We start from the raw sequence: 54,181 nt of genomic DNA, 5'->3' as shown, positions 1-54,181 counted from the left end.
GGTGCAGTGGAGCTGGGCGCCAGAGGGGCTCGGCGAGAAAAGCCCCTGGTATCGGCTCTTTGCCAACGCGCGTCGCTGGGTAGGCTAGCCTTTTGTCGCGATTTGGGTTATCATAATAGAGATTGTCGAAGTGGCTGACTGCCGCTTCGCCGTTTCCGTCTCTTTTTCGGAAAATGGGCGATAACGCCCATTTTTTGTTTGTGAGTCTTATGAACCTGGAACAGATGATCGAACGCGTAGCCGAAGGGCTTGGCTACGAGCTGCTGGATTTGGAATTGAGCCCGCGGGGGCGGCTCATCCGCGTCTTCATCGATGCGCCCACCGGGATCACGCTCGACGATTGTGAGCGGGTGAGTAACCAACTGCAGCACCTCTTCGAGGTCGAAGGGGTCGACTACGACCGTTTGGAGGTCTCTTCCCCCGGGCTCGACCGGGTGTTGAAAAAACAGGCCCATTTTGCCCGGTTCCTGGGGGAACGGGCACAGTTGCGTACCCGGGAAGCGATCGACGGGCGGCGCAATTTCGTAGGGCAGATCGCCCAGGTTACCGACCAATCGGTGACCCTGATGCTGGACGACGGCGTCGAGGTCGTGATCGCGTGGGAAATGCTGGACAAAGCGCGCTTGGTGCCGCGCTTCGAATGAAAAGAATGAAGGAAAGGACGTTGCGATGAGTCGGGAAATGTTGCTTTTGGTCGATGCGTTGGCGCACGAAAAAAATGTCTCGAAGGAGGTGGTTTTTTCCGCGCTCGAAGCGGCGCTTGCTTCGGCCACGAAAAAGCATCTGCATGAAGACGCCGACGTACGGGTCGAGATCGATCGCGAGCACGGCACCTATCGCGCGTGGCGCCGGTGGCTGGTGCTGCCCGATGCCGAAGTCAAGAACGACGAACGGGAAATGGGACTGATCGACGCCCGCGAGCTCAAGCCAGACATCAAGCCGGGCGACTACTACGAAGAAGAGATCCCAGTGGTCGAGCTCGGACGAATCGGCGCGCAAACCGCGAAACAGATCATTTTGCAAAAGATTCGCGACGCGGAACGCGAGCAGATGCTCAAAGAGTTCCTGGAACGCGACGATCGCCTGGTCACCGGCGTGATCAAGCGCATGGAGCGTGGGAACGCCTTCGTCGAGATCGGGCGGTTGGAAGCGCTGTTACCGCGGGAAGAGATGATTCCGCGCGAAGTGTTGCGCGTCGGTGACCGCGTGCGGGCGGTGGTCAAACGGATCGACCGTCAGGGGCGCGGGCCCCAGATCATCTTGTCGCGCAGTTCGCCCGAATTCGTCGTCGCGCTCTTCGAATTAGAGGTGCCGGAGATCGAAGAAGGGATCATCGAGATCAAAGGGTGCGCACGCGACCCGGGCCTACGCTCGAAGATCGCCGTCCATTCGCATGATCCACGGCTGGACCCGGTGGGGGCGTGCGTCGGGATGAAAGGGACGCGCGTGATGGCGGTGCGGCAAGAGATCGCGATGGAGCACATCGACATCATCGTCTGGTCGCCGGATCCAGCGCAATTCGTGATTGCTGCGCTGCAGCCCGCAGAAGTGGTTTCGATCGTCGTTGATGAAGAGAAGCACGCGATGGACGTCGTGGTCGATGACGCCAACCTGGCGATCGCGATCGGTCGTGGCGGGCAGAATGTCAAGCTAGCCTCCGAGCTCACCGGCTGGACGATCAACTTGATGAGCGAATCGGAGTCGCTCGAACGCAAAGAGGCGGAGCGACAGGCGTTGCGCCAGTTCTTCATGGAAAAACTCGACGTCGACGACGATCTGGCCGATCTGCTGATCGACGAAGGGTTTACCACGCTCGAAGAGGTCGCGTACGTTCCGATCGCGGAAATGCTGGAGATCGAAGGGCTCGATGAGGAGATCGTGCAAGCGTTGCGTGAGCGCGCGCGCAACGCGTTGCTTACCGACGCGATCGCCGAAGAGGAGGCGATCGAGAAACTGGAGCCCGAGTTGTTGGCATTGGAAGGGATGGATCGTCAAATCGCGGTCAAACTGGCCAAATCCGGCATCGTCACGCGCGACGATCTGGGCGAGCTGGCAACCGACGAATTGGTCGAGATCACAGGGATCGACGCTGACCGGGCCGCATCGCTGATCAGCCAGGCGCGCGCCCACTGGTTCGAATAAGGGAGGAGCCGCCATGGATACCGAAAACGTCAAAGCCTTTGCGCAAGAGTTGGGCGTCCCTGTTGCCAAACTGATCACCCAATTGAGGGAAGCCGGAGTGGCTGCCGAGGGCCCCGATAGTCCCCTCACTGCAGACGACAAAGCCAAACTCCTCGATTACCTGAAGCGCCAACACGGTGCTGCGGGTGAGAAACGCATCACGCTCAAACGCAAGGAGACCACTGCGATCCGAGCGACCGATGCCTCTGGGCGCGCTCGCACGGTGCAGGTCGAAGTGCGCAAAAAAAGGGTCTTGGTGAAGAAAGAAGCAATTCTGGCGAAGACGCAGGAAGAGAAAGCGAAGGTGGAAGCCGCACTGCGTGCTGGCGAAACGCCCCCGCCGGCACCGAGCGTTTCCGAGCCACAAGCGCACGCTTTAGATGCAGCCAAAACGGAAACGGCACACGCAACCTTACCGGTTGCCGAAGCGGTTGCCCAACCGAGCAAAAAAATCCCAGAAAGCGCGCGCACGCAAACGGAAGCAGTAGGTTCTTCCACTACGGAAGAGAAGGCTGCCGTGCCGCAGGGTGATGTGACCGACGTATCCGCCCAGGCGGAATCGAACGCACCCACCGAGGCGGCGCAGCCAGAAGCTGCACCTCAGGCCCCGGAAGCGGACGGCAAGACGCAGCGGGTCGCTGAGCCGGGTAAAGGCAGTGCCAAGCGCAAAGCGAAAGCGCAGAAAGCAGAAGAGGCGAAGCCGACCGAAGCGGTTGCGAAGGATCGGACTTTGCACCCGGTTTTGTCTCCGGAAGAGCTCGAGCGGCGCCGCCTCGAAGCCGAGCGGCAAGCGAAACTGCGCGCGATTCAGGAAGCGGAACTGCGCGAACGTCGGGCGCGTGAAGCGGCGCGGCAGGCAGCCAAACAAGCAGAGGCTGCCGAAAAGGCTGCCGCTGAGGAGGAGAAGAAGCCCGAAGCGGACAGTAGCGCTTTATCAGAGACCCCTGCTGCGGTAGCAGCGGATGCGGCCAAGAAGGCAAAAGAGAAAGGCAAGAAAAACAAGGAGAAAGAGCGCGAAGAGCGGGCCAACCGCAAGGGTGGCCTCAAGGTGCGCGCGCTCGACGATGGCGAGAGCGGCTGGAAAGGGAAAGGAACCAAGAAGAAGGGCACCAAACGCCAGCAGCGCGACGAAGCCCACGGTTTCCAAGCCCCCGCCGAACCGATCGTGCGCGAAGTCCATGTTCCCGAAACGATCACGGTGGCCGAATTGGCGCACGCGATGGCGGTCAAAGCGGTCGACCTCATCAAGACGTTGATGAAATTGGGGGTGATGGCGACGATCAACCAGGTGCTCGACCAAGAGACCGCAATGCTCGCGGTCGAAGAGATGGGGCACAAGGCGGTTGCAGCGAAACTCGACGACCCCGACGCGTTCCTGGAAACGTTTGGCGCCGAACTCGACCGGACACCCGAACCGCGGCCGCCGGTCGTCACGGTGATGGGGCACGTCGACCACGGTAAGACGTCGCTCTTGGACTATATCCGCCGCACCAAAGTGGCTGCCGGTGAAGCAGGGGGCATCACCCAGCACATCGGCGCGTACCACGTCGAGACGCCCAAAGGGGTGGTGACCTTCCTCGATACTCCGGGCCACGAGGCGTTTACCGCAATGCGGGCCCGTGGGGCGCAGGCAACCGACGTCGTCGTCCTGGTCGTTGCAGCTGATGACGGCGTGATGCCACAGACCCGCGAGGCGATCCACCACGCCAAAGCAGCCGGCGTGCCGATCGTCGTCGCCGTGAACAAAATCGACAAGCCCGAAGCGAACCCGGATCGTGTCCGCCAGGAGCTGGTTGCCGAAGGGGTGATTCCGGAAGAGTACGGTGGGGACACCATTTTCGTCAATGTCTCGGCGAAGACCGGGCAAGGCATCGATGATCTCTTGGAGTCGATCCTGCTGGTGGCCGAGGTGCTCGAGCTCAAGGCGCCGAAAACGGGCCCCGCGAAAGGGTTGGTGATCGAAGCGCGGCTCGACCGCGGGCGCGGGCCGGTTGCCACCGTTTTGGTGCAAAGCGGGACACTTCACAAAGGGGACGTCGTCTTGGCGGGTGCCACGTGGGGTCGTGTGCGCGCGATGCTCGACGAAACCGGGCGGCAGATCGACGAAGCAGGCCCCTCGATGCCCGCGGAGATCCTGGGCCTCGAGGAGGTGCCGCAAGCGGGTGAAGCGTTCTACGTCTTGCCGGACGAGCGGAAAGCACGGGAGATCGCCCTCTACCGCCAAGGCAAGTATCGTGAACAGAAACTGGCGAAGAGCCAAGCGCTCAAACTGGAAAACCTCTTCGACCAGATGGGGCAGGGCGATGTCAAGAAATTGCCGATCATCGTCAAGGCCGACGTTCAGGGTTCTGCCGAGGCGCTTTCCCAAGCGCTCACCAAGCTCTCCACCGACGAAGTTCAGGTGCAGGTCGTCCATACCGGCGTGGGCGGGATCACCGAAAGCGACGTGAACCTGGCGCAGGCTTCTGGCGCCGTGATCATCGGTTTCAACGTGCGGGCCGACGCGAACGCCCGCAAACTGGCCGAGACCTACGACGTCGACATCCGCTACTACAACATCATTTACGATGCGGTCGACGAAGTCAAAGCGGCGATGGCCGGCCTCCTGTCGCCTGAGCGCAAGGAAGAGACCTTGGGGCTCGTCGAAGTGCGCCAGACCTTCCGCGTGCCGAAAGTGGGAACCGTCGCTGGCTGCTACGTCCTCGAAGGGGTGGTACGCCGCAACGCCCGCGTTCGGGTGTTGCGCGACAACGTGGTGATTTACGAAGGCGAACTCGATTCGCTCAAACGGTTCAAAGAGGACGTGCGTGAGGTCAAAGCGGGTTACGAGTGTGGGCTTTCGATCAAGAACTTCCAAGATATCAAGGAAGGTGATCAGATCGAGGTCTTCGAAGTGAAAGAGGTTGCACGCACGCTGTAAGGAGCGATCGATGCCCAAAGACTTTCCCCGCGCCCGACGCGTTGCGGATGCGATCCAACAGCACCTGGCCGAGCTTATCCGGCGCGAGGTAAAAGACCCGCGCGTTGGCGTGGTCACGATTACCGCGGTCGAGGTCTCGAACGATCTGTCGCACGCGAAGGTGTACCTCTCCAGTTGGGAAGGGGCGGAACGGGTTCGCGAGGCGATTGCCGGGCTCGAACGTGCCAAAGGTTTCCTGCGCCAGCATTTGGCGAAGCGATTGACCACGTATAAGGTGCCACAGCTCCATTTTTTCCACGATACGTCGATTGAGCGCGGCGTTGCGCTCACGCAACTCATCGACCGCGTCGCAGCCGAACGCGCAAGCGACGTAGTGCGAACGGATGAAATAGCGGAGCGTGACGATGGCGCGACACAGCGACGCGATTGACGGGGTTGCGCTCCTTAATAAGCCGAGCGGCCTTTCGAGCAACCAGGCGTTGCAGCAACTGCGGCGCCACCTTGCCGCCGCGAAAGCGGGGCACGGCGGAACGCTCGACCCGATGGCGACGGGGTTGTTGCTGATCGCGTTTGGTGAAGCGACCAAATTCGCCCAAGCGTGGTTGGAGGCCGACAAGACCTATACGTTTCGCGTGGTTTTCGGCGCAGCGACCGACACCGGTGACGCGACGGGTGCGGTCGTGCGCACTGCGGAAACTTCGGTGACCGAAACGGCGCTGCAGGCGGTATTGCCCCAATTCCTGGGTGAAATCGAACAGATTCCACCGATGGTCTCGGCGTTGAAGCGGGACGGTAAACCGCTCTATCAGTTGGCGCGCGAAGGGGAGACGGTGGCGCGGGAACCGCGGCGGGTGACGATCCACCTGATGGAATGTATCGCGTTCGATGAAGCCGCGCAACGCGCGGTGCTGCGCGCCACCGTCAGCAAAGGGACCTATATCCGCGCGCTGGCCGAAGCGATCGGGACGACGCTTGGCGTTCCGGCGCACGTCGATCAGCTGCACCGCGACGCGGTTGGGCCCTTTTCGTGTGACGCAGCTTTGTCGCTGGCGGCGTGGTGCGCACTTCCTTCGGAACACGCGCGCGCGCGGCTGCTGCCGGTCGACACCCTCGTTCGTCACCTGCCTGCAATCGCTCTGGACTCGGACCAGGCCGAGCGTTTTCGGCACGGGCAGCCGGTGACGCTTCGCGAGCGCACGAATGCACATCGCTTGGCACCGCAATCAAACAGCGGGGTGCAACTGCGCGCAACGGAACGGGCACTATCGGTTCGCGTCTACCTTCGCGACGGGACCGGTTACCGGTTTTTGGGTGTCGGCGAATGGCAGCTGCAGGCTGGGGTCTTGTCGCCCAAGCGAGTTGTTGCTAAACTACTGCATTCTTCGCCAACGCTGCCTGAAGCCATCGGGAATGACGTTGTCTGGAACCGAACCTTTGAGGATGTGAAAGAGTACCGTTATGCTGGATAAAGAAACCAAAGCGAAAATCGTTGCCGAATTCGGTCGCGGCCAAAACGACACCGGTTCGGTGGAAGTCCAGGTGGCGCTCCTTACTGCCCGTATCAACGGGTTGCAAGGGCATTTCGCTACCCACAAGAAAGACCACCATTCGCGTCGTGGTCTGTTGAAAATGGTCTCACAGCGTCGGCGGCTCTTGGATTACCTGAAGCGGACCGACCCTGACCGTTACCTTGCCCTGATTCAACGTCTGGGGCTGCGCAAATAACCGCTTATTCACACGAAGAAGAGCCCTCGTCCCCGACGAGGGCTCTTCGGTTTCGGGAGACACAAAACGCTATGCCACAAGCAGTCAGCAAAACCTTTACCTTTGGCCAGCACACCGTTCGCATCGAGACGGGGGAAATGGCACGCCAAGCAAGCGGTGCCGTGCTGGTCGACATGGACGAAACGGTGGTGCTCGCCACCGTCGTCGCCGCCAAAGAGGCGAAAGAGGGGCAAGATTTCTTCCCGCTCACCGTCGATTACATGGAAAAGTTTTACGCTTCGGGGCGTATCCCTGGCGGCTTTTTCAAGCGGGAAGGGCGTCCGAGCGAAAAAGAGACCTTGACGTCGCGCCTCATCGACCGCCCCATTCGTCCCCTCTTTCCGGACGGTTTCACCAACGAAGTGCAGGTGATCGTCCAGGTGTTGTCGCTCAATCCCGAGATAGACGGCGATATTCCGGCGATGATCGCTGCAAGCGCGGCGCTTTCGCTTTCCGGGATTCCGTTCCAAGGCCCCGTGGGGGCGTGCCGGGTGGGGTACATCGATGGCCAATACGTACTCAACCCAACGCAAAGCGCGCTCAAAACGAGCGCGCTCGACCTCGTCGTCGCAGGTACCGAAAACGCGGTGCTGATGGTCGAGTCGGAAGCGAAAGAGCTTCCTGAAGAGGTGATGCTCGGCGCGGTGGTCTTTGGCCACGAACAGATGCAGGTCGCGATCGAAGCGATCCGCGAACTGGTTGCCGAAGCGGGCAAACCCGCTTGGGATTGGCAGCCGCCGCAGCCCAACGAAGCGCTCAAAGCGCGCATCCGGGAACTGGCGCATGAGCGGCTGTCGGCAGCGTTCGCGATTCCAGCCAAGCAGGCGCGCAACGACGCGCTCAAGGCGATTCGCGCCGACGTGACGCAAGCGGTGCTCGAATCGTTCGAGCCGATGCCGTCCCTCAACGAAATCAACGCGATCCTTTTCGACCTGGAGTCGGAAATCGTTCGCGGCCGCATCCTCGCGGGCGAACCGCGCATCGACGGGCGCGATACCCGCACCGTGCGCCCCATCGACATCCGTGTCGGCGTTTTGCCGCGCACCCACGGTTCGTGCCTGTTCACCCGTGGCGAAACCCAGGCGCTGGCGGTGGCGACGCTCGGAACGGGGCGGGATGAGCAGATCATCGACGCGCTGGCGGGCGAATACCGCGAACCGTTCATGCTCCACTACAATTTCCCGCCGTTTTCGACCGGCGAAACCGGGCGTTTCGGGGTTCCCAAGCGGCGTGAAATCGGCCACGGCAACCTGGCGAAACGGGCGCTGAAAGCGCTCATCCCCAGCCAGGAAGCGTTTCCGTATACGATCCGCGTCGTTTCCGAAATCCTCGAATCGAACGGGTCGAGTTCGATGGCCACCGTCTGTTCGTCGTCACTCGCGTTGATGGACGCAGGGGTGCCCCTCAAGAAGCATGTCGCAGGAGTGGCGATGGGGCTCATCAAAGAGGGGAACCGTTTCGCAGTCCTCACCGATATCCTTGGCGACGAAGACCATCTTGGTGATATGGATTTCAAGGTCGCGGGAACCGAGGATGGCGTCACTGCACTGCAGATGGACATCAAGATCCAAGGGATCACTAAAGAGATCATGCAGGTGGCGCTCGCGCAAGCCAAAGAGGCGCGTCTGCACATCCTGGGGTTGATGCGCGAGGCGATGGGCGAAGCGCGCGGTGAGCTCTCTGCCTACGCCCCCCGCATGGCACAGATCAAGATCCATCCCGACAAGATCCGCGACGTGATCGGCAAAGGCGGGGCGGTGATCCGGGCGCTGCAGGAAGAGACCGGTACGGTGATCGAGATCGCCGAAGACGGTACCGTGACCATCTCCTCTTCGAGTGCCGCTGGAATCGACGCAGCGAAAGAGCGCATTGCGGCGATCACCGCAGAAGTCGAGGTCGGAAAAGAGTACGAAGGGACGGTCCTCAAGATTCTCGACTTCGGTGCGATCGTAAACATCCTCCCCGGCCGCGATGGGCTGTTGCACATCTCACAGATCGCGAACGAGCGCGTCAATAATGTCTCCGATTACGTCAAAGAGGGGCAAAAAATCCGCGTCAAAGTGCTCGAGACCGACGATCGCGGCCGGATCAAACTTTCGCTCAAAGGGGTCGCGCAGGAGGAACGCGGCGCGGCATCCACGGAAGGCGCCACAACCGAAGAAGGCGCGCAATAGCGCCGTCACGCCCGCGGCCACAGGCGCCCCGCGATCCGAACGCGCTGCGGGTTTTTCCTCACCGATCAGCGCTTCGCAAAACGCCAAACCCAGCGGTGGATTTGGCGTTTATTCGTTGCGCGCAGCGGTGGTCAGCCGTGTTGTGCCAACCACGTCAGAAGCAGGGGAAAAACCGAAGCGGCAGCGGATGCGTTGGGGTGTTGCAGCAGGATCGCGACCACGTACGGCCTGCCGTTGCGGTCCCGTGCATACCCGGCAAGCGCCCGTACGTCGCGCAACGTCCCGGTCTTGACGTGTGCGTCACCGGCGAGCGGATGGTGGTGGTACCGACGTCGTGCGGTACCGTCTTCCCCGAGGCGTGGAAGCCCGGCAAAAAATTCGGCAGCGTAGTTCTGTTGCGACACATAGGTGAGGAGTTGCGCGAGTGTCCGAGCCGTGATGCGTGCGGTGCGCGAAAGTCCTGCACCGTTGTCGATCACCGTATGGCCGTCGTCGATCCCGCGCGCACGCAGAAGCGCCAACGCTGCGTCGCGTCCGGCTGCGACATGGTCCGAAGCATCGGGCGCAGTTTCGTACCCGATGAGGGCAAGCAGCTGACGTGCGATCACGTTGTTCGACCATTTGTTCATCTGATACGCGATTTCGGTGAGGGTCGGCGATTCGCTCGCCGCGATGCGAAACGGGGCGCGCGCGCGTTCTGGGCGTGCCAATTTTGGGTCGATCGTCCCGCCCAGTTCTTGCCAGATCGCGGTCAAGAGCCATTCGACGTAACGGTTCGGGTCTGGCGGCGCGAGCGCCAACGTCTGGGTGCCGCACGCGATCGGGTAGCGCCCAGAGAGCACGAGGCGGTTGGAGACGAACGTTGCCTCAACCAAATGGCGCACCTCTTGCGGACATCCCCCTGGCACAGCAGTTAGGGCTTGGGTATCGAGCGGCAGAGGAAGGGGAGGGTGGGTGGTGGCGACCACCCTTGTTCCGTCAGGGTGTGGGGTAAGGGTCACGACGATCGCGTTGAAGTGCGCGAGCGCCGCCGCCGGTCCTTGGGTATAGGGGGCTTGTCCGCGCCCATCGAACGCGTTGGGGTCCCAGTGCGGCAGACGAAGCGCGGGCGCAGTGACGGTAAAGCCCGCGATGCGACGAATGCCCATCGCGCGTGCGGTGCGAAGGAGCGTCCACAACCACTCGGCAGTGAGTGCCGGATCGCCATCGTGGACGAGCTCAAGCGTCCCATAGAGCGTCTCTCCCTGCCATTCGGCACGGGTTTGCAACACGACCTGCCATCGTGCGCTCGCGCCAAAGGTTTCGAACGCGGCAAAGGTAGTAATGAGCTTCATCACCGAAGCGGGGTTGCGCGGGGTGTCCGCGTGGTAGTAGAGTTTTGGCCCGTCGCGGCCGTCAAGCGGCGCGATCCAGACGGAGAGCGATTCGGTGGGGATACCCGCTTGGGTAAGGGTTTTGGCGACCGCGCTGGGCAATCCCGCAGCAAGTAGCAGTTCGGGCAGGAGAAGCAGCAAAAAAGCAAGCGGGCAGGCAAGTGGAGCGCGCGCCTGGGGCCCCTTTTTCGCCATCGTCGGGACGCCGCGCCTTACGCGTTGGGCAGCAGCGCGAACTCGTCCGCCCACAGTTGCTCCCGTTTCTCACGGGGTCGGATGAGCTGGTGGCTGCTGTCGCGCACCAAAACCTCGGCGGCGCGGGGGCGGGTATTGTAATTCGAGCTCATCGTCATGCCGTAGGCACCTGCGCAGAGAACGGCAAGCAGGTCGCCCACTGCGACAGCGAGCGTGCGGCCCAGACCAAGGAAATCCCCCGTTTCGCACACCGGCCCGACGACGTCGCCAGTACGCGGCAGGCACTCGGGGCGGTCGACGACCGGGACGATCTCATGCCACGCTTCGTAGAGTGCCGGTCGCATCAGGTCGTTCATCGCGGCGTCGACGACGAAGAAGGTATGGTCATCGCGGATTTTGACGTATTCGACACGGGTGAGCAACAGCCCCGCCGCACCGACGAGGGAGCGACCGGGCTCGACAGCGAGCCGTTCGGGACGACCAGCGAAAACCGCACGCAGGCGACGCAGCGTTTGGGCGACGTCCAGCGGCGATTCGTCGCGATAGCGAATCCCGATGCCACCGCCGAGATCGATCGTGGTGAGCCGAATGCCCTCATCAGCGAGCTCTTCGACAAAACGACGGATTCGTTCCGCGGCCTCAATGAGTGGCGCGTCGTCAATCAGTTGCGAGCCGATGTGGCAGGCGACCCCGACCACGGACAACGCGGGATGGTCCATCGCTTGCCGGTAGCCGAGGCACGCTTCGTCAAGAGTGACACCGAATTTGCTGCGCGCCAGACCCGTGGCGATATAGGGATGGGTTTTCGGGTCGACGTCCGGGTTGACGCGGAAACTGATCGGTGCCGTGACACCGTGCGCGTGCGCGATCGTCGCGATGCGTTCGAGTTCGGGGAGCGACTCGACGTGAAACGCGCCAATGCCGAGTTCGAGTGCGCGTTCGATCTCCCAGACGGCTTTGCCGACACCGGAGAAAACCACCGTTTCCGGTTTTCCGCCTGCTGCGACCACCCGTTCGAGTTCGCCACCCGAGACGATGTCGAAGCCCGCGCCGAGCTCGGCGAAAAGGCGCAGGATCGACAGGTTGCTGTTCGCCTTGACCGCATAATGGATCGTGCCGGCTTCTGGGGGCAGCCCTTCGCGATAGGCTGCCCACGCCGCGCGGATCGCCGCTTCGGAATAGACGTAGCAGGGTGTGCCGTAGCTTTCTGCGATCGCAGTCAATGGGGTTGCTTCCAAGATGAGCGTCCCATTTCGGCGAGAGAGGGTCGGCATGGGAAAAAGGTCAAACGGCGTCATGATCGTGGCTGGGTTCCAATGGGGTTGCTTGGGTTGGTGCAGCTGCTGCAGCAGTGGGTGGGTGCATCCGCGGCGCCTCATGTGCGGAATCCCCTTGGGGGCTCGGTTGTTTGGGCGGCAGGGTCAATGGCCCTTTGACGCCACAGGCAGTGAGTGCAAGCGCGCACGGAACAAGCAACAGCAATCTCAGACGCATGGCCGGTTCGTCGCAACAAAAGCGAAATCGTAACAAAGGAGCGGCGCTTTTGCCAAACAAAACGCCCTGCACGAAACAGGGCGTTGAGGATCCTGGAACTGAGGGCAACGCTCAGGTGATCTGCACGCACCCCCACAACCGGTGTGGTGTCAGCCGCGCATTACGCCGACTTCTTCGCGCCCGCAGCCGGTTGCGCTTTTTGCGCGGTTTGCGCAGCGGTGCTCACCGCTTTGGTCGCGGCGTTCGCCGCGGCGGAGAGGTTCGCTTCGACGATTTCATTCACCTGCTGGAACGCTTTCTGAATGTTTTCGTAGGCAGCGCTCGTAGCGGCCAATGCCGACTTCGCGGCGTTGATCGCGACTTCCGAACCCGCAGGGGCCGATTTGGCCAGGTTGTCGAGGAGCTCTGCGATCTCTTTGTTGATTGCGTTGATCTGCTCTTCGGCGACCTTGCTGAGCTCGTTGCGGTGCTGTTTCAAAAGCTCCGCGACTTGACGCTGCTGGTTCACCAGCTCTTCGACGTTGCTGGTGACGAATTTCTGCACCTCTTGCCACGCAGCTTGCGGATCTTTTTGCGTCACGAGCGCTTGGCTTTGTTGCGCGAAACGCTCCATGTTGCCGCGCAGCATTTCGAGCGTGATGTTGGTGAGCTTTTCGCCGAGCGCGAAGTTTTGGTTGGCGATGGCGAGCCAGGCTTCCGAAATTTTGCGCTGGTTGTTGGCGAGTTGTTCAATGAATTGCGTGTTCATGGCGATACCTCCCGATGAGTTCAAAAATGTTGCAGTGCAACAATCCATACTATAGCGACCCATCGGGAGAAAGTCAACATTTTTTTGTGCAGTGCACAACTCAGCGGTTTTTGAACTGGGGCGGGCGTTTTTCCAGAAACGCCTTCATGCCCTCTTTCTGGTCTTCGAGCGCAAACGCGGCATGGAAGACGCGGCGCTCGAAGAGGAGCCCTTCGGCAAGCGAGCTTTCGAACGCACGGTTGACACACTCTTTGACCATCATCACCACGGGCAGCGAGTACGAGGCGATGGTCTGCGCGGCAGAGAGTGCCTCGTCGAGCAATCGGTCGACGGGGACGATCCGCGACACCAGCCCCGCACGTTCGGCCTCTTCCGCGTCCATGAAGCGCGCAGTAAGGCACATGTCCATCGCTTTTGCCTTTCCGACCGCACGGGGTAACCGCTGCGTTCCGCCGGCACCGGGTAGGATTCCGAGCTTGATCTCCGGTTGTCCGAACTTCGCGTTGTCGGCGGCAATGATGAAATCGCACATCATCGCCAACTCGCACCCGCCCCCCAGCGCATAGCCGGCAACCGCAGCGATGATCGGTTTGCGACAGGTCTTCACGCGCTCCCAGTTGCGGGTGATGTAGTCGGTTCGGTAGGCGTGCTGATAGTCGAACTCGGCCATCGCGCCGATGTCTGCACCCGCCGCGAAGGCCTTTTCGTTGCCGGTGATGACGATCGCGCCGATGGCGTCGTCGGCCTCAAAAGTGTCGAGCGCAGCGCCGATCGCATCGACCACCGCGTCATTGAGCGCGTTCATCCGTTCCGGGCGATTGATGCGGATCAGCCCGACCTTGCCATGGACTTCGGTCAATACGACGGATGAATGGCTGGTTTCATTCATGGTTTTTGCTCCTTGGGTGGGTTTTTGGGTTGAATGATCGCGCGCACCCGCCCGTTCGGGGCAGAGGAGGTCGCGCCGCTTTTGGTCACGCGATAGGTTTCGTTGACTACTTCATAGACGATCACCGCGCCTTCGACGATGTCGGCACCCGAGGTGACGCGGGCGCGGCCGGTCAGCGTCAAGCGTTCGGCCCGCGCGTCATAGTCGAGCCGTTCCGCTTGCCCCGTGATCCATTCGTCCGAACCCTCTTTCTGTTGGCGAAAGGTGGCCAAGCGCCCTTTGCCGATCGCGGTTCCGGTGCGAAACCCCTGGTCGTCCTGTGTCACGATCACCTCGTCGGCACGAATCTCCAGCGTACCTTGGCGCAGCAGGACGTTGCCTTCGAAGCGGTGGGTGCGTTCGCGTTCGTCGACGGTGATCCGGTCGGCGTCGATTGCAACCGGTTGGTCGCGATCGCTCTTTTTCGCGTAGAGTGGTCCGGGCAATGCCACGATCAGCGCTGTGAGTGCGGTCAACGCGAGCGGGCGTAAATGGCTGCAGACAAGCGTGCTCATCCTCATCCTTTACCGGGTCGTGCGGAGGGTGCGTTGGGTTGCGGTACGCGTTGCCGAGGCGAAGGCGGCGCCGGCCAGTGAACGTGCGCGTTTCCGGCCAAGACGATATGGGTGAAGTCGCGTTCGGCAGTCAGGGTATCACCGACAGCCCAACGCGCCCCTTGGAGTAACCAGGTTTGCGTCGCGCTACTGCCCCGCCCTTCATGGGGCCAGAGCGTCAGCGCTTCCGTTGCGAGCGCAAGCGGCGGGGCATCGAGCGTATCGCGGCGGATGCGCACCGTATTCCAAAGGTCGAGCCGCCCTTCGTTTTCGAGCCACCGCGCCTGTTGGGCGAATGCCACGGTATGGTATGGGGGGCGGAACGATTCGAACGTGACCTGAGTGAGCAGCAGTTGTGCACTGAGGCGTTCGTGGTCAAGCCGCGCCGCGGTGAGCGTCTGCTGCAACCGGCCCGATCGGTCATAGATGCGGGTGAAGGTCTGATAGGCGGTGCCGTCGATCTGCGGCGCCGGTGGCGAAGGGGGGGTGAGTGCGGCCATTTCGCGCTCAGCAAGCCACCAAAGCCCTGAGGCGATCACCGCCAACGCAGTCAAGAGGAGCGTGGTACGAGCGGTCGTTGCCGTCAACATCATGGCGCAGCGGACCCCAAAGCTTCTTGAACCAGCTGCTGGTAACGGTTTTGCGTTTTGAGCAGCCAATCACACACTTCACGGACGGCGCCGTGACCGCCAGGCAGCGCCGCACGGTAGTCGACGCGGGCGCAGACCTCCGGATGGGCGTCGGCAGGCGCCGCCGAAAACCCGCACTGGCAGAGAATTTCGAGATCGACGATGTCGTCGCCCATATATCCGGACTGTTGGCGCGTCAAGTTGCGCCGGGCAAGGATGGTTTGCAGCGTCGCGAGTTTGTCTTCGACACCCAAGTGGCATTCGTGTACACCGAGTTCGGCACAGCGCGCTTCGAGCGCTGCAGAGCGCCGCCCCGAGATCACCACGACGACGATTCCGGCGCGCATCAGCAGTTTCAGGCCGTGTCCATCGCGACTGTGAAAAACTTTTAGGGTTTCGCCGTCGGGACCGTAATAGAGGCGGCCGTCGGTCATCACCCCGTCGATGTCGAATCCCATCAGACGCACGGCGCGCGCTTTCGCTTGAGCATTCATCTAAATCACCTTGGCGTGCATCAAATCGTGCATATGGACCGCACCCGCAAGGGTTCCGTCTGCGTGCACGGCCAGGATGTGGTTGATGCGGTGCGTCTCCATGAAGTGGGCCGCTTCGGCGGCAAGCGCAGTTGCCGGGAGGGTTTTGGGGGCAGGGTGGGCGACGTCGCCGAAGCGGGCATGACGCCAGTCGGTACCCCGTTCGAGGAGGCGACGCAGGTCGCCGTCGGTGAAGATGCCACAGGGGCGGTCGCTGTCGTCGACCAGAATCACCATGCCCATGCCGCCTCGGGTCATGGTAAGGAGCGCTTCGGTAAAGGGGGTGTCAGCGCGAGCCACCGGGCAGCGGTCGCGCGGCCGCATCACGTCGGCAAGGCGCAGCAAGAGCCGCCGCCCGAGCGCTCCAGCCGGATGGGTGCGGGCGAAGTCGTCGGGGCCGAAACCACGCGCTTCCAGTAGGGCCATCGCCAGCGCGTCACCGAGCGCGAGCGTCGCCGTGGTGCTCGCAGTTGGCGCGATGTTGTGCGGGCACGCCTCTTGCGGTACAGAGACGTCGAGATGGACCTCGGCGGCTTGTGCGAGCGGCGAATGGGCTCGGCCGGTGATCGCGATGAGGTGGGCGCCGAAGCGTTTGATCGCTGGCAGGATGGTCAGAAGTTCGTCCGATTGACCCGAATAGGAGATCGCGATCACCACGTCTTCGGGTGTGATCATTCCGAGGTCGCCATGCGCGGCTTCCGCCGCATGGACGAAATAGGCGGGGGTGCCGGTCGAAGCCAGGGTGGCGGCGATCTTGCGCCCGATGTGGCCCGATTTCCCCACGCCGGTCACGATCACCCGCCCTTTGGCTTCGAGGATCACCGTGACGGCGCGGACGAAACTCTGGTCGCCCCGTAAGCGTGCTTTGACCGCCTCAAGCCCAGCGATTTCGATCGCCAATGTGGTTTCGCCCCGAGCGATCAGGTGCTCTGGGTCGATGGACGCTGACGATTCGGCCATGTTGTCCTTTCCACTATACTAGCGCGTAGTATAGCAAACCCATCTGTCGGGGAACGGAATGCACGAAAGCCTTTTTTTGCTGGTTGGGCTTCTGGCGGGGTCGGTGGTCGCGGTGGGCCTCACGCGGCAATTGGGCTTGCCGCCGATCATCGGCTATTTGATGGTCGGGGTGCTCGTCGGCCCCAGTACCCTCAATCTGGTTCGCGATCCTGCCACGGCGCAGTTCGTCGCTGAATTCGGCATCGTCTTTTTGATGTTTTCGATCGGTTTGGAATTTTCGCTGGGTCACCTCAAGGCGATGCGCCGCGTCGTCTTCGGCCTTGGGGCGATCCAGGTCTTGGTGACGATCGTGGTGTTGATGGGAATCGGTGGGGCCCTGGGGTTGCCGTGGATCGGTGCTTTCGTACTCGCCGCTGCGTTGGCGATGTCCTCGACGGCGATTTTGTCGAAATTGCTCACCGAGCGGATGGAGTTGGAAAAACCCCACGGGCGAGAAGTGATCGGCGTGTTGCTCTTTCAAGATCTCGCCGTGGTGCCGATCCTCATTTTGCTGCCTGCGCTCGGCAGGGGCGAAGCGGGGGGAGAGTGGCTCTTGCCGATGGGGCTGGCGCTGGTGAAAGCGGCGGTGGCGCTGGCGCTCGTGTTGCGCTTCGGCCAACCCGTGATGCGCCGCTGGTTCGGTTGGGTGGCGCGGCAACGCTCGAGTGAATTCTTCACGTTGAACGTCCTTTTGGTCACGATCGGCATGGCGATGCTTTCCGAGCTCCTGGGGTTGTCGCTCGCGCTCGGGGCTTTCCTGGCCGGGATGTTGATTGCCGAAACCGAATACCGCTACCAGGTGGAAGAGGATATCAAGCCGTTTCGCGACGTGCTCCTGGGGCTCTTTTTCATCACCGTCGGGATGTTTCTCGACATCGGCGTGGTGTTTCGCTTTCTGCCTTGGGTTGCGGTGACGATCGTGGTGGTGCTGATCCTCAAAGGGGTGATCGTTTGGGCAGGATCACGGGTGTTGGGCAGTGACGCAAGCACCGCACTGCGCTCCGCTTTGTGGTTGTGTACGGCGGGGGAGTTCGGTTTCGTGGTCCTTGCCTTGGGCGAGCGGCACGGGTTGATGCCCGAACCGTGGCCACAGGTAATCGCGGCGTCGCTGGTGTTGTCGATGTTGATCGCGCCGGTGATCGTGCAGTTTTCCGACAAGATCGTTTTGCGCGTGGTGGCGAGCGAATGGACGCGGCGCTCGTTGGAGCTCACGCAGATTGCGGCGCGGACGGTGAAGATCAAGGCGCCGGTACTGCTGCTGGGCTATGGTCGAACCGGGCAGCATATGGCTAAGCTCCTTGACCAGGAGGGAATCAGCGTGGTTGCGCTCGACCTCGATCCAGAACGGGTGCGGCGGGCGCAAGCGGCAGGGGAAAACGTCGTGTATGGGGATGCGGCGCGCACCGAGGTGCTCAAAGCGGCCGGGTTAATGCGGGCGCAAGCGGTGGTGGTCACCTTCGCCGATCGCGACGCAGCGCTGCGCATCCTATCGGCGGTTCAAGCGTTGCGGCCAGAGGCGCCCGTGGTGGTCCGGGTGCGTGATGAGGGCGACATCGAGCGGATGTTCGCCGCTGGCGCGTCCGAGGTGATTCCGGAAGCGATCGAGGTGGCCATCATGATGGCGGTGCAGACGTTGGCATTGATCGGGGTGCCGTTGCCGAAACTGGTACGCCGTCTGCGCGCGTTGCGCGAAGAGCGTTATGGGCTTTTCCGCGGTTTCTTTTCCGGGGTGAGCGACGCTGCGGATGAGGAACACGACGCAGACGGTGTCCGGCTCGATACCTTCGTGGTTGCCGACGATTCCCCGTGGGTCGGGCATACGCTCGGGGCGCTTGCGCTCGATACGTTGCGCGTCGAGGTGGTCGCGGTGCGGCGTCGGGGGATTCGCGGTGCGGCTCCGGACGCCAGTTTCCGTTTGCAGCGCGGGGATGCGCTGATCGTGCGCGGGGATATGGCGGCGCTCGAAGCGGCGCGCGAGCGCTTTCTTGCCGGGCCGGATTGAGCGTTGGGTGGTCGACGCGCGAAAAACTGGGGACGTGCTCGGGCGTTCAGTCCGTGAGACGCGAAGGCAGCGGCGTCAGGGGGTCGATACAGCGGCGCGGCAAGTAACCTCCTGCCATGGTCGTGGTGGTTTGCGTGGGCAGGTGGACTTGGCGGATGAAATAGCGGATGCGCTCGGTTCCTTCCAAACGGTAGGTGCCGACGAAAGCGAGCGGGTCCGCGGTGGTCGTGGTCATCAATTGCGCGACGTCGCGGGTGAGCGCGCGCAGCCCGGTTTCATCGAGGCGAAAGTCAGCTGCCAGTTCGACGGTACGGACCGGGCGCTGGCAACGTTGTTGCCACGCCAAGCGAAACTCTTCTCCAAGGCGTTTGCCGAGCCGTTGCGACCGGTAATCGTCAACGGCGACGAAATCGGTGATGACCACCGGGGTCGTGCACGCCAAGCCCTGGCAGCCGCACAGTTGCGCGGCGTCTGCACCCAGCCGCTCGTGCAGTAACGTGGCGCAATCGCTCAGCGATTCTGTGCGCGGTTCGACAACGGCCGGCTGCGCGCACGCTGCGAGCGTACTCGCTAGTGCGACCATCGCGAAGCGTTGCAGCCACTGGTGCCGTCTCGTCACGTGACTGCGGTCAGGGCGTTGTCGCATCAGTGGCCCCGAATGATCCGCATCGGGCGCAGGCTGTCGTGATCGGTGAGGAGATGGGCTACCTCGTCGTCGATGGGAAGCCGCACTTCAGAGCTGGCCACCACGACGCCGGTTGCGACATCGGTGATCCGTGCGTGGAGAATGACCTCGTTACTGGTCACGGTGTAAGTGCCCGTGAGTACGGCCGCAGCCGCATACTGGTATTCGAGCCGCTTGGGATCGCGGGAGAGGACGAACTCGCCCTCTGGCGTGACCGCAACCGCTTTACTGAGGCGCACGTCATAGAGGTTCCAGCCACGAACCTGCAAGCGCGCGACCAGCCCTTCGGTAAGCAGCCGCCCGAGCGGTGAGGTGTCGTCGATCCGGTCCAAGTTCACGAACGTCGCGGCGAGCACTGCGGGATAGGCGCTCTTGTGTTTGGTATTGGCGTCGAGCTGTTCCGCCATCAAGTTGAGCGCTTCGGTAACCGAAAGCGGGGCTGCGGTCGCTTGACGGTGCGGGCGGAACGCCGGGCGCATTTCGATCGACGGCATGGCAGCGCCGTACTCGGATGCGACGGCTTCGTGTCGCGCACCATTCGCGGTTGGGTTGGGGGTTTCTTGATGTGCGCTCACCGTGACCGACGAACAGCCGGCAGCCGTGAGTGCCGCAAAGAGAACCCCTAAGAGAGAACGCGGTGTCATGCTTTCGACTCCTGATGGTGCTTTGCCTCAATTATCGGCAACCCAGCGAAAAACTTTAGGGGATTTTACGGGGAAAAACGCGCGCAATTGCGCACGTTGCCGATCAGGTATAATGAGGACTTCGCTCAAAAATGGCTTATTGCGTGACAGAACGATTGGTCGCTTCGTTGTCCGGGGTTGACGCCGGGTATGGGACTCGGCAGATCCTGCACGGCATCGATTTCACCGTTCATCGCGGCCAGGTGGTCGCGATCATGGGGGGGTCGGGTTCGGGCAAGACGACGCTGTTGCGCCTCTTGACCGGGCAATTACGCCCATGGTCCGGCACCGTCGAGGTTTTGGGTGTCCGGCTCGATCAAGCCTCGGAAGCGCAACGCTACGCGCTGCGGCGCCGTATCGGGATGCTCTTTCAATTCGGGGCGCTCTTTACCGATCTCGACGTATTCGAAAACGTCGCATTCCCGCTCAGAGAGCATACCCGGTTGCCGGAGCCGCTGATCCGCGATCTGGTGTTGCTGAAACTGGAAGCGGTTGGGTTGCGGGGCGCCGCGCGCTTGAAAACGAGTGAGCTTTCGGGCGGTATGGCGCGGCGGGTGGCGCTGGCCCGCGCGATTGCGCTCGATCCGGAGTTGATCCTCTATGACGAACCGTTCGCGGGGCTCGACCCGATTTCGCTCGCGACGATCGGAACGCTGATTCGCCGTCTGAACGATGCGCTCGGTGCAGCGTCGGTAGTGGTCACCCACGATGTGGTCGAATCGCTCGCGTTGGTCGACTATGTCTATTTCGTCTCGCGCGGGCACATCGTCGCGCACGGTACGCCGGATGCAATCCGCAACGCGAGCGATCCCTACGTGCGCCAGTTCGTCCATGGCGAAATCGACGGGCCTGCCCCTTTCCACTATCCGGCGCCGCCGCTTGCCGAAGCGCTGATGGAGGAGATATGATCAACGCAGTTGCGCGCCTGGGGCAGGCAACGATCGACACGGTGGTGCAACTGGGGTTTGCAGCGCGGTTCGTGATCGCGTTGTTGCGCCACTCCGGCATGACGTTTCGCCGGGTGCCGTTGCTCATCCGTGACCTCTATTTTGCCGGAGTGCTGTCGATCCTGATCATCGTGGTTTCGGGGGCGTTCGTCGGTTTGGTGTTGGGGCTGCAAGGGTATGATACGCTTCAACGTTTCGGCTCGGAGACCGCGCTGGGCGGGGTGGTGGCGCTCTCGCTGCTGCGCGAACTCGGGCCGGTGGTTGCTGCGTTGTTGTTCGCAAGCCGCGCCGGCAGCGCGATGACCGCGGAAATCGGACTGATGAAGGCCACTGAGCAGCTCGACGCGATGGATGTGATGGCGGTGAACCCGATCGCGCGCGTCATCGCTCCGAAATTCTGGGCGGGGGTGATTGCGATGCCGTTACTCGCGGGAATCTTTTCCGCGGTAGGGATTTTGGGCGGCTGGTTCATCGGGGTGGTGGTGATCGGTGTCGATCACGGGACCTTCTGGTCGCAGATGCAGAACGCGGTCGATTTCGATGCAGACGTGCGCAACGGCATCGTGAAAAGTTTCGTCTTTGGGGTGATCGTCACCTGGATCGCCGTTTTTCAAGGGTGGAGTTGTACGCCGACCGCGGAAGGCGTTTCGCGGGCGATCACCAAAACCGTGGTCTATGGGGCGTTGGCCGTGTTGGCGGCCGATTTCGTGCTGACCGCATTCATGTTCATTGGACGGTGAGATGGAACGCAAGAGTTGGGACGTTTTGGTCGGACTGTTCGTTTTGCTGGGGGTCGCGGCGCTCTTTTTCCTCGCGTTCGAGGTCTCCGGTGCCGCAACGTCGCGGATCGACGGCGAGACGATCCGCGTCGTCGCCTATTTCGACAATATCGGCGGATTAAAGGTGAAAGCGCCGGTGAAGAGTGCCGGGGTGTTGGTTGGAAGGGTGACCGCGATTCGGCTCGATCCGAAGAGCTACCGCGCTGAGGTGACGATGGAACTCAGCAGGAATATCCCCTTTCCGAAGGATTCGAGCGCGAGCATTTTGACCGCGGGGTTGCTGGGGGAACAGTACGTGGGGATCGAAGCGGGCGCGGATCTGGAAAACCTCCAGGATGGCGACCGCATTTTGCTGACGCAATCGGCGGTGGTATTGGAAAAATTGATCGGCCAGTTTTTGGTCAATAGGGCGGCGGAGTGAAGCGCATGCGGCACATGACGCAAAGAAGTTTCGGTTCTTGGCTGGGGTGCGCGGTGGCGATCGGGGCGCTCGCGGTTGCGCTGAGCGGCTGTGCGACCGCCGTTCAGCGGGGCGGGGTTAGCGCGGATGCGCCGTCGACGAACGCCGCGGTGCGCGCAACGCCAGTCGACCCATGGGAAGGGTTCAACCGCACGATGTTCGCGGTGAATGAGGCGCTCGATCGTGCGGTGGTGAAGCCCGTGGCGCAAGCGTATGACACCGTGGCGCCGGAACCGGTGAAAAAAGGGGGGAGCAACTTCTTCGGAAACCTGGGGGATCTCTGGATCGGGTTCAACAATTTGTTGCAAGGCAAACCCGGTGCCGCAGCAAACGACTGGATGCGCTTTGCATTCAACTCCACCTTCGGGTTGTTCGGCCTCCTCGATATCGCGTCGGAAGCCGGGCTCCCCAAACACAACGAAGATTTTGGCCAGACACTGGCGCGTTGGGGCGTGGGGAGCGGCCCGTACCTGGTACTTCCTATTCTGGGACCAAGAACCTTACGCGACGCCGCTGCATGGCCGGTCGATCGGCTGGGCGATCCCACGACCCATCTCGAGGATGACACGGCGCGGTTCGCGGTCAAGAGTCTCGATATCGTCGAAACCCGGGCACGGCTGTTGCCGCTCGACGCCCAGGCGGATGCGGCGATCGACAAATATGCGTATGTCCGGGATTCTTATCTGCAACGGCGCCAGTATTTGATTTACGACGGCAATTCCCCCATCGTGTATGAAAATTATGAATAGGAACGAAAAGATGGTGAGACGGCGTGTATTCCTCACTGGGATCTTGGGTGTGACGGTTTTGGCGATTGCGCCGGGCAGCCGAGTTTATGCGGCAACCCCAAAAACCGAAGAAGATCCGGTTGCGCTCGTGCAGCGGCTTTCGGATTCTGTACTCGCTTACCTGAAAGCGCATCCGGTGACCGACGAACCCAGTCGGGAGGCGCTCGTTGCCTTTGTCGAGGAAAACATCCTCCCCTATTTCGACATGCCGCGCATGACGGCTTTGGCGGTCGGCCCGGCTTGGCGGCAAGCCACGCCGCAACAGCGCGCTCAGCTCACCGATGAGTTCAAAAAACTGCTGCTGCGCACCTACTCGAACGCGGCAAAAGCGTACAAAGACGAAACCCTCGAGTTTCTGCCCCAAATGAGGGGCGCGAACGATCCGATCGTCCGTGTCGCGGCGCGAATCGTTCGCGCGGGAAGCGAACCGATCGAAGTGCAATATGTGTTGCAGAACCGCGGCGACGGTTGGCGGATCTTCGACGTGGTGATCGCAGGCGTGAGTCTGGTGACCAACTACCGCGGAAGCTTCACTGCCGAGATCAACCGCGGTGGGATCGACGGCTTGATCCGGGTGTTGGCAGAGAAAAACGCGAAAGGGGAGACCGACCCAGTGCCCGAGCCAGGAAAGGGAACCCATGGCTGACAGGGGTGTGATTGCGCTTTCGGGGGTGGTCACCGTCTATACTGCACACGAGTGGGTCGATCGCTATCCTGCGGGTGCGGCATCGATCACGGTCGATGCCAGTGGGGTCCGTGCCTGTGATTCGGCATTGATCGCGTTGTTGCTGGCGTGGCGGCGCCGTGCGAACCGGGACGGGGCGACGATCACGGTTAGAAACCTACCCGAAAGTGCGGTTGCGTTGGCCAACATCTACGGCGTTGCGTCACTCGTCTCATGAAACCGTCTGCGATCGAGATTCGTGGCGCGGTGAAGCGTTTCGGTGACTTCGCCGCAGTGGCTGGAATCGACCTCACCGTTGCGCAAGGGGAGTTCTTCGGGCTGCTCGGTCCCAATGGTGCGGGCAAGACGACCCTCATCTCGATGCTCGCCGGGCTCGCGAAACCCACGGAAGGGACGCTGCGGGTGATGGGGTTCGACGTCGCTACCGATTACCGCCGCGCGCGGCGCGCGATCGGTGTCGTGCCTCAGGAGTTGGTCTTCGATCCCTTCTTCACCGTGCGTGAGTGCCTGCGGTTTCAGTCCGGCTATTACGGCATTCGGCACAACGAGGCGTGGATCGACGAGTTGCTCGTCGGGCTGGGGCTTGCCGCGAAAGCTGATGCCAATCTTCGTACCCTTTCGGGCGGGATGAAGCGGCGGGTGATGGTCGCGCAGGCGCTCGTGCATCGGCCGCCCGTGATCGTCCTCGACGAGCCGACTGCCGGGGTCGATGTCGAACTGCGGCAAAGTCTTTGGCAATTCGTGATGAAACTCAACAAGGCGGGACACACCGTCGTTTTGACGACGCACTATCTGGAAGAGGCCGAAGCGCTGTGCGATCGCATCGCGATGATGAAAGGGGGACGCATCGTTGCGCTCGACCGGACTCGAGAGCTGCTCGCGCGCGCCGGCGGGAAGGATTTGGAGAGCGTCTTTTTGGAGGTGATGCGTGGCACCGCTTGATCGCCCGCAACCGAGCATCGAAGCTGCGCCCCATGCCGAATGGTTCGCATTCGTCACGTTGTTCACCAAAGAGGTGCTCCGTTTCTGGAAGGTGGCGCTGCAGACGGTCGCGGCACCGGTGCTCAATGCGCTGCTTTTTTTGCTGATTTTCAGTAACGTGCTCGATCGCCACGTCACGACATATGGCGAAGTGGCCTACCCCACCTTTTTGATTCCAGGGCTGGCGATCATGAGCGTGATGCAAAACGCTTTTGCGAACAGCAGTTCGTCGCTGATCCAGAGTCGGATCACCGGTAACCTGGTCTTCATTTTGCTCACGCCGCTCTCGAATGCCACTTTTTTCTGGGGGTACGCACTGGCCGCGACGCTGCGGGGGCTGGTGGTTGGCGCAGCGGTGTTGCTCGTCACGGCGCCGTTCGTCGATTTGCCGTTCGCTGAACCGCTGTGGGCGTTGGCGTTCGCGTGCTTGAGCGCGCTGCTCATGGGGTCTTTTGGCATCATCGCCGGAATTTGGTCCGAAAAGTTCGACCACTTGGCGGCGTTCCAGAATTTCTTGGTGATGCCGTTGACGATGCTTTCGGGCGTCTTCTACTCCGTCGCGGCACTACCCCCGTTCTGGCAGAAGGTCAGCCATTTCAACCCATTTTTCTTTTTGATCGACGGGTTTCGCTACGGTTTTTTCGGACAATCGGATACCGATCCGCGGCTGAGCCTTGCCGTAGGGATGTTGACCACGTTCGTAGTGGTCGCGTGGGCCTACCGTTGGATTGCTGCGGGTTACAAACTGCGGCAGTGAACGTGGCTCAGATGGGAAAGGAGCAAAGCAGGATGATCGACGCGTCCGTGATCCAAGCGCGCATTCAGGCGGCGATACCTGATGCGATCGTCGAGGTGGTGAGCGACGACAACGTCCATTTCACCGCGCTCGTGGTTTCCTCGGCATTCGAAGGCAAACGGCGCGTGGCGCAACACCAGTTGGTCTATCGGGCGATCGGTCCCGAACTGGGGAACGAGATCCACGCGCTGCAATTGACCACGTTGACCCCGTCGGAGTGGCAGGCGCAAAACGCTGATTCGGAGTGACGTCGTGGCGAAATTGCGCATTGTCGGGGGCAAGCGTCTGCAGGGCGAAATCGCCTGTTCTGGCGCGAAGAATGCGGTGTTACCGATGCTCTGTGCCGCGCTGCTCACCGCTGAGCCGGTGACGATCACCGGGGTTCCTGCGCTCAACGATGTCGAAACGCTTTTGAAGCTGCTGGCGCGGATTGGGGTCGTCGTGTCGCGTGACGGGGACACCGTGACCTTGTGCGCCGCCACCATCGCCGCACCGGTGGCACCCTACGAGCTGGTGAAGACGATGCGCGCGTCGATCCTGGTGCTTGGGCCGCTCCTTGCGCGCGTGGGCGAAGCTGAAGTGAGTCTGCCCGGCGGCTGCGCGATCGGTGCGCGCCCGGTCGATCAGCACCTGAAGGGTCTTGCTGCGATGGGCGCAAAGGTGCATGTGGTGCACGGCAATATCCATGCCCGCGCGGCGCGCCTAACTGGGGCGCGGATCGTACCCGACGTGGTCACCGTGACCGGTACGGAAAACCTCTTGATGGCTGCGGTGCTCGCTGACGGCGTCACGGTGATCGAGAACGCGGCGCGCGAACCGGAAGTCGCCGACTTGGCAAACCTCTTGGTGGCGATGGGCGCGAGGATTTCGGGGATTGGCAGTGACACCTTGGTGGTCGAAGGGGTCGAACGGCTACACGGCGCAACCTACCGGGTGATGAGCGATCGCATCGAGGCGGGAACCTACCTCTGTGCCGCGGCGATCACGGGGGGGGAGATTGTGCTCCGCGACGCGCCCGTTGCGGCGCTCGATGCCGTGGTCGCGAAGCTGCGCGAAGCGGGGTGCGCGATTCGCTGTGGCGAGAACTGGATTGCGCTCACTGCGCCCGCGCGACTCAAAGCGGTCGATATCCGCACTGCCCCGTACCCGGGTTTTCCTACCGACATGCAAGCGCAATTCATGGCGCTCGACACGGTGGCGCAGGGTAGCGGGGTGATTCGCGAAACGATTTTCGAAAACCGCTTCATGCACGCGGTGGAGTTGCAACGCCTTGGCGCGAACATCCATATCGACGGGGCCACCGCGGTCGTCACAGGCGTCGACCGCCTGGAAGGGGCCGAGGTGATGGCAACCGACCTGCGCGCTTCGGCGGGGCTGGTGGTTGCTGGGCTAGTCGCCGAAGGAGAGACGGTGATCGACCGCATCTACCATCTTGACCGTGGTTACGAGCGGCTCGAAACGAAACTGCGGGCGTTGGGTGCCAAGGTGGCGCGTCTGACCGAGGATGGCCGCGAAATCGGCTAAAATCCCGGCATGGAAACGATTACCCTGGCCCTCTCGAAAGGGCGAATTTTCGAAGAGACGGTGCCGCTTCTGGCCGCAGCGGGTATCACACCTGCCTGTGATCCCGAAGCGTCGCGCCAGCTCATCATCCCTACGAATTTGCCGCACGTGCGGCTCTTGATCGTCCGCGCTACCGACGTTCCTACGTACGTCCAGTACGGTGGCGCCGATCTGGGCATTGCCGGCAAGGATGTGCTGCTGGAACACGGTGGGGAGGGGCTCTACCAACTGCTGGACCTCGGCATCGCCCGTTGCCGACTCTGCGTCGCGGTGCCACGCACGTTCGATTACGCGCAGGCAGTGCGGTTGGGCAGCCGGATTCGGGTCGCGACGAAATACCTCAAGAGCGCCCGTGCCCACTTTGCCGCGAAAGGCGTGCATGTTGACCTGATCAAACTCTACGGCTCGATGGAGCTGGCGCCACTCGTGGGCCTGGCGGATGCGATCGTCGATCTCGTGTCCACGGGCGCTACGCTGCGCGCCAATGGTCTCGTCGAAGTGGAGACCATCGCGGCGATTTCGAGCCGCCTGGTGGTCAATCAGGCGGCACTCAAAGTGAAACGTGCGCTCCTGCAGCCGCTGATCGACGTTTTCGAGGAGAAGAGCCGTGACCGAATCGCCCAATGAGTTCGTCGTACCCGAGGTGCGTCGGCTCGACGCGACCCAAGCCGATTTTCTTGCGACGCTCGACGTGCTGCTCACGCTGGAGAGCGACACCGATCGCGAGATCGTCGAGCGGGTCGACGAGATCCTGCGCGCGGTGCGTGCCACCGGGGATGCCGCCGTGCTCGAATACACCCGCCGCTTCGACGGGCTCGACGCGCTCGCGATGGTTGAACTCGAGCTGCCACGTACCGAATGGGAAGCGGCATGGCGCGCGTTGAGCGACGCGCAGCGGGCGGCGCTCGAAGTGGCCGCGGAACGGATACGCCGCTACCACGAACGGCAGAAAGCCGAAGGGTGGATGGTCGAAGATGCCGACGGAACGCGCTTGGGGCTCAAGGTGACACCGCTCGATCGCGTCGGGCTCTACGTGCCGGGTGGACGCGCCGCGTACCCGAGTTCGGTATTGATGAACGCGATTCCGGCGAAAGTGGCTGGTGTTTCCGAATTGATCATGGTGACCCCCACGCCGCACGGCGAACGCAACCCGCTCGTGCTCGCGGCGGCCTATCTTGCGGGAGTCGATCGGGTCTTCACGATCGGTGGTGCGCAGGCGGTGGCGGCGCTGGCGTATGGCACGCAGACGATCCCGCAGGTCGACAAGATCGTCGGCCCCGGGAACGCTTACGTTGCCGAAGCGAAACGGCGCGTTTTCGGGATGGTGGGGATCGATATGATCGCTGGGCCGTCGGAGGTGTTGATCCTGAACGATGGTTCCGGCAACCCCGACTGGGTGGCGATGGACCTCTTCGCCCAAGCCGAACACGACGAACTCGCGCAAGCCATTTTGGTGAGCACCGATCGCGCGTTCCTTGAGCGCGTTCAGGAATCGATCGCGCGGTTGTTGCCCCAGCAACCGCGCCGGGCGATCATCGCGCAGTCGCTCGCGAATCGCGGCGCATTGATCTACGCGCCCAACCGTGCGGCGGCGATCGCGATCGCCAACCGGGTGGCGCCCGAACACCTTGAGCTCGCCGTCGAAGACCCCGAAGCCTGGGAACCGGAGATCCGCCACGCCGGCGCGATCTTCCTCGGCCATTGGTCGGTGGAAGCGTTCGGGGATTACTGCGCGGGGCCCAACCACGTACTGCCGACGATGCGCAGCGCTCGTTTTTCCTCACCCTTGGGCGTTTGGGACTTTCAAAAACGCACCAGTCTCCTTGCAGTTTCGCGCGAAGGAGCCGCGAAGCTCGCGCCGATCGCCGGGTTGCTCGCCGACGGGGAAGGGCTTGCCGCGCACGCCGCATCGGCGCGGTTCCGGGGCTAACGTGTTCGAACGGCGTGCCGGGCGCACGGTGGCACCGCGCCGCATTGCGCGGTGGTGGTGCGCCTTTGCACTGTTGCTCTGCACCGCCGGGGTTGCGTTCGCAGGCGGTGCGAAAGGTTCCGAAACGATCGCGCCCGAAGGGGCCGCCGGGCGGCAGCTTCGTCCGTCTGCCAGTGCCGATCGTGCCATCGCGGTGACCGCGCACCCGTTGGCGACCGAGGCCGCACTTGAAATGCTGCGTCGCGGGGGGAGTGCGGTAGACGCAGCCATCGCGGCACAGCTCGTCTTGAACGTCGTCGAACCGCAATCCTCGGGAATCGGCGGCGGCGGATTTCTCCTCTTTTTCGATCCGAGCACGGAGCAGGTGCACGCCTACGACGGGCAGGAGACCGCACCGCTCGCAAGCCGCGCCGATCGGTTTCTGGATGCGGACGGCAAGCCGCTTCCCTTTTTCGCTGCGGTGGATAGCGGCTTGTCGGTTGGGGTACCCGGATTGCTGCGGATGCTCGAAGCGGCGCACCGCGCGCACGGGAATTTGCCCTGGGCCGAACTCTTTGCGCCTGCGATACGCATCGCCCGGGAGGGATTTGCGATCTCGCCGCGCCTGCATGCGCTGATCGCCCGCAACGTCGAGCGTATTCGCGCCCGCGGCGAAACGGTCTCTCGTCTCTTTTTGACCGCAGAAGGCGATCCGAAGCCGGTGGGTGCCCGGCTGAAGAATCCGGAGCTCGCGGCAACGCTCGAAGCGATCGCAACGCACGGCGCGGATGCGTTCTACCACGGGGCGATTGCGCGCGCGATCGTCACCCGCATCGCCCAAGACCCGCGCCCGGGACTGATGACCGAAAATGACTTGGCAGCGTATCGCAGTGTGGTGCGCCAAGCGGTTTGCGCCACCTACCGCGCGCGCTTTCGGATCTGCGGCATGCCGCCGCCCAGCTCCGGCGGCGTTACGGTGTTGCAAACGTTGAAACTGCTGGAGCGGTTCGATCTGGCTGCGTTGTCGCCCGATTCTCCCGAGGCGATCCATTTGGTCAGCGAAGCGTACCGCTTGGCGTTCGCCGACCGCGAACGGTACGTGGCCGATCCCGATTTCGTCGCGGTGCCCGTCCGGGGGCTACTCGATTCGGGCTATTTGGCAGAACGGGCGCAGTTGATCGATCGCGAGCGCACGCTCGGTACCCCTGTCGCCGGACAGCCGCCGGGAGTGACGGACGAAACGGTGTGGGGAAGAGGAGAAACGGTGCCGTTTCCGTCGACCACCCACCTGTCGATCATCGATGGCGCCGGACGGGCGGTGGCGCTCACCAGTTCGATCGAACACGCGTTCGGCAGCCTGCTGATGGTCGAAGGGTTTTTGCTCAACAACCAACTCACCGATTTTGCGTTTCGTCCTGTCGATGAAAACGGGTGGCCGGTGGCGAACCGCGTCGCGGGCGGCAAGCGCCCGCGCAGTTCGATGGCCCCGACGATGGTATTCGATGCCAACACCGGCGATCTGCTCGCGGTGCTGGGGTCACCGGGAGGTAGCGCGATCATCCACTACGTGACGCAGACGCTCATCGGCCTCATCGACTGGCGTCTGCCGCTTTCCGACGCGATCGAACAGCCGCACTTCGGCGCGCAGCGCAGCGCCACCACCTGGGTGGAAGCAGGCACGGTGCTCGATACGCCTGAGGTAGCCGCGGCGCTCACCGCGAAAGGGCATCAGGTGCGGGCGCGCGAGATGGCGAGCGGCATTCACGCGATCGTTCGCACGGCGCCACTGCGCGACGGCACGCCTGCCCCATTGGCGAATGGGCTTAGGGGAGGGCGCTGGCTGGGGGCGGCCGATTCGCGGCGCGAAGGGGTAGCGGCGGGGTTTTAGGTTGAAACGGCGTAGCGTTTCTCCATGAACGATTCGGCACCCGAACACGAACCCACTTCCCGACCGCAATCGTTGGTTGAGTTGTTTGTGACGTTCACCGTCCTGGCGCTCCAAGGTTTCGGTGGTGTTCTGGCCGTTGCGCAGCGGGAGTTGGTGGATCGCAAGCGCTGGTTACGCCGCGAGGCGTTCCTCGAGCTCTATTCGGTTGCCCAAGTGCTGCCCGGGCCGAACGTCGTCAATCTGGCGTTGATGCTTGGTGATCGTTTCTTCGGTTGGCCAGGCGCGCTCGCGGCGCTTGCCGGGATGTTGACCGCGCCAATCGCCATCGTTTTGACCCTTGCCGCCAGCTACCAGCAGTTTGCCGATTTGCCCATGGTGGCGGGCGCACTGCGCGGTATGGGAGCGGTCGCGGCAGGCTTGATGATCGCGATGGCGATCAAGCTCATTGCCGCATTACGCCGAAACCCATTGGGTCGCGGTGTGACGTTGCTTTTGGTCGGGGTCACGGTGGCGCTGGTGGCGGTGTGGCACGTGCCTCTGGTTTGGGTCGTGCTCTTCGTTGGCGGAACCGGATGGGGGATTGCGTTTTGCCAGCTCGCGCGCCAAGAAACGGGGAAGAATCGAGAGTGAATGGACTCTCAGCGGCAGATCTCTTCGACCTGGTCAGCCATTTTTTGTTGCTTTCGCTGCTTTCGATCGGGGGCGCGATGTCTGCAGCGCCGGAGATGCACCGCTATTTCGTCGTCGAGCGCGGCTGGCTCGACGAGACCGGGTTCGTGACCTCGATCGCGTTGGCGCAAGCCGCGCCAGGCCCGAACGTCACGTTCGTTGCTGTGGTCGGATATCAGATCGCTGGGCTCGTGGGTGCGCTCGCCGCATTGTGCGGCATTTTGCTGCCCTCGACACTGCTTTCCTTGCGGGTCAGCCGTTGGCTGCGCACCCACCGAACGTCCGTGGGGGTACAAGCCTTCACCGCAGGTTTGGCGCCGATGACCGTGGGGCTTCTTCTGGCTACCAGTTGGGTGTTACTCAAACCCTTCCTGGATGGCGCAGAAACGGTTCCATGGGGTCCAATCCTTCTGATTGCCGTGACGGTTTGGTGCATGCTCCGCACCCGACTGGCCCCGATCTGGTTGATTTTGATGGGCGGGTTGGTCGGTGCGTTGGGTTATGGGTGAGCGTCATCGTGCTCAAGCGTTGCAGTAGGACGATCGGGGGTTAGTTGCATAAGCTATGCAGACCTTTTGCTCATTACCGCAACGCTACCTGACTCCCAGCGGCTTGACCGTTGGCTGCGCGGCTTTGGCAGTGAGGTGTGGGGCATCGAGAAGGTACCGGTAGATGATTCTGTAGCGCCTGGATGACGCAAAGCGCAGTGGTAAAATGGTTGATGGTTTGTGAGTTCAGAAATGACGCCGACCCAACCATGACGACCGCCACCGAAATCTCTTGGGACGACCTCAAAGCGATGATTCTGGGCCTTGCCGAACAGAGCAAGGAGACCGATCGCCGCATGCAAGAGACCGACCGCCGAATCCGCGCGCTCGAACGCCAGTTGGGGCGTCTGGGGAACCCCCTGGGCCAGTTCGTGCAGGACATGGTCGAGCCCACGGTGGTGCGCCTCTTTCAAGAGCAGGGCATTCCCGTGCATCGGGTGATGCCCAACGTGCGCGCGCGTGACGACACGGGCCAGACCGTGATGGAGATCGACCTTTTGGTGATCAACGGCGACCACGCGATTGCCGTGGAGTGCAAAAGCCGCTTGACCACCGACGACGTCGACGAACACCTGGAGCGCCTTGCCTGCTTCAAAGCGGCGTTTCCCGAATTCGCCGACAAGCTCCTGCACGGGGCGGTGGCGGCGATGGGCGCGCCGGATGAGGTGGTGCGCTACGCCGAAAAACAAGGGCTTTACGTGCTCGTTCAGGCCGACGACGACGTGGTGGTGTGCAACCAGCCGGGTTTTACGCCGCGGACGTGGTGAGCATTTCCCGTACGTGTTGGAATAGAGGAACATAACCGAGCGAGCATGCGCTCCCCTTACCATTACCCGGCTAAGGTGTAACGGGGTGGCTCAATGCGTGGGCGCCATAGCGAACGACGCCCCAACACGGTGCCGAGAGGCGCGCTTGCAGTGTCGCTAGGTTTTCTGCGAACGCAGCCATTTCGGGGTCGATCTGGTTGGCGATCCAACCGGCAAAAAGAAGGTCGCGCGCGGTGATCGCCTCGACGGTGAGCAGCGCGTGGTTGAGGCAGCCCAGGCGCATCCCGACCACCAAAAGCACGGGAAGGTTGAGCGCAACCGCCAGATCGGCAACCGTCGTGGTTTCTGAGAGTGGCGCGTGAAAACCGCCCACCCCTTCGACGAAGAGGAGGTCGCACTGGGCTCGAGCGTTGTCTACGGCGCGGCGAATGGTTGCGAAGTCGATCGTGACTCCTTCATGTTGCGCCGCGAGGTGCGGCGAGATCGGTTCGGCGAAGCAGTAGGGGTTGACGACGTCGCGGGGTAGCGGGACGTTGCTTGCGGCGATGAGCGCAGCGACGTCGGCATTCGCTCCGGATGCTTCGACCCCGGCAGCGATCGGTTTGAGTCCCGCAGCGCGTTTGCCTTCTGCGGCGGCTTGCCGTAACAAAATCGCGGTTACGGTGGTTTTGCCGATCTCGGTGTCGGTGCCGGTGACGAAATAGGCGGTTGCGGTCATGGCAAGGTCCTCCTCATTCAGACGCCAGGGTGAGTGCTTCCAATGCCGTTTGCGCTTCGAGCCATTGGGTTTCGGCCTCAGCGATTTGGGCGCGCAGCGCGTCGGCTTCACGGGCGACGGCGTCGGCAGCGGCGCGGTCAGAGTAAAGTGCCGGATCGGCCAGCCGCGCTTCGACGGCGTGCAGCGCAGCGGTTAGTGTTTCGATTTCTGCTTCCCATTTCGCTGCGGCTTTTTCCAAGCGCCGCTGCTCCGCTTGTGCGGCTTTTTGCGCGGCGCGGTCGGCGATGCGTTGTGCTTTGGCCGAACGGTCTGCGACGGTCGGGGCGCGGTGGGTTTGACGGCGTTGCGCCAGCCAGTTGGCGTAGTCGTCGAGGTCGCCGTCGAAAGGCACTACCCAACCATCCGCGACCAGTACGAACGCGTCGGCGGTGGCGCGCAGCAGGTAACGGTCGTGCGAAACCAGCACGACGGCGACTTCTGCCTCTTGCAGCGCGCGCGTCAATGCGTCGCGCATTTCGAGGTCGAGGTGGTTCGTGGGCTCGTCGAGCAGGAGGAGGTTCGGGCGCGTACGTAACAGCAACGCGAGCGCCAACCGCGCCTTTTCACCACCCGAAAAGGCGCGGCAGGGGGTGTCGGCTGCAGTACCGCGAAAATCGAAGCGGCCGAGAAAATCACGCAACTCTTGTTCCGGCGTCGTCGGTTCGAGGCGGATCAGGTGCTGCAGTGGCGTTTCGTTCGGTCGCAGCCGTTCCATTTGGTGCTGCGCAAAGTAGCCGATCTTGAGCTTGCGCCCTTCGTTCCGCTTGCCCGCAAGGAGCGGCAATTCGCCCGCAAGGAGTTTGATGAGTGTCGATTTTCCGGCACCGTTGGGGCCCAGTAGCGCAAGCCGGGTATCGGGGCGGATCGTGAGGTCGATACCGGTCAGTAGCGGTTTCCCGTCGTAGCCGACCGCGGCCGCTTCCAGCGTGAGCAGTGGGTCGGAGGTTCCCTCTGGTGGGAGAAAACGGAAGGTGAACGGGGAGTCGACGTGCGCCGCCTCGATCAGTTCCATGCGGGCAAGCGCCTTCAAGCGGCTTTGCGCTTGCCGCGCTTTGGTGGCTTTGGCGCGAAAGCGTTCGACGAATGCGCGCAAATGGGCGATTTCGCGCTGCTGTTTTTCGTACAGGGCTTGCTGGTGGGCCAACTGTTCGGCGCGCGTGCGTTCGAACGTGGTGAAGTTGCCGGTGTAGAGGCGAAGGGTGCCGTTTTCGAAGCTGAGGATGTGGGTCGCAACGGCATCGAGGAGTTCGCGGTCGTGCGAAATCACGAGAAGCGTGGCGGCGGATCGCTGCAGCCACGTTTCCAGCCACAACACGGCGTCGAGGTCGAGGTGGTTCGTCGGTTCGTCGAGCAAGAGCAACTCCGCGTCTGCGGCGAGTGCTCGGGCCAGGTTGAGGCGCATCCGCCATCCGCCGGAAAAGGTGGCGACGGGGCGCTGCTGCGCTGCGGGCGAAAAACCGAGCCCGTCGAGGATCTCCGCGGCGTGGGCGCGCGCGGCGTAGCCGTCGATCGCGGCGAGCGCTTCGTGGAGCTCGGCGATGCGGATGCCGTCGTGTGCGCGTTCCGCTTCCGCGAGCGCACGTTCGAGGCGACGCAATTCGGTGTTGCCATCCAGAACGTACTCGATCGCCGGGGTGTCAACGGCAGGGGTTTCCTGGGCGACGTGCGCAATCCGCCAGGTGACTGGCCATTCCAGGTCGCCGTGGTCGGGGTGGTGGTCACCGCGCAGCAGCGCGAACAGCGTCGATTTGCCACAGCCGTTGGCGCCGGTGACGCCGACTTTCCAACCCGCGTGGATTTGCAATGTGGCGTTTTTCACCAGGCGCTTGTCGGCGCGGCTGAAGGTGAGCGATCGCAATTGGATCATGGTCGTTGCGCCAAAATGGTCAGGATTTGGTAGGTGAGGGAAATTCCGTGGGGGCCGCTCAGCCGTTCCAGCGCGGCAGCAAGGCGGCGCGGTCGGGTGCGGTCGAAGCGGTGGGGCGTTTTTGGGGTGGCGGTTGCGCCAACACCACGAATCGAGGCGAGGAGTTCTTGTGGTGTGGCGAAGAAGAGGGGGATCGTGTGGTGCGTAGCGTGGAGGGTGCGCCACGGATGGCCGGCAAATGCCTGCCGCCAGGCGGCTTCGTCGGGAAGCGGGGCGAGCGGTGGCGGTTCGCCCAGTTCGGCAAAAGCGGTGGCGAGTTCCGGAAAGGTTCCTGCCAGCACGATGCTGATCGCGGCCCAGCCGTTTGGCGCCAGCGTGCGCACGATTTCCTGGACGACCAATACCGGTGTCGTCCACTGCCACGCGCAGTTGCTCCAGTAGAGTGCGAGCGTTTGGGTAGGGAACGGGAGCTGTTCGAGGTCGCCCACGATGGGGGTGGCCAATTCGGGCGGTAGGGTCGCGAGCAGCGCCGGAGCCGCATCCAACGCGAGGAGACGATGGTGGGGAAAACGCGCTTTGAGGTGCGGCAGGTCACGGCCCACCCCACAGCCCGCATCCAGCAACCATGGCGTTTGCGGCAACGGGGCCTCGGCTGCGGCTATCGCGGCGTCGAGCGCGGCAAAGAGTGTTGCGGCGATCTTTCGTTGGGCGACGTCGTGCTGTGCGGCGTGGCGCGCGTGCCGACCAAACGCAGCACGAACGCGCGCTTTGGGAAGTGCGGGTAGTTCCGTCGTTTCGGCATTGGGTCGGGGTTGCCAGCGTGTTGCCATCAGGTTTCGTTCACGGTTGGAGTGCCAACAATTTCTGGAGCGCTTCGGCAAGGTTTGCGAGCTGCTCCGGCTCATGGGCAGCCGAGAGCGAGATGCGTAAGCGCGCTGTGTTGGGGGGAACGGTGGGGGGGCGGATTGCTGGAACCAAGAATCCTGCGGTTTCGAGCGCCTGCGCAAGATACACGGCACGCTGACTTTCGCCGACGATGAGCGGTTGAATTGCGGTTGCCGATTCGAGTGGTGTCGCTGCTGCGGCGGGGAGGCGTTCGGTAAGGAGACGCCATTGCGCGATCAATCGGTGGAGGTGGGCCAAGCGATCGGGTTCGTTGCGGATCACGGTGATCGCTGCGTTGAGCGCTTCTGCCTGCGCAGGCGGCATCGCGGTGGTGTAGATGTGCGTGCGCGCGCTTTGGTCGAGCCAAGCAATCGCATCTTTACTCCCCAGAATCGCCGCACCGGCAACGCCCACCGCTTTGCCAAAGGTAGCGATCCAGAGCCAGTGCGCGGCTGGGGTACAGCCGAAGTGGGCGAAGGTGCCACGACCGTTGCCCAGGACACCAATACCGTGGGCGTCGTCGACGATCAACCACGCGCGGTGGCGTTCGGCAAGGGAGGCGAGCTCAGGAAGCGGCGCGATGTCGCCATCCATGCTGAAGACACCGTCGGTGACGATGATTTTGAGAGGGGCAGGGCTTTCGGCAAGCCAGCGCGCCAGCGTTTCGGTGTCCCGGTGCGGGTAGCGGCGCACGTGCGCCCCGTGGGCACGTGCAAGAAGCAGCGCGTCGATGAGCGACGCATGGACGAGCTTGTCGGCAAAAATGGCGGTCGTCGAAGGGGATTCGCTTGCGAGCATCGTCACCGCAGCCAGGTTCGCGGCGTAGCCGGAGGTGAAGAGCCGCGCCGCAGGGAAGCCAAGCCACGCGGCGAGCGCGCTTTCGAGCGTTTCGTGCGCTTCGGTATAGCCGCAGACGAGCGCCGACGCGGTGGACCCCACGCCCCAGCGCGTGGCGCCTGCCTGCCACGCTGCGATCACCGCCGGATGGTGGGCTAGCCCCAGGTAGTCGTTGCTGGCGAAATTGACCCATTGCCGATTGCGGGCATGGGCGATCCCACTCGTTGAACTGGGGGCAAAGGGGCGGTGGCGGCGTTCGAGCCCCTGCGCTCGCCGTTGCGCGAGCCATTCGGCAGGCAGTTGCCAAGGATCGTGCGCGGTCATGGCAGCGGCGGTTCCTGAGGGTGTTCCGGTTGGAAGCAGTCCGATGCGGCTGCGGTCTCGAGCACCTGCGTGAGGGTGCGCAACAACTGCGTGCCGAACCATTCGGCCAGTTCCGGCGGGGTGGCGAACGGCGGCATCACGTAGCAGGTGTTGCCAAGGGGGCGCAAAAGGAGCCCTGCCGCAAGCGCTGCTTTCGCGACCCGCGGGGCGAAATCGCCTGGGGCGTCAGGGAGGTCGAACGCAACGATCGTGCCGGTGCGGCGCAGGTGAACCCCACCCACCTGCGCGGCGACTTGAGCCATCGCCGCTTCGAACGCAGCGCCGAGCGTTTCGATCTGTGGCCAAACCTCCGGATTGTCTAAGAGGTCGAGCGTGGCGCATGCGGCGCGGCAGGCAAGCGGGTTGCCCGTGTAGGAGTGGGAATGGAGAAAGGCCCGCGTGACTTCGTCGGCAAGGAACGCGCGAAAGAGTTCGTCGCGCGCAAGCACCACCGCAAGCGGAAGCGTGCCGCCCGTGATGCCTTTGGAGAGGGTGAGGAGGTCCGGTCGGACACCCGCGTGCTCATGGGCGAAGAAACGACCGGTGCGGCCGCAGCCGACGGCGATTTCGTCGAAAATGAGAAGCACGTCGTGGCGGGTGCACAGGTCGCGCAGCGCATTCAGGAACGACGGCGGGTGCATCGCCATGCCGCCAGCGCCCTGCACGAGCGGTTCGACGATGACCGCAGCGGTTTCTGCGTGGTGTACCGCCAAGTATTCTGCGAGCGCGGCAAGCGCTTCGTGCGCAGCATTTGAGCCGCGCCGTGTATCGGGCGACGGCATCATCGCCGCGGGGCGGATGAGCGGTTCGTACGCTTCGCGAAAGATCGGGATGTCGGTAACCGCAAGTGCGCCAACCGTTTCCCCGTGGTAGCCGCCGGCAAAGGCCACGAAGCGGTGTTTGTCGGCAAATCCCAGGTTGCGCCAGTAGTGCGCAGCCAATTTCAATGCAATTTCGACGGCGCTGGCGCCATCCGACGCGAAGAAGGCGTGTCCCAGCGTGCCGTCGGTTTTTGCCGCAAGCCTTTCGGCGAGTTCTACCGCTGGGGCGTGGGTGCAGCCGGCAAGGAGTACGTGGTCGAGCGTCGCGATCTGTTCGCGCACCGCGGCGACGATGTGCGAATGGCAATGACCAAAAAGGGTGGTCCACCAAGAGCTGAATGCGTCGAAGTAGCGGTTCCCATCCGGGTCGAAGAGCCACGGCCCTTCGGCCCGCGCCACCGGTAACAGGGGAATGCGGCGTGCCGGGTCCGGGTGCAGATGACGCTGCATCTGCGTGCACGGGTGCCAGATTGCCGCTAGGGAGCGTTCGACAAGCTGGTGTGCGCTGCTCATTCCGGTTGCAGCCCCAAGCGTTCGAAGAGTGCGTTGTCGTGCGCGACGTCCGGGTTGCCGGTGGTGAGGAGCGCGTCGCCATAGAAGATCGAGTTGGCGCCGGCGTAGAAGCAGAGCGCCTGCAGTTCGTCGCTCATCGTTTTGCGACCGGCGGAGAGGCGGACGTAACTGGTCGGCATCGCCAGTCGGGCAACGGCGATGGTGCGGACGAATTCAAATGGGTCGAGCGGCGGTTGATCGCCGAGTGGGGTGCCGGGAATCGGGACGAGTTGGTTGATCGGTACCGATTCGGGCGGCGGGTCGAGATCGGCCAAGAGTGCGAGCATACTGATACGGTCTTCGCGGGTCTCACCCATGCCGATGATGCCACCACAGCAAACTTTGATCCCTGCTTTGCGTACCGCCTCCAACGTGCGCAACCGATCTTGCAGGGTATGCGTGGTGATCACTTGGTCGTAGTATTCGGGAGAGGTGTCGACGTTGTGGTTGTAGTAATCGAGCCCAGCCGCTTTGAGACGGGCCGCTTGGTCGTCGGTGAGCATCCCGAGCGTGACGCAGGTTTCGAGCCCCAGCGCTTTCACGGAGGCGATCAGTTCCGCCACCCGATCCAGGTCTTGGCCTTTGGGGCCGCGCCACGCCGCGCCCATGCAGAAACGGCTCGCACCAGCCGCTTTGGCCGCTTCGGCGCGGGCACGCACCTCGTCGACGGTGAGGAGCCGTTGCCGAGACAAACCGGTAGCTTTTTCGTAGCGTGCCGACTGCGAACAGTAGCCACAGTCTTCGGAGCAGCCGCCGGTTTTGATCGACAGCAGCGTCGAGCGTTGCACGCGGTGGCCAGGAAAATGGCGGCGATGGGTTTCGTGCGCACGGTGCAGCAGGTCGAAAAACGGCAGTGAGAACCATTCGCGCAGTTGGTCTTTGCGCGTTTCGAATGCGGGTTCTGAGGTGCGGGTAGTTGCGGCGGGGGCAGTAAGAACGGAGGCCATCGCATTCTCCAGAGCAAGGAAGCGTTGAAATGATCAGCAGTGATTTTACGCGAATTTTGACGAAATTGACAGGAACTGTTTGTATCGGCTGCGAACGTACGCATTTTGGCGACGCGCCGTGGTGTGACCGGTGTGCCGAGGCGTTGCCGTGGTGGGACGCCGGGCAAGCCTGCGTGCGTTGCGGAGAAGCGCTCGCTTCGGGGGGCGGCGAAACCGCTGGGGTCTGCACGCGCTGCGCGGCATCACCACCCAGCTTTCAATCGACGCAAGCGGCGTTTTGGTACCGAGCCCCGGTTGATCGCTGGGTGCACCGTTTGAAATTCCACCGGGCGTTACCGTATGCGACGGCGTTGGGCACGGCACTTGCCACCACCGCCGAACCACGGGGCGATTTGCTGCTGCCGATTCCGCTTGCTCCAGAACGGCAACGAACGCGCGGGTTCAATCAGGCGGCGGAGATCACGCGGACGGTTGCGCGTATCTGGGGCATTCCTTGGCAGGCGGACGGGTTGCGGCGGTGCAAAGAAACGGCGATGCAGGCGACCCTTGATCGCGCGCACCGTGTGGAAAACGTCGCGCAGGCGTTCGTCGTGCGCGATCGCCGCCTGGTGACGGGACGAAACGTGATGGTGGTCGACGACGTGATGACCACCGGGGCGACGCTTGCTGCAGCCAGCGAAGCATTGCGGGCAGCCGGAGCGAACGCAGTCCATCTCTTGGTCGCTGCGCGGACCGCAGCGCCCGCTTCCGCTGGGGACGGCACGATATAATGGCACGATGAAAACGGCTGTTCGAACCGGGGGGTGGGTGGCTCGCGCAGAGGTGGTGGTCTGTCCTGAATGTGATCTGGTGACGCGGTTGCCCAAGCCGCTGCGGGGTAAGCGTGCCTATTGTCCGCGTTGTGGCGCAGTTGTTTGGCGCAGCGGCGTGCCGTTTCGCGCGTTGCTGCCGTGGGTGGTCACTGCGTGGGTGCTGTGGTTTGCGAGCGGCGTGCAGCCGCTTGCGCAGCTCGAGCTTTTCGGGCAGGTTACCGAGGTGACGTTATGGACGTTGGCTGCGGCGCTTGCGCGGGGGCATGAAACGGGTTTGGCCGCGATCGTTTCAGCGACGACGGTCTTTGCGCCGCTTGCGTTGTTGCTGACCTACACGTGGCTTTTTGTTCCCTTGTGGCGCCGTCGAACGGTTCCCGGAATTCGTCTGTTGTTGCGGTATGCCCACTGGCACCGCCACTGGGCGATGCTCGATGTCTTTCTATTGGGCGTGGTCGTCGCGGTGGTGAAACTTGGGGATATGGCGCGTCTGCTTCCGGGGCTCAGCCTGTGGGCGTTCGTTGGTTTCACCGTTTCGTTGGCCGTGATCCACGCGCTTTTCGATTGGGATCGCTACCGTGCGGAGTGGCTGGCATGCCACCGCGTTTCGTGACCGCTACGATGTTGGGGTGGGCGCGCTGTGACCATTGCGGCGCGATCAACCGCCGGGTCACCCGTGACCGCTGCCGCTGCGCGGTCTGTGGGGCCACGTTGTCGCGCGTTGAAGAGACCGCGCAAGAACGACGCGTGGTTTGGGCGCTGCTCCTTGCGGCGTTTGCGTTCTACTTTCCGGCGAACCTGTTACCGGTGATGACGGTCGCCAATTTGGGACGTTCGGAACCGAGTACGCTCATTGGTGGCGTGATCCACCTTTATGTGGTCGGTTCGTGGGGGCTGGCCACGATCGTGCTGGTGGCCAGTGTCTTGATCCCATTCGCGAAGATGGTGGTCCTGGGGTTCGTGCTCTGGGTGAGTGGCACGCGCCGCCGACGTTGGCAACCGGTCGCGGTGCGGTGGTTGCGGTGGATCGGCTGGTTGGGGCGATGGTCGATGGTCGATGTCTTCGTCGTTGCGCTCTTGGCTGCATGGGTGCAGTTCGGCGAGATTGCGGCGATTACACCGGGTGCCGGAACGCTTGCTTTTGCCGCGGTGGTGGTGCTCACGATGGTTGCCACCGAGCGTTTTCGACCCCGGTGGTTGTGGTGGGAGTCCGATTTTGACGGAACATGAGAATCTTTTGACCCAATTGCCGGAAGCTCAGCCTGCGACGCCGAGTGGTGCCGGGTTCGCGCGCTGGGCGATTTGGTTGTTGCCGATCACGGCGTTGGTGATCGCGTTTTGGGTGGGGTATCAGGCGTGGCGTGACGCGGGAGTGACGGTTTCCGTTCGTTTTCCAACCGCTGCCGGGATCGAAGCGGGTAAGACGCGCGTTCGCTACAAAGAGGTGGAAGTGGGTCGGGTGACCGTAGTGACGCTCGATCCAGCGCTCGATCAAGTGGTCGTGACGCTATCGATCAACCGGGACGTGGCGAGACACCTGCGAGCGGATGCCCGCTTCTGGGTGGTGAAACCGCGTGTGACGGCGCGTGCGGTTACCGGGCTGGAGACCTTGCTGTCGGGAGCGTACATAACGTTCGATCCGGGGAAAAACGGTGCGCGGCAATCCCACTATCAAGGGCTGAACGAACCGCCGTTGGTGTCCGCCGAGGGTGGCGGGAAACGTTTCGTTTTGACGTCGCGCACCGCCGCGCCGCTCGAGGTGGGAACGCCCCTCTACTTTCGCGGTTTGGCCGTTGGGGAAGTGGTCGGTGCGGCACTGGATCCGGAAGGAACGTTGCGTGTTTCGGTATTCGTGCGCGCGCCGTACGACGAACAGGTGCGCGTGGGCAGTCGATTCTGGGTGCAGCAGGCGGCGCGCGTCGAAATCGGCGGCCGCGGAATCGTTGCCGAGGTGGCTTCGGGTTTGGCGCTCTTGCACGGTGGCATTGCGTTCGACTGGCGACCACCGTGGGGTGACGCGGCGCAGGCGGCAGAGGGGCATAGTTTTCCGCTCTACGCCAATGCGCAAGAGGCAGAGAACCCTGCACCCGAGTTCCGCTTGATCTTTCGTTTGCGGCTCCCTGAGGGGGTGAGCGGACTCTATCCCAGGACGCCAGTCTTCTTCTCGGGTTTCGAAGTGGGACAGGTGTTGGGAGTCTTGCCGCGTTTCGACGAACGCACGGAACGGGTGAGCCCGGAGGTTTGGATCGAGGTCTGGCCGGAGCGCCTCGATCTGCCGAAGGATGAAGCGCGCGTCAAGGCGATTTTTGCTGCATGGGTCAAGGAGGGGTTGCGAGCGCAGCCCAAACCGATGAGTTTGCTCACCGGGCAGAAGATGATCGACTTGGTGTTCGTCCCCCGTGCCGCGCCGGCTGAACTGGTGTGGGAAGGGGGATACCCCACGTTCCCGGCGTTGCCCGCGGCATTCGACGAGGTAGCGCGAACCGTGACCCAATTGGCAACCGACCTGCGCGATGCCCCATGGAAAGAGCTCATCACCGAGCTGCGTGACGCCGCGCACGGGTTGCGCGCGCTTCTCGATGCCCAAGACCCCCATTCGGCAGCACGGCAGTTGCGTTCGGTACTACAGCGGACCGACCGATTGTTGGCCGAATTAGATCGCGCGCCCAAAGCGGTGATGGCCACTTTGGCCCAAGTGCGGGAAACGCTGGCAACATTGGAAAAGCTGACCGCGTCGCTCGCGGAAGATTGGGGGGATCAAGGGGTGCCCCGCGCACAGCTCCAGGCAGTGCTGCAATCGACGCAGCGCGCAGCCCGAGCGGTCGAGCTGCTTGCGGAAGAACTTGCGCGTCATCCTGAGTCGCTGATTCGCGGTAAGGCACAGTGAAAAACAGAACGGACAAAAGCGTGTCGCGTTGTGTGTCATCGTATTCGCGTGGTGTGCGCTCGATTGGGGCGTTGGCGGTTGCCGTTTTTTTGGGGGGCTGTAGCACCGTGCCGCCAACGACCGATGTGTTCACGCTCCAGCCAGCCCGTGGTGTGACGAGCCATATGACGACGGCAGGAGCGGTACCCGAACGCACGCAGGTGGTCCGGGTTGCCGTATCGGTGCCGCAAGCGCTCGATCGGCGTGCCTTGACCGTTCGTGTCGATGCGGTGCGCTACACGATCGACGATCGCTACCAATGGTCTTTGCCGTTTGGTGCGGAAGTTGAGGAAGCGCTCCGAACGCGACTTGCCGCGCGCTATCCAGCGTACGTGTTCGTTTCCGACCTGTCCGCGGCGGCCAATCGGGCCGATAAACGGTTACAGTTTGTTTTCGACCGTTATGAAGCCGCCCGGAAAGGAGGCGCGGTGGCACACGGTTATTGTTCGCTGCGTGCGGGCAACCAAACCGTGTGGACGCGCCCGTTTGCTTTCTATACCGAGGCCGAAGCAACGCCCGAAGGTATCGCACAGGCGTTGCAGTCGTTACTCGACGAAGTCCTCTCCGTCTGTGTGCTGGAACCAGAGGGGCGATAAGTGTTTCACATCGTGCTCGTCGAGCCCGAAATCCCGCAAAACACGGGCAATATCATTCGGCTGTGCGCCAATACCGGTGCGCAGCTTCACTTGGTGCGGCCGTTGGGTTTTACCTTGTCCGACAAACAGTTGCGCCGTGCCGGCTTGGACTACCACGAATGGGCGACGATGCAGGTCCACGCCGATTGGTCTGCGTGTCGTGCCGCACTTGCGGGGAGACGCTGGTTTTTGCTGACGACCCAGGGGGAAACTCGGTACGATCAGGTGGCGTTTGCGCCCGAGGATGTTCTGGTCTTTGGCGCGGAAACCCGGGGCGTGTCGGCAGCGATCCATGCGGAATTCTCGTCAGCCCACCGGCTGCGCGTGCCAATGCGTCCCGGGCAACGCAGCCTCAATTTGGCCAATACCGTGGCGCTGGTGCTCTATGAGGCGTGGCGGCAACACCGATTTTCGGGGGGTGTATGACGACAAGAATCTTTTCGGCGACGACCGCCAAGGATTACGCGCATGCGCGGTCTCTGATCGAGTGCTATACCCGATTTTTGGGGCTCGATCTCTCTTTCCAAGGCTTGGCGGACGAGTTGGAGCAATTGGACACCATGTATGGACCACCATTGGGTGCGTTGCTGATGGCTGAACATGAAGGAAAAGTGGCGGGGATGGTGGGGTTACGGCCGCTCAGTGACGAGATCGCCGAGATGAAGCGGCTGTTCGTGTTGCCTGCGTTTCAAGGGAAACAGATTGGGCGAATGCTCGTTCAGGCATTTTTGGAGCGGGCAAAAGCACTGCGGTACCGAAAAGTTCGGCTCGATACGGTGGCCAAACTGGTTACCGCGAATGCGCTCTATCGCCGAATGGGCTTTTACGCAATTCCGCCTTATCGTTTCAACCCGTTCCCCGACGCGATGTTCTGGGAGAAAACGATCGCATAGGCCGAAGGGCAGGTTCAGAATTCGAATTTTGGGTCGCGTGCGAGGAGTTTTTCCACGACCGCTTCCGCTGAAGTGCCCGGTGTGAACAGCAGTTCATGCACGGCCTGAGCAATGGGCATTTCGATGCCAAGCGTATTGGCAAGTTGCACACACGCTTGCGTCGTGGGCACCCCTTCTGCAACGTGTCCCAGCGCGGCCAGTGCGGCAGAGAGTGGCTCCCCGCTAGCGAGTAACAGTCCCAAACGTCGGTTGCGGGAAAGCCCACCGGTGCAGGTGAGAATGAGATCCCCCATTCCGGCAAGCCCCATCAACGTTTCACGCTCGGCACCAAGGGCTTCGGCAAGCCGACCCATTTCGGCAAGACCCCGGGTGATGAGCGCAGCACGCGTGTTGAGCCCAAACCCCAACCCTTCGGCGACTCCGGCCGCGATCGCGATCACATTCTTGATCGCACCGCCCACTTCTGCGCCGGTAACGTCATGGTGCGCGTAGAGGCGAAAGCGCGGCTGGTGGAGCGTATCGATGATCGCTTTGGCCCATTGGGCATTGTGTGACGCCAAAACGACCGCGGTGGGGAGTCCTTGCGCCACTTCCAGCGCAAAACTTGGCCCCGTGATCACGCCGTGGTCGGGCAACGCGGCAGCGGTAGTCTCACTCCAGACGCGCGCCGCGATTTCGTGCGGCAGTTCTTGCGTGTCGGGCAAAATCCCTTTGCACGCCCAGAGGAAAGGAGTGTGCGGTGCTGTCTGGGCAAGGGTGGCGACCGTTTGGGCAAGTCCGGCAAGAGGTGTGGCGATGACCACCAATTCTGCGTCACCGATTGCGGTAGCACAATCGTCCGTGACACGCACGTTGGGCGGCAGGACCGGGCCTGCAAGGTAGCGTTCGTTGGTGCGCTGTGTGTGTATGCGCTGGGCCAATGCGCGCGACCGGCACCAGAGGGTGACCGGGTGGTGTTGGCCCCATGCGATCGCAAGTGCCGTGCCCCACGCGCCCGCCCCCAAAACCGCCAGTCGCATCGCTTACCAGCCCCAAACGTCGCGTTTGGCCACGTACCCTGTTCCTTGCGCCGTTTCTACCGCTACCCATCCGGGAGGCGTGCGCTGTGCGGTGTTCAGGCGCAATACGGCATTTGCCGGAAGCACGCTCAGAAGGGCCGCGCTTTTGTCCGGTGCGGAACGAACCTCGGTTTCGGCGTGACGTGTGATCACCGTGCGTTGCGTCGTGAGCGCGTTGGCCGGAACCCAAAAGAGACCGCCCCCATCTTTGTCGCGCACTTGGGCCCAGCCGTTGCGTTCTTGGATGAGCTCGACCGGAGTGCCTGGACCGTAGTAGAACGCAATGGGCGCCTGCTCTTGGGGTGCTTTTCGCACCGGTACCGGCTCGCGGACGCTGCGGTAATCGGCAGCGTAGGCATTAGTGGCAAAACAATAGGCAGTGACGAGGAGCGCCAGGCGGTGAAAAACGCGCCCGCTGTGCGCAGCGTCTTGCAACCGTCGCTGGAAGGGCTGGCCAAGCATGGCGCGGACTCCTTTTCGTTACTGAGGGGTATCGGTGGAGGGCGCTTGCTGCGCTTGTTGCTTTTGTTGGAGGTAGAGCGCTTCGAAATTGACCGGTGCCAGGAGGACCGGTTGAAAACCGGCGCGCGTCGAGGCATCCGAAATCACCTCGCGGGCATACGGATACAGGATGCTGGGGCAGGCCACGAACAGCAGGGGTTCGACATCGCTTTCGGGGACGTTGCGCACCAGAAAGACCCCGCCATAGGTGAGCTCGATGAGGAAGAGCGCACGCTCTTCGACAGAGGCTTTGACCGAGATGGTGAGCGCCACTTCGTAATGGGCCTCGTCGAGTTTGCGCGCCGCAGTGCCCATTTCGACCTGGATATTGGGTGCTTGCGTTTCTAAGAAACAGTCGGGTGCGCGCGGGACCTCGACGGAGAGGTCTTTGACGTAGAGTTTTTCGATGGTGAACATCGGCGCCTGACTTTGGGCGTTGCCGCTATTGGCAGGATGGGTTTCGCTCATCGTATGGTTTCCTTGACCAAGAAAAGAGAACGGTTCGCGTTCGGGAAGGGTGTTACTTCAACCCCAAAAGGGCATCGAGTTTTCCTTCCCGTTCCAGCGCGTAGAGGTCATCACAGCCACCGACATGGGTGTCGCCGATGAAGATCTGCGGCACGGTTCGTCGTCCGGTGACGCGCATCATTTCGTCGCGCAGCGCCGGGTCGTTGTCGATCAAAATCTTTTCGATCACGGCAATGCCCTTGCGGCGCAACAATTGCTCCGCACGGACACAATAGGGGCAGTAGTGCGTGGCGTACATGCGAATGGCAGGGGTCGTCATTTGCGCTTTTTCTCCGTTTTGCTGGTGACGAGCGGCAGGTTGGCCTTGCGCCACTCGACCAAGCCACCGACCAGATGATAGACTTTTTCGAAACCCGCTCGACGCAGTTTTTTCAATGCTACCGCGGAACGGGCGCCGCTTTCGCAGTAGAGGATCAGGGGGCGGTTTTTGACCTTCTGCAGCGCTTTGTCGTCTGGGATGCGTTCCAAAGGCACGAAAATCGCGCCCGGAAGATGGCCGCTCTGGTATTCGGAGTCGCTGCGGACATCGACCGCGACCGCGCCTTCTTGGTTGATCATCAGGGTGGCTTGAAGCGGCGTGAGACGCGAACGGTCGGTCAGCGCACGGATGGTCTCGACGACCCACCAACTGCCGCTCACGAGCGCCAGAAGGCTCCACTGCCATTGGTGCAACAGATAATCGGTAACAGTCATGCTGGCTCCTTGGGTTGCCGTTCAGCGGTGACAAAAGAGCTCACGCATCAAGACGACGAGCTGAAGGGTCCGCGGATCGGCAACGCGGTAGTAGACTCGGTTGGCTTCTTTGCGCGTGGCCAGGATGGCTTTGTCGCGCATGATCGCCAGATGTTGTGAGACATTGCTCTGTGACGTTCCCACCGCATCGACGATCTCTTGCACGCACGCTTCGTCCTCACCGATCACGCACAGAATCTTCAAACGCAGCGGATGGGCGATCGACTTCAACGCCCGCGCCGCCATTTCGATCTGTTCGTCTTTCCCGGCGAGTTCGACGATCGTTTGACTCAACATTTCCCAAGGGTCTCGCGAACGATTTGTGAAGCCGCTAGTATAAAATGTTTCGTTGCTTTTGGGGGGCATGGAACGTTCCTTGCCGGTTTTTTCGATAATCATATCAGAGGATTCTGATGTATAAGATCGTTCTCCTGCGTCATGGCGAATCGGTGTGGAACCGCGAAAACCGGTTTACCGGTTGGACCGATGTCGATCTGACCGAAAAAGGGGTCGAAGAGGCGCGCGCGGCCGGCGAACTGCTCAAAGCGCACGAGTTTGCGTTCGACCGAGCTTTTACCTCACGGCTGAAGCGTGCGATCAAAACGTTGCACATCGTTTTAGAAACGCTCGATCAATTGTGGATTCCCGTCGAGTCGTCTTGGCGGCTCAACGAACGCCATTACGGCGCGTTACAGGGGTTGAACAAAGCCGAGACCGCAGCGGAATATGGCGATGAGCAAGTATTGGTGTGGCGGCGTTCGTACGATGTTCCACCGCCGCCGCTCGCCGAAGACGATCCGCGTTTGAAAACGGACGATCCGCGTTACTGGGATCTGCCGAAAAGCGAATTCCCGCGCACGGAGTGTTTGAAAGACACCGTAGCGCGTTTCGTGCCCTATTGGGAGACGGTGATCGTGCCGCGCATCCTGGCGGGCGAGCGGATCTTGATCGCGGCACACGGTAATAGCCTGCGCGCGTTGATCAAATACCTCGACAACGTCTCGGACAAAGAGATCGTTGGGCTCAACATTCCTACGGCACAACCGCTCGTGTATGAGTTGGACGCCAACTGTCGGCCGATCCAACACTACTATTTGGCCGACGAAGAGACGATTCGCGCCCAGCAAGCGGCAGTGGCCGCGCAGGGGCGGGCGAAGTAAGGGCGACGGTGCGCGACCCGCGCCAGAAAGTCGGCAAGCAGGGCGGCGCCTTTTGGGCGGCTGCCCTTTTGTTTTTCGTGGTGGGCGCGTTGGGTGGAGGCGTAGCGTTTGGTGCTGAAGCCAACCCCACCAACGCCCAAGAAGCCAAATCACAACTGGACGCGCTGCGTGCAGAGTTGCGCGCGCTCGAACAGAAAGCGAAAGGTGTTGCCGAGCGCCGGGCAGAGATCGAGCGGCGATTACAAATCGCCGAAACCTCGGCTGTCATTCTGGCCCGGCGGTTGGCTCGCCTGGAAGCGGAAGCGCAAAGACTGGAACAACAGGTAGCCGCGGCCAAACAAGCGTGGGAGGCAGCGCAAGCACGGGCGCAGGAAAGTTGGCAGCGTTTGGCCCATCTGGCCGAAGCGCTGTCGCTGACGCTACCGCTCGATCCGGTTGTTGGCGGTGGCCCGCTGGTGATTTCGGTCGTCGCCGAACTCGTCCGCGAAGAGGCGGCGGCGCAGGTTCAGGGTTGGATTGCGCAAGCGGAAACGCAACGGGCGCAGGCCGCGAAAATGGCGCAGGCGTTGGCGCAGAAACAGGCGGCGCTCAGTGCACAACATGCGGAACTGGCCAAAGAGCGCGCGCGTTGGGAGCAGTTGGCGGAAAAGCGCAAAGTGTTGCACGAAGCGTTGGCGGAAACGCTCGCGAACGTCGAGGAACGGCGCAAAGCGCTCGAAGCAGACGCGCGTGCGTTGTCGCAACTCGTGAAACGACTCGAAGCCGAAGCGAGGCGTCGCGCGCAAGAAGAGGCGCGTCGGCGGCAAGCAGAATCCAAGGGGGGTAATATCCCAGAAGGCGATCGTGCCACGGCCCGTGCGATGGTTGCCCAGCGTGGGGCGTTGCCGTCACCGGTTGCGCAAGGCACATTGACTGCAACCTTCGGCGAGCGACGGCCGGAAGGTGGAACTTGGCATGGTCTTTTCTGGTCAGCGCCAGAAGGGGCTTCCGTGCGCGCAGTCGCCGATGGTGTCGTGGCCTTTGCCGATTGGCTCCGTGGCTATGGACAACTCGTCATCCTCGACCACGGGCAAGGACTCCTTACGATTTACGCCAATCTCGACGCACCGCTGGTTGCGGTGGGCGAAACGGTGCGCAAGGGCGAAACAATCGGTCGCGTGGGACGCACGGAACATTTCGCGACGAGCGGGTTATACTTTGAACTGCGTAAAGGCGGGAAGCCGGTCGACCCCCGCCCCTGGCTCAAACAGTAGGAAGAGACGATGACGACACGTTGGCGCCGAATGGCTTGGTCTGTAAGTGGCATGTTCGTCGGGGTGTTGCTTACCCTGACCGTGACGGGTTGGGCGAGCCGAACGGAGACGAACGCGTTGCCGTTGCAAGAGCTGCGCACGTTCGCCGACGTGCTCGACGTGGTGAACAAAGCCTACGTCGAGGAACCGGACAACAAGAAATTGGTGGTCGAGGCGATCCGTGGGATGGTCGCGAGTCTCGATCCCCACTCGGCGTTTCTCGATGCCGAAGAGTATCGCGAGCTGCAGGTGGGCACTCAAGGCGAGTTCGGCGGCTTGGGCATCGAGGTGACGATGGAGGATGGGTTCGTCAAGGTCGTTTCACCCATCGAAGAGACGCCGGCGGCGCGCGCGGGGCTGCAGGCGGGCGACCTCATCATCAAGCTCGACGATTCCCCGGTGAAAGGCATGACGTTGCGCGACGCGGTGAAACGGATGCGCGGCGAGCCGGGCACGTCGATTACCCTCACGGTGCTGCGCAAAGGAAACGAAAAACCGTTTACGGTGAAAATCACCCGGGAAGTGATCAAAGTGCGCAGCGTCAAGGTGAAGCGGGTGGGAGAAGGTGATGTCGTGTACGTGCGTATCACCAATTTCCAAGAGACCACCGGCCCAATGCTCGCCGAGCAGCTCAAGCGTGAAGCGCGTGACGGGGAAATCAAAGGACTCGTTCTCGACCTGCGTAACGACCCCGGGGGGTTGCTCCACGCGGCGATCGGCGTTTCGGCGGCTTTCTTGCCGGAAGAGGCGCTCGTGGTCAAGACGAAGGGGCGATTGCCGGATACGCAGCGGGCATACCATGCGCGTGCAGAGGACTACCTGCGCGGAAGCGACGAACAACGCGACTATCTCGCCAATTGGCCAGAGATGTTCCGCACGGTCCCCATGGTGGTGCTCATCAATGCGGGATCGGCGTCGGCGTCGGAAATCGTAGCGGGCGCGTTGCAAGATCACGGCCGTGCCAAGCTCTTGGGCGAAAAGAGTTTCGGCAAAGGGTCGGTGCAGACGATTTTACCGCTCAACGATGGCACTGCGCTGAAGCTCACCACCGCGCTGTACTATACCCCCAGCGGCCGGTCGATCCAGGCGGAAGGTATCGAACCCGATTTCGTCGTCCCCGAACGGGAAAACGGCAAGCGTAAAGCGTTGCGCGAAGCCGATCTGCAAGGGCACATCGAGCTCGACGCGATAGGACAGATTCGTCGTCCTGCCGCATCCACCCAACCAAACGGCAACGCCGGTGGGGGCGAAGGGGCGGATGCCGACACACAATCGAACGATGAGGGGCCGACGAAACCGATCGAATACGGCAGTGAGCAGGACCGGCAATTCCAAGCCGCGCTTTACTGGTTGCGCCATGGGGTATTGCCGGAATGGGCGCAGGTGACGAAAGCCGCACCGACGCAGACGGTCGCGCAAAAACCGTGAACGCCGAAATGACCCGAAGCGGGCGGCGAAAGGAGGTGGTGCGATGAAGCGAGAAACGCCCTATCGTTTGGCTGGACGGGTCAAAGCACCGGAGGTGCCGTGTTCGGGGATCGAGAAGCGTCGTGCGTTGCGGGTACGACTGCAAGCGGGGCAGACACTGGAAGCCGCAGCGTTTGTTTTGGCCGAGCGCAAGAAGCTCAAAGTGCAGATCGAACTCCCCGATACACTCGTCGTCGAATATTCGGTGCGTGACCACTTGCTGGTCGAGCTGGAAGAGGCGCTCATTGCCGCCGGTTTTACACTGGACGACACCCTTGCGGCGCGCGTCCAGCGCGCTTGGTACCATTACTGCGAAGCGGTCCAGCGCGAGCATCTCGAACAACCGGAGCGGCTGCTGAAGCAGGCACAGACCGCCTTCGTTCAAGAGTACCAGGAGCATCCCCACGGTGACCACGATCCCGCCCCAGAAGAGTTGCGCCACTACCACTGACGCAACCGATCTTCTCGACGATGCAGCGCTGCTGCGCTACAGCCGCCACATTCTCTTGCCGGAGATCGATATCGAAGGCCAGACGCGGATCCGATCCGCGCGTGTCTTGGTGGTGGGGGCTGGCGGCTTGGGTTGTCCCGCAGCGCTCTATTTGGCCCGGGCGGGCGTTGGTGTGCTGACTGTTGCCGATGGCGATACGGTCGACGCCACCAATTTGCAGCGGCAGATCCTCTATACGGAGTCCGATATCGGCCGCCCCAAAGCCGAAGCGGCTGCCGACGCGTTGCGGCTGGCGAACCCAGACGTCACCGTGACCGCGGTTCCCCATCGGCTGGCGCAGCACGACCTCGACGAACTGGTAGCCGCAAGCGATGTCGTGCTGGATTGCACCGACAATTTCGCAACGCGCCATGCGATCAATCGTGCCTGTGTACGCCATTGCAAGCCGCTCGTGAGCGGTGCCGCGATTCGGTTCGACGCGCAGCTTGCGGTCTTTGACGTACGCGCATCGGCTTCACCGTGCTACCACTGTCTTTTCCCGGAAGGGGAAAACGTGACCGAAGTGCGCTGCGCCACGATGGGTGTCTTCGCGCCATTGGTAGGAGTCGTTGGCGCACTGCAAGCCCACGAGGCGCTGAAAGTGATCGTGGGATGCGGCGAACCGTCGTGGGGGAAATTGTGGCTTTTCGATGGCCTGGGGTTCGAGTGGCGCAGTATCCGTGTCCCCCGAGATCCGGCATGCCCGGTTTGCCGTGATCGCCCGGCTCGGGACGAATAATTCCCACGCAACGCTGCCGCGTTGGGCGTCGATAATCAAGATGCCGAAAGCGTTGCGACGACTGCGTCTGCGATCGCCCGGATCACCGGTTCGAGGGTGCCAATTGGCGGAAAACAAGAGAATTGGACCGCCGGGTAGCGTGTAGCCAAATTGTTGACCAGCTGGGGTAGGTCGCGCTGTAGATGCCCCCCTTCGGCAACGAACCAGGGAACGATCACGATTTCGCTATGGGTAGGGGCGAGTTCCATAACGGCTTCGGTCAACGTCGGGGAGAGGAACTCCAGGAACGCCACGGTTACCGTGTGATCCGGTAGCCGCTCAGAGAGGACGCTCTGGGCGTACCGAAGCGGTTCCGCCCACTCGGGGTTGCGTGCGCCATGCGCAAAGAGCACGAGGGCGCGGCGCGGCGTGGGTTCAGGGTGCGGCGCGGTGTGGTTCGTCGCAGTCATTGCCGGGCTCCACCAATTCGAGAGAGAGATCGTCGCCCAAACGGCGCACGCGGTCAATACGCCATTTGGGGGCGGCTGCCACCGCAGTGAGTTCCCATGCCGGAAAAAGGGGATAGGCGTCGCCGCCAAACGCTTTCGGGGCAAGGTAGTGGAGCCAGCGGTCGACGAGGCTGTTTTTCAGGAACGCGCTGGCAAGGGTGGCGCCGGCTTCGACCAAGACTTCGTTGAGCGACTGTTCGGCTAGCCACCGCGCCAGAGCGTGGAGATCGATCCTTCCGTCCACGGTCGTGGGCAGGCAATGGACGGTACATCCCATCTGCGTCAAGCGGGCGATTTTCTCCGGATTCGCGGCGTCTGTGGTGATCACCCAAGTGGGGGCATGGTGGTCACGAACGAGCTGCGCGTTTTCGGGGATGCGCAAGTGGCTGTCGAGAACGATCCGGATCGGTTGCCGTAGCGCCGGGCGGTGACGGACCGTGAGTAGCGGATCGTCGGCGAGCACGGTTCCGATACCGGTGAGGACGGCGCAACAGCTGGCGCGCCAGCGGTGAACGTCACGGCGCGCCGCTTCGCCCGTGATCCAGCGACTCATGCCGTTAGCCAGCGCGATGCGGCCATCGAGCGTTGCCGCGGTTTTGAGGAAAAAAGCGGGGCGGTGCGCCGTCATGCGCCGAATGAAACCGGGGTTGAGTGCGCGGCACTCTGCCTCGAGCACCGGACCCACCACTTCGATTCCGGCAGCGGCAAGTTTCGCCAACCCTTTGCCGGCAACGAGGGGGTTTGGGTCGCGCATGCCATAGACGACGCGGGTGACGCCAGCGGCGATCAACG

At 62.4% G+C, this 54,181-nt stretch carries 62 protein-coding genes (2 of these 62 only partly in view); 37 read left to right on the top strand and 25 right to left on the bottom strand.

The genetic code is table 11. The features are described 5' to 3' along the window. The 8 genes from purL to pnp form a co-directional block, all read left to right on the top strand. A protein-coding gene (gene purL, locus ACYQ4Z_RS05685) for a phosphoribosylformylglycinamidine synthase (RefSeq protein WP_459860314.1) crosses the window boundary here: on the top strand, positions 1–88 show its 3' portion. Its footprint begins 3,863 nt before the window's first position; the window shows 88 of its 3,951 coding nt (coding positions 3,864–3,951); its start codon lies beyond the left edge, outside the window; the stop codon is at positions 86–88. 121 nt (positions 89–209) lie between these two features. Beyond that, positions 210–644 (top strand): ribosome maturation factor RimP, encoded by a 435-nt coding sequence (gene rimP, locus ACYQ4Z_RS05680; protein WP_438438058.1) that lies wholly within the window; start codon positions 210–212, stop codon positions 642–644. 25 nt (positions 645–669) lie between these two features. Next, positions 670–2,142, top strand: coding sequence for a transcription termination factor NusA (gene nusA, locus ACYQ4Z_RS05675; protein WP_219971744.1), 1,473 nt, complete (start codon positions 670–672; stop codon positions 2,140–2,142). A gap of 13 nt (positions 2,143–2,155) precedes the next feature. Next, positions 2,156–5,101: a translation initiation factor IF-2 gene (gene infB / locus ACYQ4Z_RS05670; protein WP_459860313.1), complete on the top strand. Its 2,946-nt coding sequence runs from the start codon at positions 2,156–2,158 to the stop codon at positions 5,099–5,101. A 10-nt stretch (positions 5,102–5,111) separates the two neighbouring features. Continuing rightward, positions 5,112–5,531 (top strand): 30S ribosome-binding factor RbfA, encoded by a 420-nt coding sequence (gene rbfA, locus ACYQ4Z_RS05665; RefSeq protein WP_119335328.1) that lies wholly within the window; start codon positions 5,112–5,114, stop codon positions 5,529–5,531. Beyond that, complete coding sequence (gene truB, locus ACYQ4Z_RS05660) at positions 5,506–6,570, top strand: tRNA pseudouridine(55) synthase TruB (RefSeq protein ID WP_459860312.1); 1,065 nt, start codon at positions 5,506–5,508, stop codon at positions 6,568–6,570. The genes rbfA and truB overlap by 26 nt, the downstream gene beginning before the upstream one ends. Then, positions 6,560–6,826 carry a 30S ribosomal protein S15 gene (gene rpsO, locus ACYQ4Z_RS05655; RefSeq protein WP_119335326.1) on the top strand — a complete coding sequence of 89 codons (267 nt, stop codon included), beginning with the start codon at positions 6,560–6,562 and terminating at the stop codon, positions 6,824–6,826. Before truB ends, rpsO begins: the two co-directional genes overlap by 11 nt. A 71-nt stretch (positions 6,827–6,897) precedes the next feature. Beyond that, the gene (pnp, locus tag ACYQ4Z_RS05650) at positions 6,898–9,039 is read left to right on the top strand and encodes a polyribonucleotide nucleotidyltransferase (protein ID WP_119335325.1); all 2,142 of its coding nucleotides are present in this window, start codon (positions 6,898–6,900) and stop codon (positions 9,037–9,039) included. Between the two features lie 131 nt (positions 9,040–9,170). On the opposite strand, the gene dacB is transcribed toward pnp, so the two are convergent. The 9 genes from dacB to ACYQ4Z_RS05605 form a co-directional block, all read right to left on the bottom strand. Further along, positions 9,171–10,607 (bottom strand): D-alanyl-D-alanine carboxypeptidase/D-alanyl-D-alanine endopeptidase, encoded by a 1,437-nt coding sequence (gene dacB, locus ACYQ4Z_RS05645; protein WP_459860311.1) that lies wholly within the window; start codon positions 10,605–10,607, stop codon positions 9,171–9,173. 17 nt (positions 10,608–10,624) lie between these two features. Then, positions 10,625–11,905, bottom strand: a complete 1,281-nt coding sequence (gene lysA, locus ACYQ4Z_RS05640; RefSeq protein ID WP_459860310.1) for a diaminopimelate decarboxylase — start codon at positions 11,903–11,905, stop codon at positions 10,625–10,627. Continuing rightward, entirely contained in the window at positions 11,892–12,101 is a 210-nt protein-coding gene (lptM, locus tag ACYQ4Z_RS05635) for an LPS translocon maturation chaperone LptM (RefSeq protein WP_459860309.1), read from the bottom strand. The genes lysA and lptM overlap by 14 nt, the downstream gene beginning before the upstream one ends. A 160-nt stretch (positions 12,102–12,261) precedes the next feature. Beyond that, positions 12,262–12,849, bottom strand: coding sequence for a phasin family protein (locus ACYQ4Z_RS05630; protein ID WP_219971690.1), 588 nt, complete (start codon positions 12,847–12,849; stop codon positions 12,262–12,264). 100 nt (positions 12,850–12,949) lie between these two features. Then, positions 12,950–13,738, bottom strand: a complete 789-nt coding sequence (locus ACYQ4Z_RS05625) for an enoyl-CoA hydratase (protein WP_119335321.1) — start codon at positions 13,736–13,738, stop codon at positions 12,950–12,952. Beyond that, the gene (gene lptA, locus ACYQ4Z_RS05620) at positions 13,735–14,292 is read right to left on the bottom strand and encodes a lipopolysaccharide transport periplasmic protein LptA (RefSeq protein ID WP_119335320.1); all 558 of its coding nucleotides are present in this window, start codon (positions 14,290–14,292) and stop codon (positions 13,735–13,737) included. The genes ACYQ4Z_RS05625 and lptA overlap by 4 nt, the downstream gene beginning before the upstream one ends. Positions 14,293–14,294: 2 nt before the next feature. Beyond that, positions 14,295–14,924, bottom strand: a complete 630-nt coding sequence (gene lptC / locus ACYQ4Z_RS05615) for an LPS export ABC transporter periplasmic protein LptC (RefSeq protein WP_459860308.1) — start codon at positions 14,922–14,924, stop codon at positions 14,295–14,297. Then, complete coding sequence (locus tag ACYQ4Z_RS05610) at positions 14,921–15,454, bottom strand: KdsC family phosphatase (RefSeq protein ID WP_459860307.1); 534 nt, start codon at positions 15,452–15,454, stop codon at positions 14,921–14,923. Before ACYQ4Z_RS05610 ends, lptC begins: the two co-directional genes overlap by 4 nt. Next, a complete protein-coding gene (locus ACYQ4Z_RS05605; RefSeq protein WP_459860306.1) occupies positions 15,455–16,453 on the bottom strand; it encodes a KpsF/GutQ family sugar-phosphate isomerase in 999 nt (332 codons plus the stop codon). A 58-nt stretch (positions 16,454–16,511) separates the two neighbouring features. Here ACYQ4Z_RS05605 and ACYQ4Z_RS05600 point away from each other — a divergent pair, with 58 nt between their 5' ends. Beyond that, positions 16,512–18,494 (top strand): monovalent cation:proton antiporter-2 (CPA2) family protein, encoded by a 1,983-nt coding sequence (locus ACYQ4Z_RS05600; RefSeq protein ID WP_459860305.1) that lies wholly within the window; start codon positions 16,512–16,514, stop codon positions 18,492–18,494. Between the two features lie 46 nt (positions 18,495–18,540). On the opposite strand, the gene ACYQ4Z_RS05595 is transcribed toward ACYQ4Z_RS05600, so the two are convergent. Then, complete coding sequence (locus tag ACYQ4Z_RS05595; RefSeq protein WP_219971662.1) at positions 18,541–19,140, bottom strand: FlgO family outer membrane protein; 600 nt, start codon at positions 19,138–19,140, stop codon at positions 18,541–18,543. Next, positions 19,140–19,823 carry a FlgO family outer membrane protein gene (locus ACYQ4Z_RS05590; RefSeq protein WP_119335314.1) on the bottom strand — a complete coding sequence of 228 codons (684 nt, stop codon included), beginning with the start codon at positions 19,821–19,823 and terminating at the stop codon, positions 19,140–19,142. Before ACYQ4Z_RS05590 ends, ACYQ4Z_RS05595 begins: the two co-directional genes overlap by 1 nt. A 143-nt stretch (positions 19,824–19,966) precedes the next feature. Between ACYQ4Z_RS05590 and ACYQ4Z_RS05585 the strand changes: the two genes are divergently transcribed. From ACYQ4Z_RS05585 to ACYQ4Z_RS05510, 16 genes are all read left to right on the top strand, one after another. After that, positions 19,967–20,770 carry an ABC transporter ATP-binding protein gene (locus ACYQ4Z_RS05585; RefSeq protein ID WP_197713621.1) on the top strand — a complete coding sequence of 268 codons (804 nt, stop codon included), beginning with the start codon at positions 19,967–19,969 and terminating at the stop codon, positions 20,768–20,770. Then, positions 20,767–21,549: a lipid asymmetry maintenance ABC transporter permease subunit MlaE gene (gene mlaE, locus ACYQ4Z_RS05580; protein WP_119335312.1), complete on the top strand. Its 783-nt coding sequence runs from the start codon at positions 20,767–20,769 to the stop codon at positions 21,547–21,549. The genes ACYQ4Z_RS05585 and mlaE overlap by 4 nt, the downstream gene beginning before the upstream one ends. A gap of 1 nt (position 21,550) precedes the next feature. Further along, positions 21,551–22,009: an outer membrane lipid asymmetry maintenance protein MlaD gene (mlaD, locus tag ACYQ4Z_RS05575; protein WP_459860304.1), complete on the top strand. Its 459-nt coding sequence runs from the start codon at positions 21,551–21,553 to the stop codon at positions 22,007–22,009. 5 nt (positions 22,010–22,014) lie between these two features. Continuing rightward, positions 22,015–22,797, top strand: a complete 783-nt coding sequence (locus ACYQ4Z_RS05570; RefSeq protein ID WP_459860303.1) for an MlaA family lipoprotein — start codon at positions 22,015–22,017, stop codon at positions 22,795–22,797. Between the two features lie 10 nt (positions 22,798–22,807). Beyond that, positions 22,808–23,482 carry an MlaC/ttg2D family ABC transporter substrate-binding protein gene (locus ACYQ4Z_RS05565; protein ID WP_459860302.1) on the top strand — a complete coding sequence of 225 codons (675 nt, stop codon included), beginning with the start codon at positions 22,808–22,810 and terminating at the stop codon, positions 23,480–23,482. Then, entirely contained in the window at positions 23,475–23,738 is a 264-nt protein-coding gene (locus ACYQ4Z_RS05560; RefSeq protein ID WP_119335308.1) for an STAS domain-containing protein, read from the top strand. The genes ACYQ4Z_RS05565 and ACYQ4Z_RS05560 overlap by 8 nt, the downstream gene beginning before the upstream one ends. Further along, complete coding sequence (locus ACYQ4Z_RS05555) at positions 23,735–24,463, top strand: ABC transporter ATP-binding protein (protein ID WP_119335307.1); 729 nt, start codon at positions 23,735–23,737, stop codon at positions 24,461–24,463. Before ACYQ4Z_RS05560 ends, ACYQ4Z_RS05555 begins: the two co-directional genes overlap by 4 nt. A gap of 16 nt (positions 24,464–24,479) precedes the next feature. Continuing rightward, entirely contained in the window at positions 24,480–25,259 is a 780-nt protein-coding gene (locus tag ACYQ4Z_RS05550) for an ABC transporter permease (protein ID WP_459860481.1), read from the top strand. Between the two features lie 32 nt (positions 25,260–25,291). Then, the gene (locus ACYQ4Z_RS05545; RefSeq protein ID WP_219971646.1) at positions 25,292–25,546 is read left to right on the top strand and encodes a BolA family protein; all 255 of its coding nucleotides are present in this window, start codon (positions 25,292–25,294) and stop codon (positions 25,544–25,546) included. Positions 25,547–25,550: 4 nt separating this feature from the next. Next, the gene (murA, locus tag ACYQ4Z_RS05540) at positions 25,551–26,822 is read left to right on the top strand and encodes a UDP-N-acetylglucosamine 1-carboxyvinyltransferase (protein ID WP_219971645.1); all 1,272 of its coding nucleotides are present in this window, start codon (positions 25,551–25,553) and stop codon (positions 26,820–26,822) included. A 9-nt stretch (positions 26,823–26,831) separates the two neighbouring features. Further along, complete coding sequence (gene hisG, locus ACYQ4Z_RS05535; protein WP_219971643.1) at positions 26,832–27,488, top strand: ATP phosphoribosyltransferase; 657 nt, start codon at positions 26,832–26,834, stop codon at positions 27,486–27,488. Continuing rightward, entirely contained in the window at positions 27,469–28,791 is a 1,323-nt protein-coding gene (gene hisD, locus ACYQ4Z_RS05530) for a histidinol dehydrogenase (RefSeq protein ID WP_459860301.1), read from the top strand. Before hisG ends, hisD begins: the two co-directional genes overlap by 20 nt. A 28-nt stretch (positions 28,792–28,819) precedes the next feature. Then, a complete protein-coding gene (gene ggt / locus ACYQ4Z_RS05525) occupies positions 28,820–30,658 on the top strand; it encodes a gamma-glutamyltransferase (RefSeq protein ID WP_459860479.1) in 1,839 nt (612 codons plus the stop codon). 24 nt (positions 30,659–30,682) lie between these two features. Further along, positions 30,683–31,288, top strand: coding sequence for a chromate transporter (locus ACYQ4Z_RS05520; RefSeq protein WP_119335302.1), 606 nt, complete (start codon positions 30,683–30,685; stop codon positions 31,286–31,288). Then, on the top strand, positions 31,285–31,836 hold the full coding sequence (locus ACYQ4Z_RS05515; protein WP_219971635.1) for a chromate transporter: 552 nt from the start codon (positions 31,285–31,287) through the stop codon (positions 31,834–31,836). The genes ACYQ4Z_RS05520 and ACYQ4Z_RS05515 overlap by 4 nt, the downstream gene beginning before the upstream one ends. Before the next feature lie 248 nt (positions 31,837–32,084). Then, positions 32,085–32,642 (top strand): DUF3782 domain-containing protein, encoded by a 558-nt coding sequence (locus ACYQ4Z_RS05510; RefSeq protein WP_459860300.1) that lies wholly within the window; start codon positions 32,085–32,087, stop codon positions 32,640–32,642. Between the two features lie 70 nt (positions 32,643–32,712). Here ACYQ4Z_RS05510 and bioD read toward each other — a convergent pair whose 3' ends face one another. The 6 genes from bioD to bioB are packed head-to-tail and all read right to left on the bottom strand — an operon-like array spanning position 32,713 to position 39,671. Next, on the bottom strand, positions 32,713–33,360 hold the full coding sequence (gene bioD / locus ACYQ4Z_RS05505; RefSeq protein WP_217125506.1) for a dethiobiotin synthase: 648 nt from the start codon (positions 33,358–33,360) through the stop codon (positions 32,713–32,715). A gap of 13 nt (positions 33,361–33,373) precedes the next feature. Beyond that, a complete protein-coding gene (locus tag ACYQ4Z_RS05500) occupies positions 33,374–35,266 on the bottom strand; it encodes an ATP-binding cassette domain-containing protein (RefSeq protein WP_459860298.1) in 1,893 nt (630 codons plus the stop codon). Beyond that, a complete protein-coding gene (locus tag ACYQ4Z_RS05495) occupies positions 35,263–36,096 on the bottom strand; it encodes a methyltransferase domain-containing protein (RefSeq protein WP_219971628.1) in 834 nt (277 codons plus the stop codon). Before ACYQ4Z_RS05495 ends, ACYQ4Z_RS05500 begins: the two co-directional genes overlap by 4 nt. A gap of 10 nt (positions 36,097–36,106) precedes the next feature. Continuing rightward, positions 36,107–37,312 (bottom strand): 8-amino-7-oxononanoate synthase, encoded by a 1,206-nt coding sequence (gene bioF, locus ACYQ4Z_RS05490; RefSeq protein ID WP_217125503.1) that lies wholly within the window; start codon positions 37,310–37,312, stop codon positions 36,107–36,109. Then, positions 37,309–38,685, bottom strand: coding sequence for an adenosylmethionine--8-amino-7-oxononanoate transaminase (bioA, locus tag ACYQ4Z_RS05485; RefSeq protein ID WP_219971624.1), 1,377 nt, complete (start codon positions 38,683–38,685; stop codon positions 37,309–37,311). Before bioA ends, bioF begins: the two co-directional genes overlap by 4 nt. Next, the gene (gene bioB, locus ACYQ4Z_RS05480; RefSeq protein ID WP_459860297.1) at positions 38,682–39,671 is read right to left on the bottom strand and encodes a biotin synthase BioB; all 990 of its coding nucleotides are present in this window, start codon (positions 39,669–39,671) and stop codon (positions 38,682–38,684) included. Before bioB ends, bioA begins: the two co-directional genes overlap by 4 nt. A 29-nt stretch (positions 39,672–39,700) precedes the next feature. On the opposite strand from bioB, the gene ACYQ4Z_RS05475 reads away from it, so the two are divergent. From ACYQ4Z_RS05475 to ACYQ4Z_RS05445, 7 genes are all read left to right on the top strand, one after another. Beyond that, entirely contained in the window at positions 39,701–40,441 is a 741-nt protein-coding gene (locus tag ACYQ4Z_RS05475) for a ComF family protein (protein WP_219971600.1), read from the top strand. A gap of 7 nt (positions 40,442–40,448) precedes the next feature. Then, a complete protein-coding gene (locus ACYQ4Z_RS05470; RefSeq protein ID WP_219971598.1) occupies positions 40,449–41,093 on the top strand; it encodes a paraquat-inducible protein A in 645 nt (214 codons plus the stop codon). After that, on the top strand, positions 41,075–41,710 hold the full coding sequence (locus ACYQ4Z_RS05465; protein WP_459860296.1) for a paraquat-inducible protein A: 636 nt from the start codon (positions 41,075–41,077) through the stop codon (positions 41,708–41,710). Before ACYQ4Z_RS05470 ends, ACYQ4Z_RS05465 begins: the two co-directional genes overlap by 19 nt. Continuing rightward, positions 41,697–43,367: a PqiB family protein gene (locus ACYQ4Z_RS05460; RefSeq protein WP_170141293.1), complete on the top strand. Its 1,671-nt coding sequence runs from the start codon at positions 41,697–41,699 to the stop codon at positions 43,365–43,367. The genes ACYQ4Z_RS05465 and ACYQ4Z_RS05460 overlap by 14 nt, the downstream gene beginning before the upstream one ends. 164 nt (positions 43,368–43,531) lie before the next feature. Then, entirely contained in the window at positions 43,532–44,002 is a 471-nt protein-coding gene (locus ACYQ4Z_RS05455) for a PqiC family protein (RefSeq protein ID WP_219971595.1), read from the top strand. Continuing rightward, positions 44,003–44,467: a tRNA (cytidine(34)-2'-O)-methyltransferase gene (locus ACYQ4Z_RS05450; protein WP_219971593.1), complete on the top strand. Its 465-nt coding sequence runs from the start codon at positions 44,003–44,005 to the stop codon at positions 44,465–44,467. It begins immediately after the preceding gene. Further along, positions 44,464–44,934 (top strand): GNAT family N-acetyltransferase, encoded by a 471-nt coding sequence (locus tag ACYQ4Z_RS05445; protein WP_459860295.1) that lies wholly within the window; start codon positions 44,464–44,466, stop codon positions 44,932–44,934. The genes ACYQ4Z_RS05450 and ACYQ4Z_RS05445 overlap by 4 nt, the downstream gene beginning before the upstream one ends. A 14-nt stretch (positions 44,935–44,948) precedes the next feature. Here ACYQ4Z_RS05445 and ACYQ4Z_RS05440 read toward each other — a convergent pair whose 3' ends face one another. Genes ACYQ4Z_RS05440 through ACYQ4Z_RS05415 form a run of 6 tightly spaced genes read right to left on the bottom strand, consistent with a single transcriptional unit; the run spans position 44,949 to position 48,050 of the window. After that, the gene (locus ACYQ4Z_RS05440; RefSeq protein WP_219971577.1) at positions 44,949–45,953 is read right to left on the bottom strand and encodes an NAD(P)H-dependent glycerol-3-phosphate dehydrogenase; all 1,005 of its coding nucleotides are present in this window, start codon (positions 45,951–45,953) and stop codon (positions 44,949–44,951) included. A 3-nt stretch (positions 45,954–45,956) separates the two neighbouring features. Continuing rightward, positions 45,957–46,454, bottom strand: a complete 498-nt coding sequence (locus ACYQ4Z_RS05435; protein WP_438438039.1) for an SH3 domain-containing protein — start codon at positions 46,452–46,454, stop codon at positions 45,957–45,959. 18 nt (positions 46,455–46,472) lie between these two features. Further along, entirely contained in the window at positions 46,473–46,961 is a 489-nt protein-coding gene (gene secB, locus ACYQ4Z_RS05430) for a protein-export chaperone SecB (protein ID WP_119335285.1), read from the bottom strand. Positions 46,962–47,013: 52 nt separating this feature from the next. Continuing rightward, positions 47,014–47,280: a glutaredoxin 3 gene (grxC, locus tag ACYQ4Z_RS05425; protein WP_285614283.1), complete on the bottom strand. Its 267-nt coding sequence runs from the start codon at positions 47,278–47,280 to the stop codon at positions 47,014–47,016. Next, positions 47,277–47,714 (bottom strand): rhodanese-like domain-containing protein, encoded by a 438-nt coding sequence (locus ACYQ4Z_RS05420; RefSeq protein WP_119335284.1) that lies wholly within the window; start codon positions 47,712–47,714, stop codon positions 47,277–47,279. Before ACYQ4Z_RS05420 ends, grxC begins: the two co-directional genes overlap by 4 nt. 21 nt (positions 47,715–47,735) lie before the next feature. Then, positions 47,736–48,050: an ArsR/SmtB family transcription factor gene (locus ACYQ4Z_RS05415; protein ID WP_219971575.1), complete on the bottom strand. Its 315-nt coding sequence runs from the start codon at positions 48,048–48,050 to the stop codon at positions 47,736–47,738. Between the two features lie 116 nt (positions 48,051–48,166). On the opposite strand from ACYQ4Z_RS05415, the gene gpmA reads away from it, so the two are divergent. The 5 genes from gpmA to ACYQ4Z_RS05390 are packed head-to-tail and all read left to right on the top strand — an operon-like array spanning position 48,167 to position 52,901. Beyond that, the gene (gene gpmA / locus ACYQ4Z_RS05410) at positions 48,167–48,913 is read left to right on the top strand and encodes a 2,3-diphosphoglycerate-dependent phosphoglycerate mutase (RefSeq protein WP_219971573.1); all 747 of its coding nucleotides are present in this window, start codon (positions 48,167–48,169) and stop codon (positions 48,911–48,913) included. A gap of 8 nt (positions 48,914–48,921) precedes the next feature. After that, positions 48,922–50,166, top strand: a complete 1,245-nt coding sequence (locus ACYQ4Z_RS05405; RefSeq protein WP_219971570.1) for a murein hydrolase activator EnvC family protein — start codon at positions 48,922–48,924, stop codon at positions 50,164–50,166. A 9-nt stretch (positions 50,167–50,175) separates the two neighbouring features. After that, positions 50,176–51,633, top strand: coding sequence for a S41 family peptidase (locus ACYQ4Z_RS05400; RefSeq protein ID WP_285614282.1), 1,458 nt, complete (start codon positions 50,176–50,178; stop codon positions 51,631–51,633). Positions 51,634–51,676: 43 nt separating this feature from the next. Next, positions 51,677–52,123 (top strand): hypothetical protein, encoded by a 447-nt coding sequence (locus ACYQ4Z_RS05395; RefSeq protein WP_459860294.1) that lies wholly within the window; start codon positions 51,677–51,679, stop codon positions 52,121–52,123. Further along, a complete protein-coding gene (locus ACYQ4Z_RS05390; protein ID WP_459860293.1) occupies positions 52,080–52,901 on the top strand; it encodes a HesA/MoeB/ThiF family protein in 822 nt (273 codons plus the stop codon). Before ACYQ4Z_RS05395 ends, ACYQ4Z_RS05390 begins: the two co-directional genes overlap by 44 nt. Positions 52,902–52,936: 35 nt before the next feature. On the opposite strand, the gene ACYQ4Z_RS05385 is transcribed toward ACYQ4Z_RS05390, so the two are convergent. Both ACYQ4Z_RS05385 and ribD read right to left on the bottom strand, forming a co-directional pair. Then, positions 52,937–53,350, bottom strand: coding sequence for a sirohydrochlorin chelatase (locus ACYQ4Z_RS05385; RefSeq protein WP_119335279.1), 414 nt, complete (start codon positions 53,348–53,350; stop codon positions 52,937–52,939). Further along, positions 53,316–54,181, bottom strand: partial view of a bifunctional diaminohydroxyphosphoribosylaminopyrimidine deaminase/5-amino-6-(5-phosphoribosylamino)uracil reductase RibD gene (ribD, locus tag ACYQ4Z_RS05380; protein ID WP_325162762.1) — the 3' portion only. It continues 316 nt past the right edge of the window; the window shows 866 of its 1,182 coding nt (coding positions 317–1,182); its start codon lies beyond the right edge, outside the window; the stop codon is at positions 53,316–53,318. The genes ACYQ4Z_RS05385 and ribD overlap by 35 nt, the downstream gene beginning before the upstream one ends.

It is taken from the genome of Hydrogenophilus hirschii (genome assembly GCF_054656675.1).
This window is presented reverse-complemented; position numbering and strand designations above follow the sequence as displayed.

Coding starts and splice junctions, on each gene's coding strand:
- rimP (WP_438438058.1), top strand. CDS start 210: ATGAACCTGGAACAGATGATCGAACGCGTAGCCGAAGGGCTTGGCTAC.
- nusA (WP_219971744.1), top strand. CDS start 670: ATGAGTCGGGAAATGTTGCTTTTGGTCGATGCGTTGGCGCACGAAAAA.
- infB (WP_459860313.1), top strand. CDS start 2,156: ATGGATACCGAAAACGTCAAAGCCTTTGCGCAAGAGTTGGGCGTCCCT.
- rbfA (WP_119335328.1), top strand. CDS start 5,112: ATGCCCAAAGACTTTCCCCGCGCCCGACGCGTTGCGGATGCGATCCAA.
- truB (WP_459860312.1), top strand. CDS start 5,506: ATGGCGCGACACAGCGACGCGATTGACGGGGTTGCGCTCCTTAATAAG.
- rpsO (WP_119335326.1), top strand. CDS start 6,560: ATGCTGGATAAAGAAACCAAAGCGAAAATCGTTGCCGAATTCGGTCGC.
- pnp (WP_119335325.1), top strand. CDS start 6,898: ATGCCACAAGCAGTCAGCAAAACCTTTACCTTTGGCCAGCACACCGTT.
- dacB (WP_459860311.1), bottom strand. CDS start 10,607: ATGGCGAAAAAGGGGCCCCAGGCGCGCGCTCCACTTGCCTGCCCGCTT.
- lysA (WP_459860310.1), bottom strand. CDS start 11,905: ATGACGCCGTTTGACCTTTTTCCCATGCCGACCCTCTCTCGCCGAAAT.
- lptM (WP_459860309.1), bottom strand. CDS start 12,101: ATGCGTCTGAGATTGCTGTTGCTTGTTCCGTGCGCGCTTGCACTCACT.
- ACYQ4Z_RS05630 (WP_219971690.1), bottom strand. CDS start 12,849: ATGAACACGCAATTCATTGAACAACTCGCCAACAACCAGCGCAAAATT.
- ACYQ4Z_RS05625 (WP_119335321.1), bottom strand. CDS start 13,738: ATGAATGAAACCAGCCATTCATCCGTCGTATTGACCGAAGTCCATGGC.
- lptA (WP_119335320.1), bottom strand. CDS start 14,292: ATGAGCACGCTTGTCTGCAGCCATTTACGCCCGCTCGCGTTGACCGCA.
- lptC (WP_459860308.1), bottom strand. CDS start 14,924: ATGATGTTGACGGCAACGACCGCTCGTACCACGCTCCTCTTGACTGCG.
- ACYQ4Z_RS05610 (WP_459860307.1), bottom strand. CDS start 15,454: ATGAATGCTCAAGCGAAAGCGCGCGCCGTGCGTCTGATGGGATTCGAC.
- ACYQ4Z_RS05605 (WP_459860306.1), bottom strand. CDS start 16,453: ATGGCCGAATCGTCAGCGTCCATCGACCCAGAGCACCTGATCGCTCGG.
- ACYQ4Z_RS05600 (WP_459860305.1), top strand. CDS start 16,512: ATGCACGAAAGCCTTTTTTTGCTGGTTGGGCTTCTGGCGGGGTCGGTG.
- ACYQ4Z_RS05595 (WP_219971662.1), bottom strand. CDS start 19,140: ATGCGACAACGCCCTGACCGCAGTCACGTGACGAGACGGCACCAGTGG.
- ACYQ4Z_RS05590 (WP_119335314.1), bottom strand. CDS start 19,823: ATGACACCGCGTTCTCTCTTAGGGGTTCTCTTTGCGGCACTCACGGCT.
- mlaE (WP_119335312.1), top strand. CDS start 20,767: ATGATCAACGCAGTTGCGCGCCTGGGGCAGGCAACGATCGACACGGTG.
- mlaD (WP_459860304.1), top strand. CDS start 21,551: ATGGAACGCAAGAGTTGGGACGTTTTGGTCGGACTGTTCGTTTTGCTG.
- ACYQ4Z_RS05570 (WP_459860303.1), top strand. CDS start 22,015: ATGCGGCACATGACGCAAAGAAGTTTCGGTTCTTGGCTGGGGTGCGCG.
- ACYQ4Z_RS05565 (WP_459860302.1), top strand. CDS start 22,808: ATGGTGAGACGGCGTGTATTCCTCACTGGGATCTTGGGTGTGACGGTT.
- ACYQ4Z_RS05560 (WP_119335308.1), top strand. CDS start 23,475: ATGGCTGACAGGGGTGTGATTGCGCTTTCGGGGGTGGTCACCGTCTAT.
- ACYQ4Z_RS05555 (WP_119335307.1), top strand. CDS start 23,735: ATGAAACCGTCTGCGATCGAGATTCGTGGCGCGGTGAAGCGTTTCGGT.
- ACYQ4Z_RS05545 (WP_219971646.1), top strand. CDS start 25,292: ATGATCGACGCGTCCGTGATCCAAGCGCGCATTCAGGCGGCGATACCT.
- hisG (WP_219971643.1), top strand. CDS start 26,832: ATGGAAACGATTACCCTGGCCCTCTCGAAAGGGCGAATTTTCGAAGAG.
- ACYQ4Z_RS05520 (WP_119335302.1), top strand. CDS start 30,683: ATGAACGATTCGGCACCCGAACACGAACCCACTTCCCGACCGCAATCG.
- ACYQ4Z_RS05510 (WP_459860300.1), top strand. CDS start 32,085: ATGACGACCGCCACCGAAATCTCTTGGGACGACCTCAAAGCGATGATT.
- bioD (WP_217125506.1), bottom strand. CDS start 33,360: ATGACCGCAACCGCCTATTTCGTCACCGGCACCGACACCGAGATCGGC.
- ACYQ4Z_RS05500 (WP_459860298.1), bottom strand. CDS start 35,266: ATGATCCAATTGCGATCGCTCACCTTCAGCCGCGCCGACAAGCGCCTG.
- ACYQ4Z_RS05495 (WP_219971628.1), bottom strand. CDS start 36,096: ATGGCAACACGCTGGCAACCCCGACCCAATGCCGAAACGACGGAACTA.
- bioF (WP_217125503.1), bottom strand. CDS start 37,312: ATGACCGCGCACGATCCTTGGCAACTGCCTGCCGAATGGCTCGCGCAA.
- bioA (WP_219971624.1), bottom strand. CDS start 38,685: ATGAGCAGCGCACACCAGCTTGTCGAACGCTCCCTAGCGGCAATCTGG.
- bioB (WP_459860297.1), bottom strand. CDS start 39,671: ATGGCCTCCGTTCTTACTGCCCCCGCCGCAACTACCCGCACCTCAGAA.
- ACYQ4Z_RS05475 (WP_219971600.1), top strand. CDS start 39,701: ATGATCAGCAGTGATTTTACGCGAATTTTGACGAAATTGACAGGAACT.
- ACYQ4Z_RS05470 (WP_219971598.1), top strand. CDS start 40,449: ATGAAAACGGCTGTTCGAACCGGGGGGTGGGTGGCTCGCGCAGAGGTG.
- ACYQ4Z_RS05465 (WP_459860296.1), top strand. CDS start 41,075: ATGCCACCGCGTTTCGTGACCGCTACGATGTTGGGGTGGGCGCGCTGT.
- ACYQ4Z_RS05455 (WP_219971595.1), top strand. CDS start 43,532: ATGACGACGGCAGGAGCGGTACCCGAACGCACGCAGGTGGTCCGGGTT.
- ACYQ4Z_RS05445 (WP_459860295.1), top strand. CDS start 44,464: ATGACGACAAGAATCTTTTCGGCGACGACCGCCAAGGATTACGCGCAT.
- ACYQ4Z_RS05440 (WP_219971577.1), bottom strand. CDS start 45,953: ATGCGACTGGCGGTTTTGGGGGCGGGCGCGTGGGGCACGGCACTTGCG.
- ACYQ4Z_RS05435 (WP_438438039.1), bottom strand. CDS start 46,454: ATGCTTGGCCAGCCCTTCCAGCGACGGTTGCAAGACGCTGCGCACAGC.
- secB (WP_119335285.1), bottom strand. CDS start 46,961: ATGAGCGAAACCCATCCTGCCAATAGCGGCAACGCCCAAAGTCAGGCG.
- grxC (WP_285614283.1), bottom strand. CDS start 47,280: ATGACGACCCCTGCCATTCGCATGTACGCCACGCACTACTGCCCCTAT.
- ACYQ4Z_RS05420 (WP_119335284.1), bottom strand. CDS start 47,714: ATGACTGTTACCGATTATCTGTTGCACCAATGGCAGTGGAGCCTTCTG.
- ACYQ4Z_RS05415 (WP_219971575.1), bottom strand. CDS start 48,050: ATGTTGAGTCAAACGATCGTCGAACTCGCCGGGAAAGACGAACAGATC.
- gpmA (WP_219971573.1), top strand. CDS start 48,167: ATGTATAAGATCGTTCTCCTGCGTCATGGCGAATCGGTGTGGAACCGC.
- ACYQ4Z_RS05400 (WP_285614282.1), top strand. CDS start 50,176: ATGACGACACGTTGGCGCCGAATGGCTTGGTCTGTAAGTGGCATGTTC.
- ACYQ4Z_RS05395 (WP_459860294.1), top strand. CDS start 51,677: ATGAAGCGAGAAACGCCCTATCGTTTGGCTGGACGGGTCAAAGCACCG.
- ACYQ4Z_RS05385 (WP_119335279.1), bottom strand. CDS start 53,350: ATGACTGCGACGAACCACACCGCGCCGCACCCTGAACCCACGCCGCGC.